Here is a 57671-nt window from a genome sequence, read left to right as displayed (position 1 = left end):
CATGCCGGCGAGGACCACCAGGAGGAGGTGGATGCCGACCGGGAGGTCGAGGGTGAAGCCGACCCAGCCTGCGAACGTGGCACCGATGAGGATCTGGCCCTGGGCGCCGATGTTGAACAGGCCGGCGCGGAACGCGAGCGCCACGCCGAGGCCCGCGCAGATGAGCGGCGTGGCCACCGTCAGCGTCTGCGTCAGGGGGTAGATCATCCGGGCGAAGGTCTCACCCTGGAAGTTGAAGACCGAGCCCTGGAAGAGCGCGATGTACGCGCTCGACGCCGCCGTCCAGGCCGCCGCCAGAGTGTCCTGGGGCCGGCTGAAGAAGTACGACGACGCCCGGGCCACGTTCTCGTCGGTGACGGCGATGAGCAGGCCGCCGAGGATCAGGGAGAGGATCACGGACAGGAAGGCGACGAGCGCGTTCCCGGTCATCACGCGCTGCAGGAGCGTCGACTCCGGCGCGGGTCCGCCGCCGAGACCGGCCGCGGTCGGGGGCACGGCGGGAGGGGGCACTTCCCCTCCGGCCGTCTCGACCTCGCTCTCGTGGCGCGCCTCGTCCTGGCGCGCGGCCTTCTTCGCTTCCCGGCGGCTGCGCGGAGCGCCGCCACCGGTTGCCGGGGTGCCCGGCCTGTCGTCCTGCGGGCTCACAGGTCTCCTCCTCGAACGTCGTGTACCTGGGCCAGTGCTTCGTCGCCGGGCATGCCGGCCATCATCAGGCCGAGGACATCGCGTGACGCCGTTCCGGGCACGATGCCCATGAGGCGTCCGCGATACAGCACGGCGATGCGGTCGGCGAGTTCCAGGACCTCGTCGAGCTCGGTCGAGACGATGATGACGGGGGTGCCGCCGTCGCGCTCCGCGAGGATGCGCCGGTGCAGGAACTCGATGGATCCCACGTCGACCCCCCGGGTGGGCTGCGAGGCGATGAACAGTTCGAGCGGCCGTGAGAACTCGCGGGCCATGACGACCTTCTGCTGGTTCCCGCCGGACAGCGTTCCGGCTGCGGCGGTCGCGGACTGCGTGCGGATGTCGTACTCCGCGATCTTCTCCTCGGCGTTCTTCTCGATGAGGGCGGGTGACATGGACAGACCCCGGGCGAAGGGGGCGCCGTCGTACCGGTTGAGGACGAGGTTCTCGGCGACCGAGAACGAGCCGACGAGGCCGTCCACGCTGCGGTCCTCGGGGACGAATCCCACGCCGGCGCGGATGACGTCCTTGACGCTGCGCCCCAGGAGCTCCTCGCCGCCGAGCGTGATCGAGCCCGTGACGTGGTCCTGGAGGCCCATGATGGCCTCGGTGAGTTCGGTCTGCCCGTTGCCCTGGACACCGGCGATGGCGAGGATCTCGCCCTGCGCCACCTCGAAGCTGAGCCCGTCGACGACGCGCTGCCCGTTGGCGGCCTTGACCGTGAGGTCGCGGACCCGGAAGGTCACGTCGCCGGGGGTCGCGGGCTGCTTGTCGAGCGTGAGGCTCACGGATCGCCCCACCATGAGGGACGCCAGCTCGGTGGTCGACGCCCCGGGGTCGGCGGTGCCGACGACCTTGCCCCGGCGGATGACGGTGATGACGTCGGAGACGGCCTTGACCTCGCGGAGCTTGTGCGAGATGAAGACGATGGACTTCCCGTCGGCCTTGAGCTGCCCCATGATGCCGAGCAGTTCGTCGGTCTCCTTGGGCGTCAGCACCGCGGTGGGCTCGTCCAGGATCAGCACCTCGGCGTCGCGCACGAGGGCCTTGATGATCTCGACGCGCTGCTGCACGCCGACCGGCAGGTCCTCGACCACGGCATCGGGATCGACGTCGAACCCGTACTGGTCGGAGATCTGCCGGATGCGCGTGCGCGTCTTCTGCAGGTCGAGCACGCCTGCAGCCTTCGTGGCCTCGTTGCCGAGGGCCACGTTCTCCGCCACGGTGAAGACGGGGACGAGCATGAAGTGCTGGTGCACCATGCCGATCCCGGCGGCCATGGCGTCCCCGGGACCATGGAAGGTCACGGGCCTGTCATCGACGAGGATCTGGCCCTCGGTGGGGTCGTACAGTCCGTACAGCACGTTCATGAGCGTCGACTTGCCGGCCCCGTTCTCACCGAGCAGGCTGTGCACCTGTCCGGGTTCGACGACGAGATCGATGGAGTCGTTGGCGACGAGCGATCCGAATCGCTTCGTGATGCCGATCAGTTCGAGTTTCACAACTCATCCAACCTGTTCTGTTCTTCGGGTCGTGTCCTGACTCGTCGCTGGACGAGCGGAAGCCACGGAAAGGATACCGGGCGGGGCATCGGCGCACCGACCTGGCCTCGAACGCAAACCGCCTTCCTCCCGGAGTGACCCCGCGGGAGGAAGGCGGTCATGGTGCGCTGCCGTGCTACTTCGGGCTGGCGGCCGACTCGACCGTGATGTCGCCCGCGATGATCTGTTCCTTCAGCTCGTCGAGCGTCGCCTGCAGATCCTCGGGGACGTTGGCCTCCTGGTCGTGGAACGGCGCCAGTGCGACGCCGCCGTTCTCCAGGGTGCCCACGTACGGGGCGTTGTCGAACTCGCCCTCGACGTCGGTGCTGATGACGTCCTCGACGGCGTCGCCCATGAGCTTCATGACCGAGGTGAGGATGAACTCCTCGCCCTTGCCCGCGGTCTCATAGCCGTCGGAGTCGACCCAGATGGCCTTGACGTCCTGGCCGCCCGCGTTGGCCTCGATGACGGCGTCGAGCGTACCGGAGCCCACCGGGCCGGCGACGGGCATGATGATGTCCGCCCCCTCGTTGATGAAGTTCTGGGTGTTGGTCTTGCCGGCCGCCTGGTCCGAGAAGTTGCCGATGAACGTGCCGTTCTGGCTCTCCTTGTCCCAGCCGAGGAGCTGGACGTCGCCGCCGGTCTCCTCGTTGAAGTACGCCACGCCGTCGGCGAAGCCGTCCATGAAGATGGTCACGGTCGGGATGTTGATGCCGCCGAACGTGGCCACCTTGCCGGTCTCGCTCGTCGCGGCCGCCGCATACCCAGCCAGGAACGCCGCCTGCGCCGTGTCGTAGATGATCGGCTTGACGTTCGGCAGGTCGATCGAGTTGTCGTCGACGATCGCGAAGTTCGCCTCGGTGTTCGCCTCGGCGGCGGCCTTCGTGGTGTCGGCGAGCAGGAAGCCCACGGTCACGGTGAGGTCGCAGCCGGCCTGGACCATCTGGTCGACGTTGGGGCCGAAGTCGGTCGGCGCCTGCGACTCGGCCTGGTTGATGCTGATGCCGAGGTCCGCCTCGGCCTTCTTCAGGCCCTCGTAGCTGGACTGGTTGAACGAGCGGTCGTCGAACCCGCCTTCGTCGGAGACGATGCAGCCGAGGTAGTCGGAATTCGCCTCGGCGCTCGAACCGCCGCCCGACGATTCCTCGGCGGGGGGCGCTCCGCAACCGGAGAGGACGAGGGCGGATACGCCGAGAACGGCCGCGGACAGGCCGGTGCCGCGCGTGATTTTGCGCAGTGAGTTCTTCAAAATGCCTCCAGGAGAGAAATGCGCCACGGGAAGGAATACCAGCGAGTGTCCATCCCGGTCACGATTGATCCGAGGCTCTGTTGTCACTGGAAGACCGTGGCGCCGCGACACCGTCGGTGCAGCACGTATGCGCCCATCCTAAGGGCCAAGTGACGGGGAACACGACACAGGCCCACCGCAGGTCCCGATCGTTCGGATTTCGTTATGCACAGGGACCTGCGCACCTGCGAATGTCATGCCTGCCCTGTTTCCTGCGCGTCGGCGTCTACGCTTCGGCGTCGAACACGGTCCGCAGGGCCGCCGCGGTCATGACGCGGATCCCGTAGCCGATGGCCCGCTCGTCCGGCCGGTAGTCGCCCCGATGCAGGTCGTAGATCTCCCCGCCGGGGGTGCGTGTGCCCAGCCGCATCATGGCGCCGGGCACCTCCTGGGTCATCCAGGCGAAGTCCTCGCCCCCCATGGACTGCGGCGTCAGCACGACGGCGCTCGGGCCGAGCTCGGCGCGGGCCGCGGCCTCGAGCAGGCCGGTCTCCGCCTCCTGGTTGACCACGGGAGGCACGCCGCGGGTGTGCTCGAGCTTCACGGTCACACCGAACGGAGCCGCCACCTCGCGGACGGCACTGTCGAGCAGCTCGCCCGCGGACTTCCAGGCGTCGGCGTCGAGGCAGCGCAGCGTGCCCGACATGTAGCCGTGCGCCGGGATCGCGTTGGGGGCGGACCCGGCGTGGATCTGTCCCCACACCAGGGAGACGGCGCTGCGCACGTCGATGCGCCGGGAGAGCACGGCCGGCACGTTGACGGCGATGGACGCCAGCGCGAACACGAGGTCCTCGGTGAGGTGGGGGCGCGAGGTGTGGCCGCCCCGCCCGCTGAGCTCCACGCGGATGGTGTCCGACGCCGACGTGATGGCGCCGATGCGCGTCCCCACCAGGCCGACGTCGATCCGTGGATCGCAGTGCAGCGCGAGGATCCGGGGCAGGCCGGTGAGGACCCCCTGGGCGATCACGTCGAGCGCACCGCCCGGCATCATCTCCTCGGCGGGCTGGAAGATGATCCGCACCGTGCCGGGCAGGGGCTGATCGCGGTCGAGGTCGGCGAGGACGAGGGCGACGCCGAGCATCACCGTCGTGTGGATGTCGTGGCCGCAGGCATGCGTGACGCCCCTGGACGCCGACGCGTACGGCAGGCCCGTCTCCTCGATGATCGGCAGGGCGTCGATGTCCGCCCGGAGTCCGAGGCGGAGCGGCCCGCGACCGATGTCGACGACGACGCCGGTACCCGTCAGCCGTTGCGGAACGAGGCCCGCCTGCCGGAGCCGCGCGACGAGCAGGTCCGTGGTGCGGTGTTCCTTGAAGGAGAGCTCGGGGTGGCGGTGGATGTCACGCCGGATGCCGGTCAGCTCGTCGAGCAGGACATCGAGGGATGCGCCTGCCCGTGAGGCAGGAGTGCTCTGGGTGCTGAACGTTTCCACCTCCTCAGCCTACCCACCGGTGCGGGGCGAGCGGCATCCGATTGCCGGAGCGCCGTTACCGGCCGGTCGCTTGCACTCTCAGAGCACGTCCGTGTCACCGCTGGCGCGCAGTCTCTCGACCGCGGTCTTGACCTCCTGGGCGTGTTCCTTGGTGGTGACGAGCAGCGCGTCGGGGGTGTCCACGATGACAACGTCGTCGATCCCGATGAGCGCGATCACCCGCTTGGTGTCCGAGACGACGATGCCCGAGGCGTTCTCGGAGAAGACGCGCGCGCCCTCCCCCATCACCGTGAGCTCACTGTTCTCCTCGGCCGGGTTCAGCCGGCCGATGGCCGCGAAGTCGCCGACGTCGTCCCAGCTGAACTCGCCGGGGATCATGGCGACGTCACCCGCGGCGGCGGCGGGCTCCGCGACGGCGTAGTCGATGGCGATCTTGGGCAGCGTCGGCCAGACGCGGCGCGCCACCTCGACGCGCCGGGGGGTGTCCCAGGCCTCGGCGATCTCGGTCAGGCCGGCATAGAGCTCCGGCTCGTTGGCCGAGAGGTGCTTGAGCATGAGGTCGACCGGCGCGACGAACATGCCGGCGTTCCAGGAGTAGTTGCCGCTCTCGATGTAGCCGTGGGCAACGTCCTGCGAGGGCTTCTCCACGAATTCGATGACGGCGTGCGCGCTCGGCGCCCCGTCCACGGCCAGGGACTCGCCGGCGCGGATGTACCCGAAGCCGGTCGAGGCATGGGTCGGCTTGATGCCGATGGTGACGATGTAGCCGCGGGCCGCCGTGTGGATGGCCTCCCGGACGGCGGCCTGGAAGATGTCAGCGGGCGCGATCACCTGGTCGGCCGCGAACGACCCCATGATGATCCGCGGGTCCCGCCGGTGCAGGATCGCGGCGGCCAGCCCGATCGCGGCCCCGGAATCCTTGGGCTCCGACTCGAGGACGAGGTTCAGGTCCTCGATCTCGGGCAGCTGCGCGAGCACCGCGCGCCGATGGACGACACCGGTGACGACCATGATCCGCCCGTCGCAGAGCGGACGGAGGCGGTCGTACGTGGCACGGATCAGGGTACTGCCGGAACCGGTGAGGTCGTGCAGGAACTTGGGAGCGGCCGCGCGCGAGAGCGGCCACAGGCGCGTGCCGGTGCCTCCCGCGGGGATCACGCCGTGGAAGCGCGCGAGCGGATCGTCCGCGGGCTCGGTGTCAGGGATGTGGGCAGCCGCCCTCTCGGTACTCATCCATTCCACGGTAGCCGACGCCTGCAGGACCGGGCTTCCACCCGTCGGGGCGGGGTCGGCGCCCGCGTCGGCGCCGGGGGCAGTGGCGGTGGCAGTGGCGGTGTTAACAACGTCACAGGTGAGGGAGCCCTACATTGAACCGGAAATGTCACCGGCCTAGATTATTCCTATCTGAAGAGTGCTGTCGCACCGGCGTAATCCCTGCGTATATCGCGCTAACGCCCTCGCGATGCAGGGAGGTCAATTCAATGCCGAAGACACTGTCACCAACGGGCACCCTCTACCGTGGCCGGGAAGGCCAATGGTCCTGGGTGGCCCACCGCATCACCGGGGTCGTGATTTTCTTCTTCCTCCTCGTCCACGTCCTGGACACCTCGCTCGTGCGGGTCTCCCCCGAGGCGTACGACGCCGTCATCGCCTCCTACAAGAACCCGATCATGGGTCTGGGAGAGCTCGGCCTCGTCGCCGCGATCGTCTTCCACGCCTTCAACGGCATCCGCGTGATCCTCGTGGACTTCTGGAAGAAGGGCCCCAAGTACCACCGCCAGATGCTCTGGAGCGTCGTCGGCCTCTGGGCGGTCGTCATGATCGCGTTCTCGATCCGCCATCTCTCGCACGTCTTCGGAGGTTAGTACCCCATGGCTACGCCAACCATTGAAAGCCCCCGCTCCGGCCGGGTGTCCCCGGGCTACTCCCGCACCCCCGGCTCGCGCGGCAACTTCGAGATGATCGCCTGGCTCTTCATGCGCATCTCGGGGGCCATCCTGGTGGTCCTGATCTTCGTGCACCTCTACGTGAACCTCGTCGCGGGTGACGGCATCAGCGGCATCGACTTCGGCTTCGTCGCCGGCAAGTGGGCGAGTCCCATCTGGCAGATCTGGGATTTGACGATGCTGTGGCTGGCCATGCTCCACGGCACCAACGGCATCCGGGTGATCATCAACGACTACGCGGAGAAGAACAGCACGCGCATGTGGCTGAAGGGTGTCCTGTACACGTCCACCGTGGTCATCGTGGTCCTCGGCACGCTCGTGATCTTCACCTTCGATCCCTGCCCCGTGATCAACGGCGTACCCCACGTCGCGGACTACTGCCCCGCCCCGTAACACCAGCCGCAGGCCGGCACGTCCCGCATGACGGGCCCCCGGGCGCACTCATGCACCACAACGGTTTCAACAGAAAGAGCGACCAGCATGCAGGTCCACAAGTACGACGTCGTCATCGTCGGTGCGGGCGGCGCAGGAATGCGCGCGGCCATCGAATCCGGCCAGCGTGTCCGCACCGCCGTCCTGACCAAGCTGTACCCCACCCGCTCGCACACCGGGGCCGCGCAGGGCGGCATGTGCGCCGCACTCGCCAATGTCGAGGAGGACAACTGGGAGTGGCACACGTTCGACACCGTCAAGGGCGGCGACTACCTCGTCGACCAGGACGCCGCCGAGGTCATGGCGAAGGAAGCCATCGAGGCGGTCCTCGACCTCGAGAAGATGGGTCTGCCCTTCAACCGCACGCCCGAGGGCCGTATCGACCAGCGGCGCTTCGGCGGCCACACGCGTGACCATGGCAAGGCGCCGGTCCGACGGTCCTGCTACGCGGCGGACCGCACCGGACACATGATCCTCCAGACGCTCTACCAGAACTGCGTCAAGCACAACGTCGAGTTCTACAACGAGTACTACGTCCTGGACCTCCTCATGGTCGACCAGGAGGTCACGGAGGACGGCGTGACGCGCATCGAGAAGCGCGTCGCCGGCGTCGTCTCCTACGATCTCGCGTCGGGAGAGCTGCACATCTTCCAGGCGAAGTCGATCGTCTTCGCCTCCGGCGGTGTCGGCAAGGTCTACAAGACCACCTCGAACGCCCACACCCTGACCGGCGACGGCATGGGCATCGCGTTCCGCCGCGGCATCCCCCTCGAGGACATGGAGTTCTTCCAGTTCCACCCGACCGGCCTCGCAGGGCTGGGCATCCTCCTCTCGGAGGCCGCACGCGGCGAAGGCGCCATCCTCCGCAACTCGGAGGGCGAGCGCTTCATGGAACGCTATGCGCCGACCATCAAGGACCTCGCGCCTCGTGACATCGTGGCGCGGTCGATGGCGAACGAGGTCCGTGAGGGCCGCGGCGCCGGGCCGAACAAGGACTACGTCCTCCTCGACCTGACGCACCTGGAGCCCGCGCACATCGACGCGAAGCTGCCCGACATCACGGAGTTCGCGCGCACCTACCTCGGCGTGGAGCCCTACACGGAGCCGGTGCCCGTCTTCCCGACGGCCCACTACGCCATGGGCGGCATCCCGACCAACGTCAAGGCCGAGGTCCTCGCGGACAACGACACCGTGGTCCCCGGCCTGTACGCCGCGGGCGAGGTCGCCTGCGTCTCCGTCCACGGCTCGAACCGCCTCGGCACCAACTCGCTGCTGGACATCAACGTGTTCGGCAAGCGGGCCGGGCTCGCTGCCGCCGAGTACGCGCTGACCGCCGACTTCGTCGACATCCCGGAGAACCCCACGGTCGAGACCGAGGAGCTCCTGAACCGGGCGCGCAGCTCGGAGGGCGGGGAGCGCGTCGCGCTGATCCGCAAGGAACTGCAGGACATCATGGACGCCAATGTCCAGGTGTTCCGTACCGAGGAGACCCTCCTCGAGGCCCTCCGCGTGATCGATACGCTGGAGGAGCGCTACACGCGCATCACCGTTCAGGACAAGGGCAAGCGATTCAACCTGGACCTGCTGGAGGCCGTGGAGCTCGGCTTCCTCCTCGACATGGCAAAGGTCATGACCGCCGCGGCCCTGCACCGCAGGGAGTCCCGCGGGGGCCACTTCCGCGAAGACTTCCCCGAGCGGGACGACGAGAACTTCATGACCCATTCCATGGCCTACAAGGATCCCAGTGCCGTTCGGACCAGTGGGGTCCGCCTCGAGACCAAACCGGTGATCTTCACCCGATACCAGCCCATGGAGCGTAAGTACTGATGAGCACCGAAACGATGGAGAAGGAGCCGGCCTCCAAGGTCGAGCTCGCGCCCGGTGTCGGCGGCGGAGGAGAGATCCCCACGTTCGACGTCACCCTGAAGGTTCGCCGCTACAATCCCGAGGTGTCCGACGAGGCGCACTGGGACGAATGGCAGCTCACCATGTACGGCACCGACCGGGTGCTGGACGCCCTGCACAAGGTCAAGTGGGAGCACGACGGCTCCGTGTCCTTCCGCCGTTCCTGCGCCCATGGCGTGTGCGGCTCGGACGCCATGCGCATCAACGGCCGCAACCGGCTCGCCTGCAAGACGCTGCTGAAGGACCTGGACACGTCCAAGCCCATCCTCGTGGAGCCCATCAAGGGCCTCCCCGTGGAGAAGGACCTGATCGTGGACATGGAACCCTTCTTCCAGTCCTACCGGGAGATCATGCCGTTCCTGGTCAGCAAGGGCCACGAGCCGAGCAAGGAGCGACTGCAGTCCGCCGAGGAACGCGAGCGCTACGACGACACCACCAAGTGCATCCTGTGCGCCGCGTGCACGTCGTCGTGCCCCGTGTTCTGGACGGACGGCCAGTACTTCGGCCCGGCCGCGATCGTCAACGCGCACCGGTTCATCTTCGACTCGCGGGACGACGCCGGGGACATGCGCCTGGAGATCCTCAACGACAAGGAGGGAGTCTGGCGCTGCCGGACCACCTTCAACTGTTCCGAGGCATGCCCCCGCGGCATCCAGGTCACGAAAGCCATCTCCGAGGTCAAGCAGGCGATCCTGACCCGCAAGATCTGATCCCCGGCCGGAGATCCTCCGGCACAGCAGCATCCGGGAAGGGCGGTCCGTTGCCACGGACCGCCCTTCCGCACGTCCGGGCCGGCCCTGGCCCCCGGGAGCACGCCGTCGTCCCTACGCCTAGGTGCGGTGCCCGCGCCTGCTGCGCTGTCGTAGCGATCCGGCCTTGGCATGGTGCAGGCGTGCGGACTCGGCGGCCGCGTCCGCCGCCCCTACGGCGCACCAGGCCGTCGCGACCAGGTACACCTGGCTGAGCAGGTAGAACCAGACGAACAGGGCGACGACGACGGCGACCGACAGCAGCACGACACTGTTGCCGAAGAGCCCGACGATCTGCGTCGAGAAGAACCGGAGCACCGACGTGCCCATGCCTGCGATGAGCGCCCCCTGCAGGAGGATCCGCTTCGGCATCGTGATGGCCGAGGACGAGCGGAGCAGGATGACGACGACGAAGGTGTCCAGGAGGATCATGATCGCGAAGCCCCCGGCCTGGGTCAGCCCATGTGTCGCCTCGCCCAGCTCGAAGAAGGAGAGCAGCGCCCCGAGGGTGTTCGTGGCGATCACGCCGAGCGCGGTCGTCACGAGCATCACCACGCCGAGCACGGCGAGGGTCACGAGGTCCTTGGCCCGGAGCACGACCGGGTGCGTGAGGGCGGGGGGCAGGCCGAAGATGCCCCGCATGGCCTGGCGCATCCCCCCGATCCAGCCCAGCGCGGTCACCACCATCACACCCGCGGAGATGACGATGGTCCAGCCGAGACCACTCGTCGCCTCGAACAGGGCATCGGGCGTGACGAGGCCCGAGGACCCCTCCCCCTTGTCGATGAGGCCCGGCACAGCCCGGTCGAGCAGGTCCACGGCGGTGTCCTGCAGGGTCTCGTTCCCGGCGATGACGATACCCAGGGCGGCGAACGCGACCACCAGCAGCGCCGCGATCGCGAAGAAGAGGCGGTACGCGAGACCAGCGGCCATGAGCGGGCCGCGCCTGCGGAGATACAGCTGGAAGACCCGCACCACGCGGACCGTGTTCATGCGGGACAGGGCGAGATCCACCCGCGCGGCGAGGAGTTCCACGCCGCCGACGCCGGAGCGTGTCAGCCGGCCCAGGTGGATGGCCGCCTCGGCGACCCTGCGGTGCAGTCCCGGCAGATCGGCCGGGGACGGCAGCTCACCCTGATGCGGCCTGGGAGGTGTCAGCGCCTTGACCAAAGTGCAGCTCCTCCCTCAGCTTCCAGAGCCCCGATGGCACGTGCTCATACAGTCCCATGGATCGGACGTCGAACGAGGCCTCGAACGTCCCCAGCTCCTCGAGGGCGGCGTCCATGCCGGCGTCCGAGACGTCGTGCGCCACGGTGACGTGCGGATGGAAGGGGAAGTCGAGCTCGCGCTCGAGCGGCCCGACCTGCAGCCTCGCGTGGAGATCGACGCAGTGGTCGAAGCCCTCCACGAGGCTGAGGAACACCACCGGGGAGACCGGCCGGAAGGATCCCGTGCCGCGGAGCCGCACCGTGAACGGAGCCTGCTCGCGGGCCACTGCCCGCACGTGGTCGATGGTCCGGTCCCAGTCCGTGGCCGGCGTCGTCGTGATGAGGGTGATGTGCGGCGGAACGACCGCCGCCATCGGGTCACCGAAGGAGGCCCTCCACAGCTCGAGGGTGCCGGCGAGCGGCTCCGGGATCGGCAGGGTGACCCCCACGGAGCTACCGGTCAGGCAGGAGGCGGACGTGGCGTCCGCAGCTCCGCGGGGACGGATGGTCGAGGCGCACATCGGTCAGAGGGATCCCGCGGCGGGGAGGAACCCGACGCGCTCGTAGACCGCCGCGAGAGTCGGAGCGGCCAGGCGGCGCGCCTTCGCGGCGCCCTGGGCGAGGAACCGATCGAGTTCGGCGGGGTCGGCCAGGAGTTCTTCGGCCCGGTGGCGGACCGGGGTGAGTGCCTCCACCACCACCTCCGCGAGGTCCACCTTCAGATGGCCGTACATGCGCCCCTCGTACTCGGCTTCGAGCTGTGCGACGGTCCGCCCGGACAGCCCGGCGTAGATCGCAAGGAGGTTGGAGATTCCGGGCTTGTCGGTCGGGTCGAAGCGGATCTCCGTCCCGGCGTCGGTGACGGCGGACCGGATGCGCTTGGCGGTCACCTTCGGGTCGTCGAGGAGGTTGATCAGGCCGGCCGGGGACGAGGCGGATTTGGACATCTTCGCCGTCGGGTTCTGCAGGTCGTAGATCTTCGCCGACGCCTTCTGGATGAAGGGTTCGGGCACCACGAAGGTCTCGCCGAAACGGGTGTTGAACCGCTGCGCGAGGTCGCGGCTGAGCTCCACGTGCTGGCGCTGGTCCTCCCCCACCGGGACGCCGTCGGGCTGGTAGAGGAGGATGTCCGCGGCCTGGAGGATCGGGTAGGTGAACAGGCCCACGCTCGCGGTATCCGTCCCCTGCTTCGACGCCTTGTCCTTGAACTGGGTCATGCGCGAGGCCTCCCCGAACCCGGTGATGCAGTTGAGCACCCAGGCGAGCTGAGCGTGTTCCGGGACGTGCGACTGCACGAAGAGCGTGGCACGGTCCGGGTCCACGCCGCCGGCGATGTACTGCGCGGCCGTCACCCGGGTGCGGTGCGCCAGTTCCTGCGGGTCCTGCGGCACCGTGATGGCGTGCAGGTCGGGGATGAAGAAGACCGCGTCGAAGGTCTCCTGCAGGCGCACCCAGTGCACGAGGGCACCGAGGTAGTTGCCGAGGTGCAGCGACCCCGCCGAGGGCTGCATGCCCGAGAGGATGCGCTGCCGCCGTTCCGGGTGCGCAGCGGGCGTGGGGTGTGTCATGGAGGATGTCCTGGTTCTAGATCTGGTAGTCGACGACGAGCGGCGCGTGGTCGGAGAAACGCGTGTCCCAGCTCGGCGCCCGGTCGACGTCGGAGCTCACGGCGCTCCCGGCGAGGGCCGTCGTGGCCAGCTGGTAGTCGATCCGCCAGCCCGTGTCGTTGTCGAACGCCTTGCCGCGCCAGGACCACCACGTATAGGGGCCGTCGACCTCGCCTGCGAGGGCACGTGCCACGTCCACGAAGCCGCATTCGTCCGAGAAGAACCGGTCGAAGTACGCGCGCTCCTCGGGCAGGAAGCCCGCGTTCCTGACATTGCCCTTCCAGTTCCTGATGTCGAGCCGGGTATGGCCCACATTGAGGTCCCCCATAACAACGGCGTGCTCGGCGCCGTCGCGCAACCGGGGCAGTCGGGCGGTCATGGCGTCGAGGAAGCGGTACTTGTCATCCTGCTTCGGCGTGCCGACGTCGCCGGAGTGCACGTACGCGCTCACGACACTGAGGGTCCCGCCGTCCACGGCGAAATCGGCTTCCACCCAGCGGCCGGACGTGTCGAAGTAGGAGTCGCCGATCGTCGTGCGCGTCGCCGTCGGTGCCTGACGGGAAGCGATCGCCACCCCGGCGCGGCCCTTGGCCTCGGCCTCGGTGTGCACGATGTGCCAGTCCTCGCCCAGCAGGGTGTGGACGACGGCGTCGGGCGCACGGACCTCCTGCAGGCAGAGGATGCCGACGTCGCGTCCGTCGAGCCAGTCCTGCATCCCACGCTTGTACGCGGCACGGATCCCGTTGACGTTGACCGAGGCGATACGCAGGGGTTTCTGGAGGGGATTCGAAGCCGGACTCACTCGATCCACTGTACCCGGCGGGGTATCCGGATTCATGCTGCGGGCACCTCAGTCGACAATGGTGCCCTCGACGGGCCCTTCGGTCGACCCCTTCATCATGGACCGGGCGTTGTGCGAGGTGATCTCGATCGTCTCGAGGGCGCGTTCGACCATGCCCCCGTCGGTGCCGAGATACTCCCTGACCACGCCGACCTGCACCTGGACGATCTTGAAGCTGTGGTCGAGCTTGAGGTCGCGGGCCCTGTCCGCGGCGGGCTGGACCGTCCCCTGCCGCGACGCACCCTGGCCGCCGGGCCCGAAGACTCCCTGGGCCTCCAGCCGGGCCGTCGCCTTCCGCGCCGCTCCGCGGAGGCTGAAGACCACGTAGCTGAAGACGAGGAGCCATCCGAGGGAGACGATCACCACCAGCCAGCCCACGACGTCGTTCTGGTTGGCCGCGAAGACCACGGCGACGAGGAACACGACCAGCATGACGGCCATCCCGGCGGTTCCCATGCGCATGCTCGGACCCCGGCCCGCAGGTTTTCCATTGCTCCCTAGTGACTGCATCTGATCATTCTCCCGCATCGGCGACCGCACCCCCGGTGCTTCCACCGCGGGCGAACTGTCAGGAATCGATAAGTTTCCTTCCAGTTCTCCCATCCGTGACGGCAGTCACCCCGAAGTACACCCACGTGAGCCTCTCCGGCTCGCTTCACTCGTCTTATGGAGGAACACCCATGAACAAGAAGATGCGTCTCCTGGCAGTACCTGCCCTCGCACTCGGCACCGTCGCCATGGCAGGAGCCCCGGCCATGGCCGCCGATGCCAGCTACTCCTCGACCCTGGGCCAGCTCAACGGCACCACCGGTTCCGGCAGCATCACCGTCGATGTCACCGGCGACACCGCCATGGTCAACCTGCAGGTCTCGGGACTCGCCGAGACCTTCATGGACGGACCGTACCCGCACGTCCAGCACATCCACGGCGGCGCCCAGGGCACCTGCCCCACGACGGCCCAGGATGCCAACGGCGACGGGATCGTCAGCGTCACCGAGGGCGCAGGCCTCTACGGCGGCATCCTGACCACGCTCACCACCTCCGGCGCCACCACGCCCGCAGAGGGCCTGAACCTGGCGCTCGGCGGCCAGGGCGGCACCTACAACGTCCAGCGTGAGATCACCCTCGACGCCGACACCAAGGCCGCCCTCGAAGCCGGCACCGCCGTCGTCGTCGTGCACGGTCTCGATCCCGCGACCGCCGGTGTCTCCGAGGACGTCTTCGCTTCCCCGAGCGACCTCGACCCCGAGCTCCCCCTCGGCGCCACGTCGCCCGCCCTGTGCGGCACCCTGGTGAAGGGCCAGATGGGCGCCATGCCCAACGGTGGCGCTGACACCGGTGTCGCCCAGGAAACCGGCTCCAACGTCGGCGCCCTCGCCCTCGGTGGCGGCCTGGTCCTGGCAGCAGCAGCCGGCGGAACCTACATGGTGCGTCGCAACGCGGCCGACAACGCATAATCCCGATCATTCACTATGATCGATAGAGTGACCGGCCACCGCTGGGGCGTCACCGCCCCGGCGGTGGCCGCTCTTCTCCTCCTCACCGGGTGTGGACCCGCGGACACCTCCGCGGCCCCGCCGACGTCCGCCTCCCCGAGTACCTCGTCGGGCTCCGAGTCGGGCTCCGCGACACCGTCGACGACGCCCTCGCCCACATCCTCTGCACCCCCGCCCGCCCCGACGGCGACGCCTTCCCTCCCGGCGGTGCTCCCGGCGTCCGCGCCCGTCAGCCTGGAGATCGCGTCGGTCGGGGTCCGGACCGACCTGCTGCGGCTCGGCCTGCGCGAGAACCGGAGCCTCGAGGTCCCGCCCGACGGACCGGGAGCGCCAGCAAGCTGGTACGACGAGTCGCCCACGCCCGGCGACCGCGGCCCGGCCGTCCTGCTCGGCCACGTGAACGCCACCGACGGCGGCAAGGGCGTCTTCGCCGACCTGCGGTCCCTCGGCGCCGGCGACCGCATGAGCGTCACCCGGGAGGACGGCACGACGGCGGTCTTCGAGTTCCAGCGCGGCGAGGCCTACGAGAAGGACGAGTTCCCCACCCTCGAGGTGTACGGGAACACTCCCGGATCGGAGCTCCGCCTCATCACCTGCGACGGCTACAACGCGGAGACGGGCGAGTTCGACGACAACTACGTCGTCTACGCCACGCTCGTCCTCTAGCGCTGCCGCCCGGACGGCATCCCTAGCGCAGGAAGAGCTTCCGCAGGCGCAGGGTCGTCAGCAGCAGGCCCACCACGATCATGACGAGGAAATAGCTGAGGTGGAGGACCGTCGCCGGGGTGAAGGAGGCGACGCTGATCTGCCGCAGCAACTCCACCCCGTGCCACAGGGGCAACGCCTGGATGAACCACTGGATGCCCTGCGGGTAGACGCTGAGCGGGTAGAAGGTCGCCGAGAACAGGAACATCGGCAGCATCACGAAGTTGATCCACTCCATCTGCTGGAAGGTCTTCATGAAGCTCGTGATCCCCATCCCGAAGGACGCGAACCCGAACGCGATCACCACCGACGCCGGGATCATGAGCAGCGCCACCGGCGATGAGACGAGCCCCATGAGCGCCATCACGGCCGTGAAGCCGGTCGCGTACAGCGCCCCGCGCAGGAGGGCGAGGAAGATCTCGCCGATCGCGACGTCCAGCGGCCCGAGCGAGGTGTAGAGCATCCCCTGGTACAGCTTGGCGAAGTTCATCTTGAAGAAGACGTTCCACGTGCTGTCGTAGACGGCCCCGTTCATGGCCGAGACCGCCAGCAGGGCCGGCGCGATGTAGGCCGCGTAACTGATCGGTCGACCGTCGGGGCCTTCGACCGTCCCCACCAGGGCGCCGAGGCCCACCCCCATGGAGACCAGGTAGAGCACCGGCTCGAAGAAACCGGACACCATGATGAGCCAGTTGCTGCTGCGGGTCGCCAGCAGCCCGCGGGCGATGACGGCCTTCGCGTTCCGCGAGTACAACGCGGCCAGGGGTCGCGTCGAGCCCTTCAGCGCGTAGTCCTGCGCGGTGAGCTGGGCGCTCATCGGCCGAGCCTCCTCGCGTAGACGGCGCGCGCCAGGCGCAGGCCCACGACGGCGAGGACCACCAGGTACAGCACGTGGACCGCGGTGAGCCAGAGCGGGATCTCGTACCCGTAGGTGAGGCTCCGGCCCAGTTCGGTCCCGTGCCACAGCGGCGAGATCCACCCGATCCACTGCAGGAAGACCGGCAGGGTGTCGAGCGGGAAGAACGTTCCGGAGAAGAGGAACAGCGGGGTCACGAGAAAGCGCATGACGAGCGCGAACTGGCCCTTGTCCTCCTCGACGCTGGCCGAGTAGGCCATCAGGGGGAGGCCGAACGCCAGGCCGCTCAGGACGGCGACCGGTATGACGGCCGCTCCCGTGGCGGACGGCGACGCGCCGAAGGCGGCGACGATGAGGAAGTAGATGATGGTGGTCGCGGTCAGGCGGGCCGTGATCGCGAGGACGTGCCCGTGAACGATCTGATCGGTGCCGAGCGGCGAGGCGTGCGGGCCGTAGTACACCCGCCGCCACTTGAAGCCGTCCATGACGGGGTAGGTGAACTCCGTGGCGGCCGTCATGATGGTCGCGGACGCCAGCAGGGCCGGCGCGAGGAAGGCGAGGTAGCCGACGCCGCCGAAGGCGTCGGCGGAGTTCCGGTCCACGAGCGTGGCCAGGCCCACGCCCATCGCGAAGAGGTACATGACCGGGGTGCCGACGCTGGATGCGAGCAGCGTCCAGCGGTAGCCCTGCATGGAGCGCAGCACATGCTCGGCGTAGTACCAGGATCCGAACGACCGTGCGCGGCGCGCCGAGACTTCCGGCGCGTGGGCGTGGAGGCGGTACGGCGGGCCCGTGGGGGCGTCCCGGACGGCGGGCTCCCGCTCACTCAACGAGGCTCCTCCCGGTCAGGCGCAGGAACACGTCCTCGAGCGAGGAGCGCCGCACGAGGGACGTGATGGGCCTCAGCCCCCGGGAGCTGACCTCCTCCAGGGCGGCCTCGCCGTCCTGCGCATAGATGAGCACACGGTCCGGCAGCGGCTCGAGGCGTTCCCCGATGCCCTGCAGTTCGCTCGCCACCGTGGTGTTGCGCTCCGACCCGAAGCGCAGTTCGAGCACCTCGCGGGTGGAGTGTTCCCGGATGAGCTGCGCGGGCGAGCCCTCGGCCATGATCCGGCCCTTGTCCACGACCACGAGCCTGTCGCAGAGCTGCTCCGCCTCGTCCATGTAGTGCGTGGTGAGGATCAGGGTCACGCCGGATTCCTTGAGCCGGAACAGCCTGTCCCAGAGGATGTGCCGCGCCTGCGGGTCGAGGCCCGTGGTGGGTTCGTCCAGCAGGAGGATCTTCGGCTCGTTGATGAGCGAGCGCGCGATGGTCAGGCGCCGCTTCATGCCGCCCGACAGCGCATCGACCTTCGCCCCGGCCTTGTCGGTGAGCTGGGCGAACTCCAGCAGTTCGTCGGCCTTCGGCCTGAGGTAGCTCAGCGGGAGCCCGAAGTAGCGGCCGTAGACGATGAGGTTGTCGCGGACCTTGAGTTCCTCGTCGAGGTTGTCCTGCTGCGGCACGACCCCAAGGTGGGCGCGCACCTCCGGCCCGTGGTCCTCGGGATCGAGCCCCATGATCGTGAGCCGCCCCGAGGTCCGCTGCGAGACACCGCCGATCATGCGCATGGTGGTCGACTTCCCCGCACCGTTCGGGCCGAGCAGTCCGAAGGACTCCCCGGCCGGGACGTCGAAGGAGATGCCGTCGACCGCCCGGAACTCGCCGTAGTGCTTGCTGAGCTGCTGCGCGGAGATGACCGGTGGTCCGGCGGGGTGGGTGAGCACCCGCCCAGCCTAAGCGAGAACCCCCACCTCGGAAGGCGGCGGGGGCCCGCGTGTCTACTCCTGCGCGGCCCGGCGCTCGGCGGCCTCGACGACGTTCGTCAGCAGCATCGCCCGGGTCATCGGCCCCACTCCCCCGGGGTTCGGCGAGAGCCAGCCGGCCACGGACGCCGCTGCGGGGTGGACGTCGCCGGTGAGCCTCGTCGTGCCGGTCTCCGGGTCCTCGACGCGGCTCACGCCGACGTCGAGGATGATCGCCCCGGGCTTGAGCTGGTCCGCCGTGATCATGTGCGGGATGCCGGCGGCCGCCACGACGACGTCCGCGCGACCGAGGTGGTCGGCGAGGTCCACGGTGCCGGTGTGGGCCAGGGTGACCGTCGCATTGATCTGCTTGCGCGTCAGGAGCAGCCCGAGCGGCCTGCCCACGGTGACACCGCGTCCCACGACCAGCACGTCCAGGCCCCTGAGGGCGACGTCGTGCCGGAGGAGGAGTTCGACGATCCCCGCCGGGGTGCACGGCAGGGGCGAATCCATCTCGGCGTTCACGTTGAGGACGAGCCGGCCGAGGTTCATCGGGTGCAGGCCGTCCGCGTCCTTCGCCGGGTCGATGCGCTCGAGGATCGCGTTGGTGTCGATGTGCGCGGGCAACGGGAGCTGCACGATGTAGCCGGTGGTGGCGTCGTCGTCATTGAGCTCGTCGAGGACCGCCTCCAGCTCCGCCTGGGTGACCGTGGCCGGGAGGTCGCGGCGCACCGAGGTGATGCCCACCTGCGCGCAGTCGCGGTGCTTGCCCGCCACGTAGGAGTGACTGCCGGGGTCGTCCCCGACGAGGACCGTGCCGAGGCCCGGGGTCACACCGCGCTCCCGGAGGGCGGCCACCCGCTCGGCGAGTTCCTCCCTGATCCGGGCGGCGGTCGCCTTGCCGTCAAGAATGCTGGATGTCGTCGTCATGCGGATCGTCCTTCTCGGGAGGTCGGTCGAGTTGCTCGAGCAGGAACGCCTTGCCCCGGTCGCAGCACCCGGTGAAGCAGCATTCCTGGGTGGGGATGTCGTAGAACGTCGACGCCGCGGCCTCGGAGGTGAGGGCGCCGGCCGGGAGCGCGTCTACCACTCCTCCTGGCCCGGGTACAGCGGGAAGTCGGCGGCGAGCGCGGACACGCGGGCACGCAGGGCCGCGACGTCGGGCGAGGGCTTGAGTGCCGCGGCGATGATCTCGCCCACCTCGGTGAACTCAGTGGCGCCGAATCCGCGGGTCGCGAGCGCGGGCGTGCCGATCCGGAGGCCGGAGGTGACCATGGGCGGACGGGGATCGAACGGCACGGCGTTGCGGTTGACGGTGATCCCGACCGAGTGCAGCACGTCCTCGGCCTGCTGGCCGTCGAGCGACGAGTTCCGCAGGTCCACGAGGACGAGGTGCACGTCGGTGCCGCCCGTGAGGACGGACACGCCGTGCTCGGCGACGTCCGACGCCGTGAGGCGCTCGGCGATGAGGCGTGCGCCCTCGAGGACGCGTTCCTGCCGCTCCCGGAACTCGGCGGAACCGGCGATCTTGAAGGCCGTGGCCTTGCCCGCGATGACGTGCATGAGCGGGCCGCCCTGCTGGCCGGGGAAGACGTTCGAGTTGAGCTTCTTGGCCCATTCCTGCTTGGCGAGGATCACGCCGGAGCGCGGGCCCGCGAGGGTCTTGTGGACCGTCGAGGTGACGACGTCGGAGTGCGGGACCGGGCTGGGGTGGACTCCCGCGGCGACGAGGCCGGCGAAGTGCGCCATGTCGGTCCAGAGCAGGGCGCCGACCTCGTCCGCGATGGCGCGGAACGCGGCGAAGTCGAGCTGGCGGGGGTAGGCCGACCAGCCGGCGATGATGACCTGCGGCCGGGCGGCGAGCGCCTGCTCGCGGACGCGCTCCATGTCGAGGCGGTGGGTGTCCTCCTCGACGCCGTACGCCGCGACCTCGTAGAGCTTGCCCGAGAAGTTGAGTTTCATGCCGTGCGTGAGGTGGCCGCCGTGCGCGAGGGAGAGCCCCATGATCTTGTCGTCGGGCTTGATCATGGCCGAGAGCGCCGCCGCGTTGGCCTGCGCGCCGGAGTGCGGCTGGACGTTCGCGAACTCGGCGCCGAAGAGCGCCTTGACCCGCTCGATCGCGAGGTTCTCGGCGACGTCGACGTGCTCGCAGCCGCCGTAGTACCGGCGCCCCGGGTAGCCCTCGGCGTACTTGTTGGTGAGCACGCTGCCCTGGGCCTCGAGGACGGCGCGCGGCGCGAAGTTCTCCGAGGCGATCATCTCGAGGGTGTCCCGCTGCCGCGCGAGCTCGTCCCTGAGGACGGCGGCGATCTCCGGGTCCACCTCGGACAGGGGTGCGTTGGTGACGGAGTCGGCGTGGGAGGGAGCCATGGGCGAAGTGGTCATCGGTCGATCCTTCTCTGGGTCTCGCAAGGGGTCAGCGTGAGTCGCGGGCGGGGGTCGGAACCGCAGTCCGTGCCCCGGCCGCTCGTAGAACGTGACCCGCGGCCCAGGCGTGCGATCCGTGGTCTGCACCGGAAGCGCGGGCGCCCTCTCGAGGGATCCCGGCCTCCCGCCGCTTCCTGGTGGTTGCCCACCCTACGCCAGTCGCGACGCTCCCATGCTAGCCGGAATACGACGACGACGGGGCAGGTTCCGCATCAGTGGAGCGGTGGCCGACGCGCGGCCCCGCAGCGGGAAGGTCGTCACCATGCACGGTCCGGCACGGGAAGCGGACGGAACGGAACGACGCGTGCGCGTCGTCGTGATCGGCGCAGGCCAGGCGGGACTGAGCAGCGCCTATCATCTGGCGCGCCGGGGCCTCCGGCCGCACCGGGACTTCGTGGTCCTGGACGCCAACCCCGCACCCGGCGGCGCCTGGCTCCACCGCTGGCCAGCCCTCACCTTCGACGCCGCCCACGCCCTCCACGACCTCCCGGGCCTGCGGCTCGGGACGCCGGACCCGGAGGAGCCCGCCTCCCAAGTGGTCAACCGGTACTACGGCGACTACGAGCGGGCCTTCGCCCTGCCCGTGCTCCGGCCGGTCCGGGTGGTCGGCGTGGAGGCGTCCGACGACGACGGCCCCCTGCGTGTCGCCACCCCGGACGGCACCTGGGTCGCCGACGTCGTCATCAGTGCCACCGGCACCTGGGACCGCCCCTACTGGCCCGCCTACCGTGGCCGCGACGTGTTCGGGGGGCGTCAGCTGCATACGCACGACTACCGTTCTGCCGACGAGTTCGTGGGCTGGCGCGTCCTCGTGGTGGGCGGCGGGACCTCGGCGGTGCAGTTCGTCCTCCAGCTCCACGCGGCCGGCGCCACCCCCGTCTGGTCCACCCGCCGGCCGCCGTCGTTCACCCGCCGCCCGTTCGACGCCGAATGGGGCCGGGAGGTCGAGGCCGCCGTCGACGCCCGGACGAGCGCGGGCCTGCCGCCGGCCAGTGTGGTGTCGGCGACCGGCCTGCCGCTCACGGCCGACTACCGGGCCGGCATCGACGCCGGGATCCTCGTGTCGCGCGGGCCGCTGGCCGAGCTGCGTGAACGGTCCGCGGTGTTCGCGGACGGCACCGAGGAGCACGTCGACGCCGTGCTCTGGGCGACCGGCTTCCGGGCGGCCCTGGACCACCTCGCGCCGCTGCGCCTGCGCGAGCGCGGCGGCGGCATCATCACGGACGGGGTGCACGTGGTGAAGGAGCCACGGCTCCTGCTCGTGGGCTACGGCGCCTCGGCGTCGACGCTGGGCGCCTCGCGGGCGGGGCGGGCGGCCGCGACGGCAGCAACCGCCCGGCTCCGCGGGATCGCGTCACAATCCGGACCCGCCGGTAATCTGGCGTAGGTGACCTCCCCCGACGCCTCGCGCTCCTTCTCCCTGACGCTGTCCTGCCCCGACCGGCCCGGGATCGTCCACGGCGTGTCGGGCGCCCTGGTCGGCGTGGGCGCCAACATCACCGAATCGCAGCAGTACGGCAGCCCCGACACGGGCACCTTCTTCATGCGCGTGGCGCTCGACACCGCCGCGTCGGAGGAGGACCTCCGTTCCGCCCTCGAGCCCGTGGCCGGGCAATTCGGCATGGACTGGTCGCTGACACCGTCCGTGCGCCGCACGCGGACGCTCATCATGGTGTCCAAGGCCGCGCACTGCCTCAACGACCTCCTGTTCCAGCACCGCTCCGGCACGCTCGCCATCGACATCCCGGTGATCGTGTCCAACCATCGCGACCTCGAGGAACTCGCCGCGTTCTACGGCATCGAGTTCCACCACATCCCCGTCACACCCGAGACGAAGGACGATGCCGAGGACAGGCTGCGCGCGCTGATGGAGGAGCGCGGGATCGAGCTCGTGGTCCTCGCGCGTTACATGCAGATCCTCAGCGACCGGCTCTGCGCGGACCTGCTCGGCCGCGCCATCAACATCCACCACTCGTTCCTGCCCTCCTTCAAGGGTGCCCGCCCGTACCACCAGGCCCACGCGCGAGGCGTGAAGCTGATCGGCGCGACCGCCCACTACGTCACCGGGGCCCTCGACGAGGGACCGATCATCGAGCAGGAGGTCATCCGCGTGGATCATGCACGCACCGCCGAGCAGCTGACGTCGATCGGCCGGGAGCTGGAAGGACGCGCGCTGGTGCAGGCGGTCCAGTGGCACGCGGAGCGGCGCGTCCTGCTCGACGGTCGCCGCACGATCGTCTTCAACTGACGCCGCTCCCCGCGCCTGCAGGGGTACGTCGCCTAGGCTGACGCCATGGCCCATCTCATCCCCTTCCGCGGCAGGACCCCCGTCATCGGCGATTCGGCCTTCATCGCGCCGACCGCTTCCCTCATCGGAGAAGTGACGCTCGGCGCGTTCGCCGGCGTCTTCTACGGGGCCAGCGTCCGTGCGGACACGGCCGCGATCTCGATCGGCGCGGGGACCAACCTGCAGGACAACGTGGTGGTCCATGCCGACCCGGGGTACCCGGCCACGATCGGCGAGCGGGTCAGCGTCGGGCACGGAGCCGTGGTGCACGGATGCACCATCGAGGACGACTGCCTGATCGGGATGAGCGCCACGGTCATGAACGGCGCCGTGATCGGCACCGGATCCCTCGTCGCCGCCGGCGCCGTCGTGCTCGAGGGCACCGTCGTCCCGCCGCGATCGCTCGTCGCCGGCGTCCCGGCCAAGGTGCGCCGGACGCTGGACGACGACGAGGTCGAGGCCGTGCGGGCCAACGCCCGCCACTACAAGACTCTCGCACAGGAGCATCGCCAAGCGTTCACTTCTTGACGACAAGGAGCGGGTGCGGCACCCTTGGAACCATGCCCGCAGAATCCCTCTCGCAGACGAGGACGAGCCCGAGCGGCCCGCCTCCGAAACCGGGATCGCAGTCCGCCCTGCGCGAGCGGAACCAGCAGCGCATCGTTGCGGCGCTCATGAGCGGCGGGCCCCGGACCCAGGCGGAACTCGCCCGGCAGACCGGCCTCTCGACGGCGACGGTCTCCAACATCGTGAAGTCCATGGCCACGACCGGGATCGTGAGCACGGTCCCCACCACCAGTTCGGGCCGACGGGCCCTGTCCGTCGTCCTCAACGACACCGGACGGGTCGCGGCGGGCATCGATATCGGCCGCCGGCACCTCCGCGTGGTCCTCGCCAGCCCCAACTACCGCGTCCTGCAGGAGGCCGCCGTCCCCCTCCCGCTCGGCCACAGCGCCCATGACGGGCTGACCGCCGCGTCGGACCTCCTGGACACCCTGCTCGAGAACGGGGGCATCTCCCGGAGCGCACTCCTCGGCGCCGGCGTCGGCATCCCGGGCCCGATCGACCGGCGCAGCGGGACGGTGGTGCAGGGAGCCATCCTTCCCGAATGGGTGGGCATCACCATCCATGAGACGTTCAGCGAACGTCTGGGTGTTCCCGTCTTCATCGACAACGACGCCAATCTGGGCGCCCTCGCGCAGGTGACCTGGGGCCCGCACAGTGCGGTTGACCATCTGCTGTTCATCAAGGTGGGCTCCGGCATCGGCTCGGGGCTCGTCCTGAACGGAGCGCTGTATTACGGCCACGTGGGGATCACCGGAGAGCTGGGGCACACCACCATCAACGAACACGGCCTCATCTGCCGGTGCGGCAATCGGGGCTGCCTCGAGACCGTCGCCTCGACCTCCACCATGATCGAACTGCTCGGTCGTGGGGGCAGCGGACCGGTGGACACGCGGCGCATCATCGACCGCGCCCTCACCGGTGACACCGCGACCCTCCGCGTGATCGACGACGCCGGCGTCGCCATCGGCCGGGCGCTCGCCCACATGGCGAACCTGATCAACCCCGAGACCATCGTGGTCGGCGGTCCGCTCACCGACCTCGGGGACATCCTCCTCGGGCCCATCCGGCGCGGACTGGCCCGTCATGCCGTGCCCGTCATCGGAGAGACGACGACCGTCTGCATGTCCTCGCTCGGCGACCGCGCGGAGGCACTCGGAGGGGCCGCCGTCGTCCTCGCCCAGTCGGGACTCTCGCCCTCCTGGGTGAACATGACGTAGATATTTCGCCTGTTTTCCGGGACCTTTGTGTTCAACAGTTGACGGCAAGCGTTCGGCCATGTTCAATAATTTTCGGGTCGTGATCGGACCTGCATCACGACAACGCCGTCACTGCGGGAGAATCAATGAAGAACCACATCATCCTCGAGATGCGCTCCATCACGAAGGAGTTCCCGGGCGTCAAGGCTCTCGCGGACGTCTCGATCGAGGTCCGCGCCGGCGAGATCCACGCCATCTGCGGTGAGAACGGCGCCGGGAAATCGACCCTCATGAAGGTCCTCTCGGGCCTCTACCCGTACGGCGACTACTCGGGCGACATCATCTTCCAGGGCGAGGAAGTCCGGTTCAAGGACATCCGGTCCAGCGAGGCCGCGGGGATCGTCATCATCCACCAGGAACTCGCCCTGATCCCGGAACTCTCCATCGCCGAGAACATCTTCCTGGGCAACGAGCCCACACGGTTCGGCGTCATCGACTGGGAGCACATCAACCGGTCCACCTTGGAACTCATGGCCCGCGTCGGTCTCAGTGAGGATCCCACCACCAAGATCAAGGACATCGGCGTCGGCAAGCAGCAGCTCGTCGAGATCGCCAAGGCGCTCAGCAAGTCCGTCAAGCTGCTCATCCTCGACGAGCCCACCGCCGCCCTGAACGAGTCCGATTCGCAGCACCTCCTGGACCTGATGGCCGGCCTGCGGGCCAAGGGCATCAGTTGCATCATGATCTCCCACAAGCTCAACGAGATCGAGCAGATCGCCGATTCGATCACCATCATCCGTGACGGGAAGTCCATCGAGACCCTGCACGTCAAGGAGGACGGCGTGGACGAGGACCGCATCATCCGCGGGATGGTGGGCCGCTCGCTCGAATCACGCTTCCCCGACCACACCCCGACGATCGGCGAGACGTTCTTCGAGGTCCGCAACTGGACCGTCGGACACCCCATGGTGGCCGACCGGCTGGTGTGCAAGAACTCGAGCTTCAAGGTGCGGCGTGGCGAGATCGTCGGTTTCGCCGGCCTCATGGGTGCCGGGCGTACGGAACTGGCACGCTCGGTCTTCGGCCGCTCCTACGGCACCTTCAAATCGGGCCAGATCATCATGGACGGCAAGGAGATCACGCTGCGCTCGGTACCGCAGGCGATCAGGGCCGGCCTCGCCTATGTGACCGAGGACCGCAAATCCCTCGGCCTGAACCTCCTCGACGACATCAAGAGCACCACCGTCTCGGCGAACCTCAGGAAGATCACCCGCGGTCTCGTGGTCGATGACGACGAGGAATACCGCATCGCGGAGGAATACCGGAAGTCACTGCGCACCAAGACCCCGAGCGTGAACGAGGGTGTCGCGAAGCTCTCGGGCGGCAACCAGCAGAAGGTCGTCCTCGCGAAGTGGATGTTCACGGACCCCGAACTGCTGATCCTCGACGAGCCCACGCGCGGCATCGACGTAGGTGCCAAGTACGAGATCTACGGCATCATCCAGAAGCTCGCCGACCAGGGAAAGGGCGTCATCGTCATTTCCTCGGAGCTTCCCGAGCTACTGGGTCTCTCGGACCGCATCTACACCATCTTCGAGGGCGCCATCACCGGAGAAGTTGCCCGCGAGGACGCAAGCCAGGAATCCCTGATGAAACTCATGACCGCCAGCAGAAAATCTGCCTGACCGAAGCCCCTAGGACGCACCATGAATTCCCTCAAGCAAATGTTCGGCGGCAACACCCGGCAGTTCGGGATGATCTTCGCCCTCATCGCCCTGATCCTCTTCTTCCAGTGGCAGACCGGCGGCAATACCCTCACCCCGACCAACGTCATCAACCTGTTCAACGGCAACGCGTACATCCTGATCCTCGCCATCGGGATGGTGCTCGTCATCATCGCCGGACACATCGACCTCTCGGTCGGTTCCGTCGCCGCCTTCTCAGGCGTCGTCGTCGCCATCGTTATTCGCGACTGGGGCATCCCCTGGTACCTCGGCATCGTCGTCGGACTGCTGCTCGGAGCGCTGATCGGTGCGTGGCAGGGTTTCTGGGTGGCCTACGTCGGGATCCCGGCCTTCATCGTGACCCTCGCCGGCATGCTCCTGTTCCGTGGGGCGAACCAGTACGTGGGTGAGTCGAACACCATCCCCGTTCCCAAGGAGTTCCAGTTCATCGGAGCGGGCTACCTCCCCGAGGTGGGCCCCGTGACCGGGTACAACAACCTCACCGTGCTCCTGGGGCTGCTCGCGGTGGCCTTCTTCATCTATCAGGAGTTCACGAGTCGCCGGAAGGCGGCGCAGATCGGCTCCCAGCAGCCGCCGCTGTGGGTCTCCGTGGCCAAACTCGTCCTCCTCTCGGCCGCGATCCTCTATGTGACGTCGCTGTTCGCCACCGGCCGCCCGGGGACGTCGTTCCCGATCCCGGGGCTGATCCTCGCCGCACTCGTCATCGCCTTCGCGTTCATCTCGAACAAGACCATCCTCGGCCGTCACGTCTACGCGGTCGGTGGCAACCGGCACGCGGCTGAACTGTCCGGTGTGCAGAGCAAGCGGGTCAACTTCATGGTGATGATGAACATGTCCATCCTCGCCTCGCTCGCCGGCATGATCTTCGTCGGCCGCTCCACGGCATCGGGCCCGTTCGACGGCGTCGGCTGGGAACTGGACGCCATCGCCGCGGTCTTCATCGGAGGCGCCGCCGTGACCGGCGGAGTCGGTACCGTTATCGGCTCCGTCATCGGCGGCCTGGTGATGGCCGTGCTGAACAACGGTCTCCAGCTCATGGGCATCGGCGCGGACATGACCCAGATCATCAAGGGCCTCGTGCTGCTGATCGCCGTGGCGTTCGATGTCTACAACAAGAGCCAGGGCAAGCCATCCATCACCGGTCTCCTGACCCGCAACTTCGGCAGCCGCTCGAAGCCTGACCCGAACCAGTACGGTTCGAGCCAGACCGAGCAGCCTGTCGGTACTAAGGAAAAGATCTCACACGACGTCTGATCCGCCCGTCCCACCAGATACACCCGACGAAAGAGAATGCAATGCGTAATTTCGCGAAGTCCCTTGCAGCCCTGACTGCAATCTCAGCACTGGCGCTGACGTCCTGCGGCCGTGAGGAAGCCGGCACGGATACCGGCACCGACGCCGGTACCGCGTCCGGCAGCACCTGCGAAGGCTTCGAGGACGGCGCTGCCATCGGTGTCGCCCTCCCCCAGAAGACCTCGGAGAACTGGGTCCTGGCCGAGCAGCTGTTCAACGAAGGACTCACGGACGCCGGCTACGAGCCCTCCGTGCAGTTCGCGAACGGCGGCGTGTCGGAGCAGCAGGCGCAGATCAACGCCATGATCACCAACGGTGTCGAGGTCCTCGTCGTGGGCGCCATCGACGGTGCCCAGCTGGGTAACCAGCTGCAGCAGGCAAAGGATGCCGGCATCACCGTCCTCGCCTACGACCGCCTCCTGACCAACACGGAGAACGTGGACTACTACGTGGCGTACGACAACTTCCAGGTCGGCGAACTCCAGGGCCAGGCCCTCCTCGACGGACTCGCCGAGCGCAAGGGTGAGGCACCGTACAACATCGAGCTGTTCGCCGGCTCGCCCGACGATGCGAACGCCCAGGTCTTCTTCGACGGAGCCATGAGCGTGCTGCAGCCCAAGATCGACGACGGCACCCTGAACGTCGTCTCGGGCCAGACGACCTTCGACCAGGCCGTCACCCAGGGGTGGAAGGCCGAGAACGCCCAGAAGCGCATGGATACGCTCCTCAGCGGCAACTACGCCTCGGAGGACCTCGATGGCGTGCTGTCCCCCAACGACACGCTCGCCCGTGCGATCCTCACCTCGGTCTCGGCCGCCGGCAAGGATGCCCCCGTCGTCACGGGGCAGGACTCCGAGGTGGAGTCCGTCAAGTCGATCGTGGCCGGCGAGCAGTACTCGACCATCAACAAGGACACCCGCGACCTGGTGGAGCACACCATCACCATGGTCGAGGGCCTGGGCGCTTGCGAAGAGATCGAGGTCAACGACGCGGAGTCCTACGACAACGGCGTGAAGGTCGTTCCTGCCTACCTCCTCGAGCCGCAGATCGTCACCGAGGAGAACGCGGCCGAGGCCTATGCCGACGATCCCACGCTGTCCGCGATCACCAACCCGTAAGACCGCCTGCCGGTCCCTGCGAGTTCCGACGAAGCGCCCCGGCTCCGGCCGGGGCGCTTCGTCGTTCGGGCGCGGGGATGGACGCGGCTCCGGCCAGCGGCAAGGATGGGTCCATGAACCCACAGCACCGCATCGATGTCCCCCCCTGCGCGGAAGCAGGCGCCCCCAGCCCGGTCGTCGCCACCGGCAGAGCCCTCAAGTGGGGCGTGATCGCCACCGGCGGGATCGCGTCCAAGGTCACGCAGGACATCGCCCTGCTCGAGGACGCCGTGCTCCACGCGGTCAGCTCACGGAGCGTGGACAGTGCAGCCGCCTTCGCGGATCGCTTCGGATTCGCCACCAGTTACGGCAACGACGGCGGCGTGGCCGGCTATCAGCGGCTCGTGGACGATCCCGAGGTCGACGTCGTCTACATCACCACCCCGCACGGCCAGCACTACGACGTCGCCCGCGCCGCCCTCACGGCGGGCAAGCACGCTCTGTGCGAGAAGCCCTTCACCATCAACGCCGCGGAGGCGGAGGACCTCGCCGCGATCGCCGCCGAGCGTGGGCTGTTCCTCATGGAAGCGGTCTGGACACGCTTCCTGCCCAGCGTGAACCGGGCCTGGGAGATCATCCATTCCGGCGAACTGGGCGAGATCCGATGGGTGCAGGCGGATCTCGGCTTTACCGCCCCTGAGGACCCGACGAGCAGGCTCTGGGACCCGGCGGCCGGCGGAGGCGCTCTGCTGGACCTCACGGTCTATCCCCTCACCTGGGCGCTGGGGTCCCTCGGCTTCCCAGATTCCGTCTCCGCTGTCGGCACGCTGAACAGCGACGGCGTCGACCTGCAGAACGCCGTGACCTTGGGTTACGGGAACGGTGCGTACGCCCAGTTGTCGTCGTCGTTCATCGCCTCCTGCCCCGGCCGGGCGACAGTATGCGGGTCGAAGGGCTGGCTGAGGACCGGTGGCGGGAACCTCCACAATCCGCAGGAACTGGAAATCAGGGTCGGGCAGGCGGAGGCCCGTGTGGAGCACTTCGAGCAGGTGGGCGGCGGCTATACGTACGAACTGCGGGAGGTGACCCGCTGCATCCAGGAGGGACTCACGGAGAGCCCCACGATGCCGATCGGCGACACCATCAGGACGATGCGCCTGCTCGACGGCGTCCGCGCCCAGATCGGTCTCCGTTACGCGAACGACGCCGCCCAGGCCTCCACCTGAGGTTCGGACCTTGCGGAAATCCTCGACCTCGTGAGGATCTCCTGCGGCCGGTCCACGCACGAAGAAGCCGGTGTTCCGCTCACGCGGCACACCGGCTTCTTCGTGCCTGCCTCCCGCTGAATCAGCCGAGAACGGCGTTGGCGATGAACAGCAGCGGGATCGAACCCGCCCATACCGCGGTCGTGATGCCCGACCAGCCCTTGAGGGCTGCGACCCCGTCGAGACCGGCGAAGCGGGTCACGACCCAGAAGTAGGAGTCGTTGAAGTAGCTGAACACCATGGAACCGGCCGTGCAGGCCAGTGCCGCGACGATCGGATCGATGCCGAGCGAACCCACCAGCGGCGCCGTCACCGATGCGGCGGTGATCATCGCGACAGTGCCGGAGCCCTGGGCGATGCGGACCAGGGTGGCGATGAGGAACGGCACCAGGAACGCCGGCAATGGTGTACCGGCGATGGCCTCGGCGAGGGCATCGCCCACCCCCGAGCTACGCAGCACCTGACCGAGCGCTCCGCCCGCACCGGTGATGAGGAGGATCAGGCCGGCGGACGCCGCAGCCTCGGCGAACCAGCCCTGCACCGTCGTTCGCGGCGTCCAGCGCGGCAGCAGGATGTAGACGGCGAGGATGACGCCGATGATCAGTGCGACAACGGGGTTGCCGATGAACGCCAACGGTACGGCCCAGGACGACGGGGTGTATTCCCCGGTGCCGACGACACCCTGGTTGTTCTGGTCGATCGCTCCACTGACCGTGTTGAGGATGATCAGGAGCAGCGGGACCAGCAGCGGCAGCGACGCAGCGAAGGCGCCGACCCGGTGCGGCTTGGCGCCCGCAGGCGGTGTGCCCAGGGTGGTGTTGTCGACGTCCATCGACGGAGCAGCGTCATCAGCGCCGACGGCGCCGTCGTGATCCGCAACGGCTGTTCCGCCGCGACGTCCGGCTGTCGTGTGAGCCGTACCGTAGACGGCCTCACGCACGGTGGTGTTCATGGAGGGCTCCAGCTTCGGCCCCATCCACTTGGCATAGAAGACCACGACGGGCAGCAACAGGACGGTGAAGATGAGACCGGCGAGGATCAACGCGCCGAGGTCGGCGCCGAGGATGCCGGCGACGGCCAGCGGGCCGGGCGTCGGTGGCACCAGGTGGTGGGTCAGCGTCATGCCGCAACCGAGCGCCAGCGCGAGGGTGATGTACCCGGCGCGCTTGACCCGGGCGATCGAACGGGCCAGAGGATTCATGATGACGTACCCGGAATCGCAGAACACCGGGATGGATACCAGTGCGCCCACACTACCCATTGCCCAGGGCTCACGGCCCTTGCCGAAGAGCTTGAGGAAAGCAATCGCCAGCGAATTCGCGGCCCCGGAAACCTCCAGGATCTTGCCGATGCCGACACCCAGGCCGATTACGATGCCGATCGATGCCAGGGTGTTGCCGAAGCCGGTCGTGATCGCCGTGACGATGTCGAGCGGCGCCTGGCCGGCAACGATGCCGGTCACCAGGGCGGCGATCAGGAGTGCTACGAACGCATCGAGTCGGGTCCTCAGCACCAGCACGATGATGGTGGCGATACCCAGGACGAGCGCCAAAAGAAGTTGTATGTCCACGTACTGCTCCTCGGTCACTGAGCAGGCCTCGTTGCCATCTCAGGTGGTCGCACTGGGCTGGTCGGTCCTTTGACGGGCACTGTGCTGCATGTCACACTAGCACTTGACATATGACATCTGACAAGTGTTTTGTGATGGACACCCAGTGATGAAAGCGCGGACCAGTGATACTCGAAGAGGAGTTGCTCAGGGCCTACCCGGCCGTCCGGGCCAATGACCCGGCGGTGATCGCCGCAGCCGTCGCGGCCTCCGGCCGGATCCTGGTCGTCCTCGACGACGACCCGACCGGCACCCAGTCCGTCGCCGACCTGCCGGTCCTCACGTCCTGGCAGCCGAGCGACTTCGCGTGGGCCTTCGCCCAGCGCATCGACGGTGCGCCGGCACCGGCGGTCTATGTCCTCACCAACACCCGCAGCCTCGACCCGGAGACCGCGGCGTCGCGCAACCGGGAGATCGTCACCAACTCCCTCGAGGCCGCGACGGCTGCGGGAACCACCATCGGGTTCGTCAGCCGCAGCGACTCGACCCTCCGGGGCCACTTCCCGCTCGAGACGGACGTCATAGGCGCGACCGTGCTGTCGCTCGCGGGCGTCGCGATCGACGGCGTCGTCATGGTTCCGGCCTTTCCCGACGCCGGCCGCATCACCATCGGCGGCACCCACTACCTGCGTGCCGACGGCGGCGCCGTCACCCCGGTCGCCGACACGGAATTCGCCCGGGACGCCACCTTCGGATTCACGTCGTCGGACCTGGGCGACTACGTGGCCGAGAAGACCGGCGGTTCGTCCGACGCCGTCATCCGTGTCGACCTCTCGATCATCCGCTCCGGTGCACAGGGCATCGCCGACGCACTGGCGCCGGCGGCCGATGCCGTCCCGATCGTGGTCGACGCCGTCACCGAGGACGACCTCCGGGCTCTGGCACTGGGCCTCGAGGAATCCGAACGTCGCGGCAAGAAGCTGCTCTACCGGGTCGGCCCACCGTTCGTCCGGGCCCGCATCGGCCAGAGCGAGCGTGCGCCGCTCACGGCCGACGAGGTCTTCGCAGACCTCGACGCACCCAGCTCGGGTGGACTGATCGTCGTGGGCTCCCACGTGGGACTGACCACCCGCCAACTGGATGCCCTCGTGGCGCGGCGACCCGAGGCGCGGCTCGTCGAGCTCGACGTCGAAGCCGTCCTCGACCCCGAACGGCGGGGCACCGGGGTGGCCGACGCCGTGCGGGACGTCGTCCTCGGCCTTCCCGCCGGCGAGGTCGTCCTGCACACCAGCCGCCGCCTGATCCGGTCCGACGATCCGGAGCAGAGCCTCGAGTTCGCCCGCACCATCTCCCAGGCAGTGGTCGATGTCGTCCGCTCGACCATCGCCACGGCACCCGTCCGCTTCGTCATCGCCAAGGGCGGCATCACCTCGTCCGATGTCGCCGCCCACGGGCTCTCCATCCGCCACGCCGTGGTGCGTGGCCCGATGCTCCCGGGCATCGTCTCCCTCTGGCAGCCGGCTGACGGGCCGGCGCGTTCCGTCCCGTTCGTGGTCTTCGCCGGCAACGTGGGCACCGATGAATCCCTGGCCGACGTCGTGGACCTGCTCCGCTCCCCCGCCCCGGGTTCCAGCACACCGACAGGAGCATCCCATGACATCCGACCCTGAGCAGAGCACCGTCGCCGTCCTGGGTCTCGGCGCCATGGGCCTGCCGATGGCGACCCGGTTGAGCGGCGCGTTCACGGTGACCGGGTACGACCCGACACCGGCCTCCCGGGAGAAGGCCGCGCAGGCCGGAATCATCTGTAGCGCGACGGCCGCCGACGCCGTCGTCGCTACGAGGATCGTGCTGCTCGCCGTCCGCGACGCAGCCCAGGTGGAGGGTGTCCTGTTCGGCGAGGACGGAATTGCCCCTACCCTCGCGCCGGGCGCCGTCGTCCTGATGACCAGCACCGTGGGGATGGACGCCGTCGCCTCCTGGGTTGAGCGACTCGATGCTCTGGGCGTGGCGCTGGTCGACGCACCGCTGTCCGGCGGCCCGGTGCGGGCCGGAGACGGTGACCTGCTGATCGTCGTGGGAGCCCACCCGGCGGCCCTGGACCTCGCCCGCCCCGTGCTCGAGCGGCTCGCCTCTACACTGACCGTCGTGGGCAGCAGGGCCGGCGACGGCCAGGCCATGAAGACGGTGAACCAGCTGCTGTGCGGCGTGCACATCGCCGCGGCGGCGGAGGCCCTCGCCCTCGCCGATGCGCTCGGGCTGGACCAGCAGCTGACGCTCGCAGCGCTGGAGACGGGGGCGGCGGCGTCGTTCATGCTCTCCAATCGCGGGCCGCGCATGGTGCAGGGGTACGACGGCGACGCCGACGTGCTGAGCCGGCTGGACATCTTCGTCAAGGACCTCGGCATCGTCGGGAAGGCGGCCCGGACGGCAGGACTCGCCGCGCCGGTCGCTGCGGCAGCCGAGCAGCTGTTCCTCCTGGGCCGGACGCAGGGCCTGAGCCTCGCCGACGACTCGTCCGTGATCAGGGTGATCGCCCCCGAACGACGCATGGTCGAGGGGGACACCGATGGCACGCAAACCCCTCGCTGAATCGGTGTTCGACGACATCCTCGAACAGATCATCGATGGCACGTACCCGCCCGGGGCGGCGCTTCCCCCGGAGAACGATCTGGCGGTCTCGCTGGACGTCAGCCGGCTGACGGTGCGCGAGGCGCTCAAGCAGCTTCAGGCGCAGCACGTGGTGGAGATCAGGCGAGGCCTCGGGACATACGTCAATCCGGCCGCACAGTGGACCGACCTGCAGGCCATCCTCCGGTACGCGTCGACCACTGCCGATTCCCCCGACATCTCGCTGCGCCTGCTGGAGATCCGGCGGATGGTGGAGACCGGCGCCACCGAACTCGCGGCTCTGCATGCCACTGACGACGACCTGGAGCGGATGGAGGCGGCCAATACCGATCTGCAGGTGGCCCACGCCGCAGACGACCTCGACGCTGTCACTGCTGCGGACATGGCATTCCATGACGCAATCTTCAGGGCCTCGGCCAACCCGTTCCTGCCGGTGATCCTCGGGCCGCTCAGCCAGCTGTTGTACGCGATGCGGCGGGAGACGTCGTCGTTCCGCGAGGTGCAGCAGCATGCCATCGCGCATCACACGCTCATCCTGGAGGCGATTCGTACGCGGGACCCGGAGGTGGCGGGCAAGGCGATGCAGGCCCACATCAACCAGACGTACGACGACTACGAGCACTTCATCCACCGAGAACAACACCACCAGGAGATCACATGAACTTTCCGGCAGAACGTACGGCAGTCCTCACGGGTGCAGCGTCGGCCCGCGGCATCGGCCGCGCCACGGCCGACCGGCTGGCCCGCGACGGCTGGTCCATCGCGATCCTGGACATCGACGGCGCCGCAGCCGAAGAGGCCGCAGCGGACATCGCGCAGCGCCACGGTGTGCAGACAATCGGCGTCGCGGCCGACGTCTCCGACGAGGCGTCGGTCGACGCGGCGCTGACCGCCGTCGAATCCTCGGTGCCGCCGATCGTCGCGCTGGTGAACCTCGCCGGGATCAGCTCCCCCACCGAGTTCATGCAGGAGACGAAGGCAGCGTGGGACCGGGTGTTCGCCGTCAACATGACCGGCACGTTCCTGGTCACGCAGCGCACCCTGCACGGGATGATCGACCGCAAGCTCGGCCGCGTGGTCAGCATCTCCTCCATCTCCGCGCAGCGCGGCGGCGGCACGTACTCCAAGGTGGCCTACAGCGCGTCCAAGGCCGGCATCATCGGCTTCACCCGAGCCCTGGCACGCGAGATGGGCGAGCACGGCATCACCGTGAACGCCGTCGCTCCCGGTCCGGTGGATACCGACATCATGGGCGGCACCCTCACCGAGGAACGCAAGCAGGACATGTCCAAGGACATCCTCATGGGCCGGGTGGGTACCGTGGACGACATTGCCGCCCTGATCTGCTTCCTGGTGGGCCCCGACGCCGGGTACATCACCGCCGCCACCTACGACATCAACGGGGGCCTGCAGATCTCCTAGTCTCCGCCGACGAAGGGCCGGGCCCGCAGCACATGCTGCGGGCCCTGCCCATTTCCGGATGGCTGCGCGCCTACATGTACTGGGCGGCGGCCTTCGATCCCCGCGACATCAGGACCCCGCCGGCACCGCCGAGCAGGAGCAGCGCCCCGAGCAGCAGGGCCTGCTGGTTCCCGAAACCGGTGGAGGCGAGACCCTTGGAGGTGTTCGCCGCATCGGAGGCAGGCATCGCTGCGGGTGCCGTGACGGTGGTCCCGGCGGACGCGGCCATCAGCGTGCCGGGCGTGACCGCGGTGCCCGCCGTGATGGTCCCGGCCGTAGAGATACCGGAGGGAGTGCCGGACGTGGCGTCCGTGCCACCGGCGCCATTGTCGCCGGCTTCTTCGGTCACCGGACTTCCGGGGACCGGAGCAACTGGGACTCCAGGGCTTCCCGGCGTCACCGGGGTGGTGGGCCCGTTCGGGGCCATCGGCGTCGCGGGCGTATTCGGGGTCGACGGGGTCGACGGGGTCGACGGGGTCGACGGGGTCGACGGGGTCGACGGGGTACCCGGGGTCACGGGCGTGCTCGGGATGCTCGGGATGCTCGGGATGCTCGGAGCCGAGGGTGTCGTCGGGCTGCCCGGCACATCCGGTGTTGCAGGAGTCTCTGGAGACACCGGTGTTTCTGATGTCGCACCGCATTCGGTGCTGCTGTCACCGAGCACGGCCACGGTGTTGCAGCCGACATTCACCGGCACCACGACCTCCGGTGCAACCACGTTGCCGTCCAGGATCCCGCCCGTGAGCAGACCACCGGCCGAACCGTCTGTCGAGCCCGTCGAGTCGCCGGTGCTGCCACCGGAGGCTCCCCCGGCGGTCTCACCATTCGAGCCCGTCGTGCAGTTTGAGGCACTGTCACCGAGCACGGCCACGGTGTTGCAGCCGACATTCACCGGCACCACGACCTCCGGTGCAACCACGTTCCCGTTCAGGATCCCGCCGGTCAGCAGACCACCGATCAAACCGTCTGTCGAGCCCGTCGAGCCGCCGGTGCTGCCACCGGAGGCTCCCCCGGCGGTCTCACCATTTGAGCCCGTCGTGCAATCCGAGGCACTGTCACCGAGCACGGCCACGGTGTTGCAGCCGACATTCACCGGCACCACGACCTCCGGGGCAACCACGTTGCCGTCCAGGATCCCGCCCGTGAGCAGACCACCGGCCGAACCGGCCGAACCGGCCGAACCGGTCGAACCGGTCGAACCCTCAGCCCCGCCGGTGCTGCCACCGGAGGCTCCCCCGGCGGTCGACCCGGTCGAACCAGCGGTCCCGGTCGCCGCCGAATCGCCGAGCACCGCGACCGAGTTACCGGACACATCCACCGGCACCACAACCTCCGGGGCGACCACGTTGCCGCCGAGAATCCCGCCGTCGAGCAGACCACCGGTCGAGCCCGTCGAGTCGCCGATGCTGCCACCGGAAGCTCCCCCGGCGGTCGACCCGGTCGAACCAGCGGTCCCGGTCGCCGCCGAATCGCCGAGCACCGCGACCGAATTACCGGACACATCCACCGGCACCACAACCTCCGGGGCAACCACGTTCCCGTCCAGGACCCCGCCGGTCAGCAGACCACCGGTCGAACCCTCAGCCCCGCCGATGCTGCCACCGGAAGCTCCCCCGGCGGTCGACCCGGTCGAACCGCCGGTCCCGGTCGCCGCCGAATCGCCGAGCACCGCGACCGAGTTACCGGACACATCCACCGGCACCACGACCTCCGGGGCAACCACATTGCCGTCCAGGACCCCGCCGTCGAGCAGACCACCGGTCGAGCCCGTCGAGTCGCCGATGCTGCCACCGGAGGCTCCCCCGGCGGTCGACCCGGTCGAACCGGCGGTCCCGGTCGCCGCCGAATCGCCGAGCACCGCGACCGAATTACCGGACACATCCACCGGGACCACGACCTCCGGGGCAACCACGTTCCCGTCCAGGACCCCGCCGTCGAGCAGCCCGCTGTCCACGCGGCCGAGGGTGGGTCCGGCTGCGAGGGACCCCTCGACCAGAGCGGCGGTCTCCTCGATGATCGAGCCGCTCGTCGTGCCGGAGGGCAGGGGAACCGTGATGACGGCTCCCAGCCCGGCGTCGACCGTCGGGCTTTCTGTCGCTGACAGGTCTGCCGCCGTGGCGGTCCCTGCTCCGAGGACGACGACGCCCCCGGCCAGGAGGACTCCGTAGAGCCCGCGCTGAATACATGTACGCATGATGTTCTCCTGTGAATCGAAGTGGTGTAGCGGCGCCCATGGCGCCGAGGGCCGTCAGCCGCGCAACGAGGGCGTGGCGAGGCCACCACTAGTCAGGAGATGAACCGGGCTCGTAACTCGGGCCTGCGGGCAGGCCCGACGACGTGGAACCGCGCGTGATCCCGCCCAGGACCGGCAGGGCCGCAAAGGCCGAACCACTCAATGCGGCGAGTGGTGCTGCCGCGCCCCCGCCCGTCATGGACGACGGGACACTCCCGGACAGTGACGGAACCCCGGGCAGGGCGGGGGTCTCAATGACGGCCGGAGCCGCGTGCGCGGAGGCCGCCGCGGAAACCGTCGGGACGAGCGCTGCGGTCGAAGCGTCGGGGGAGATCCCTGCAGCGGCAAACCCCGTCGGCGAGGCCTCCCCGCTCGTAGCTCCGGCCGTACCCGCGGTGCGGGCAGGAACATCGTCGCCGACCGCAGAAGCCTCCGAGGCAGGGGCGATGAGGTCGTCGGCGGACGGAATCGTCCGGGGTTCGACCGCCACCCGATCGGCGTCGGGAAGAATATCCTCCGCGCTCGAGGGCAGAACCGGAGCCGGGGCGGGAGCGGGCACTACCGGCACTTCCGGCACTTCCACTACGGGAGCAGGCACTACCGGCAAGGACACGACGGGATCGGGCAGGCCCAGTCCGGGCAGCGGGACGACGACGTCGACGACCGGGTCGATGATCTGCACCACGGGCGCGGCCACCTCGAGCACCGGCGCAGTGACGCCGCCCACCGCGTTGTCGACGACGCCGGTGATGGGAGCCGTCACCCCGGTGACCGCGCCTGCGGGGACAACCGCCCGGACGATCGGCACCTCGGCGACGACGCCGTCGACCAGGGTTGTCACGGGTTCGAGGACCGTGCCGGCCGGTGTGCTCGCGACATCGGGGACATTCATGACGAGGTCGGGCAGCACGGGGACGGTCTGAAGGATGGACGTCGCGTCCGACGCCGGCACAGCGGCGACGTGCTGCAGAGGGTCGGTGAGCGGGGACAGTGCGGCGGGTACTCCCGTCGGACCGACGGTCGCGGTGACCGAACCGAGCAGGCCAGGACCGGCAGGTGCTTCGGCCGCGGCGGCCGTGGACGCACCGAGGGCCATCAATCCCATGGTCCCGGTGGCTGCGAGAAGCAGAGCACGCATGCTGGAGGAGAGAGACCGACGCTCGTGACCGTTCATCGCACTACACCCCCCCAGGCTGAGACCTTTCCAAAACCCTAAACCTCCTGAGCATCTCCTGTAAACAGTTCCCGCACGACGAAGCCGCTGTACCGCGTGAGCGGTCCAGCGGCTTCGTGGTGCGGGTGGTGCCTACGTGGCGAGGATTGCCAGGACCTCGGACAGCTTCGCCGAAGGACGCATCACCTCGGTCACCTTCGTGACGTCGGGGTGGTAGTACCCGCCGATGTCGACGGGTGATCCCTGAACGGCGAGCAGTTCGGACACGATGGTGTCCTCGTTGCCGGTCAGTGCCTCGGCCACCCGGGCGAAGCTCTCCGCGAGCTCGGCGTCCTGCTCCTGCCGGGCCAGTTCCTCGGCCCAGTAGCGGGCGAGGAAGTAGTGGCTCCCCCGGTTGTCGATCTCGCCGACGCGGCGGCTGGGCGACTTGTTCTCGAGCAGGAAGGTGCCCGTCGCCCGGTCGAGCGTATCGGCGAGGATCTGCGCGCGCTTGTTCCCCGTCGTCGTCGCCAGGTGTTCGAAGCTGACGGCCAGGGCGAGGAACTCACCGAGGCTGTCCCAGCGGAGGTGGTTCTCCTTCACGAGCTGCTGCACGTGTTTCGGAGCGGACCCACCGGCGCCGGTCTCGAAAAGTCCGCCGCCGTTCATGAGGGGGACCACGGAGAGCATCTTGGCGCTGGTGCCCAGCTCGAGGATCGGGAACAGGTCGGTCAGGTAGTCGCGCAGCACGTTGCCGGTGACGGAGATGGTGTCCTCGCCCCGACGGATGCGCTTGAGGGTGAAGGCCGTGGCGTCGACGGGGGTCATGATCTCGAGCGTGACGTCGTCGGTCCCGTGCTCGGCCAGGTACTCCCTGACCTTCGTGATGAGCTTCGCGTCGTGGGCGCGGTCCTCGTCGAGCCAGAACACGGCGGGCGTCGCCGAGGCGCGCGCGCGGGTGACCGCGAGCTTCACCCAGTCGAGGATGGCGGCGTCCTTGGTCTGGCACGCACGCCAGATGTCGCCGGCCTCGACGTCGTGCTCGATCAGGACGGTGCCCTCGGCGTCGACCAGCTGCACCGTGCCTGCGGCCTGGATCTCGAAGGTCTTGTCGTGGCTGCCGTACTCCTCCGCGGCCTGGGCCATGAGGCCCACGTTCGGGACGGTGCCCATGGTGGTCGGGTCGAAGGCGCCGTTGGCCCGGCAGTCGTCGAGGACCACTTGGTAGATGCCGGCATAGCTGCTGTCCGGGATGACGGCGAGCGTGTCCGCCTCCTTGCCGTCCGGTCCCCACATGTGGCCGGAACTGCGGATCATGGCGGGCATGGACGCATCCACGATCACGTCGCTCGGCACGTGGAGGTTGGTGATGCCCTTGTCCGAGTCCACCATCGCGATAGCGGGCCCGTCCTCCATGCCCCGGGCGATCGCCTGCTGGACACCCTCGCGGACGTCCTCGGGAAGCTTGTCGAGGCCGCCGAGGATCGAGGCCAGGCCGTTGTTCGGGCTGAGGCCGGCGGCGGCGAGCTCGGTGCCGTACTTCTCGAACAGCTCGGGCAGGAAGGCGCGGACCACATGGCCGAAGATGATGGGGTCGGAGACCTTCATCATGGTGGCCTTCAGGTGCGCCGAGAAGAGCACGCCCTCCTGCTTCGCCCGGGTGACCTGGGCCTTCAGGAAGTCGTTGAGGGCGGCAGCGCGCATCACGGTGCCGTCCACCACCTCGCCGGCGAGCACGGGGATCGAGCCCTTGAGGACACCGACGGTGCCGTCGGCGGAGACGTGCTGGATCGAGATGGTGCCGTCCGCGGGGATGACAACGGACTGCTCGTTGGACCGGAAGTCGTCGCTCGTCATGTGTGCGACGTTGGTCTTCGACTCCGGCGTCCAGGCACCCATGCTGTGTGGGTTCTGGCGGGCGTAGTTCTTGACGGACGCAGGAGCCCGGCGGTCCGAGTTGCCCTCGCGGAGCACGGGGTTCACGGCGCTGCCCTTGACCTTGTCGTACCGCGCGCGGACGTCCTTCTCCTCGTCCGTGGACGGGTGATCCGGGTAGTCCGGCAGCGCGTAGCCCTGCCCCTGGAGCTCGGCGATGACCGTCTTGAGCTGCGGGACGGACGCGCTGATGTTCGGCAGCTTGATGATGTTCGCTTCCGGCGTCTTCGCCAGTGCCCCGAGCTCGGCGAGTGCGTCCGCCTGTCGCTGGTCCTCGGTGAGGTGGTCACCGAAGAGGGCGATGATGCGCCCGGACAGCGAGATGTCCCGGGTCTCCACCTCGACGCCCGCCGTGGACGCGAACGCCTCGATGATCGGCAGGAACGAGTAGGTGGCCAGCATCGGCGCTTCGTCGGTGTGGGTGTAGATGATTTTGGCCATGGGTTGGCGTCTCCCTGGGGTGCTCTGGCGTTGTGTCGGTGGTTGGGGGTTGCCCTTCGGCTCTAACCTACCGCGCTTCCGTCGGACTCCGTCGGGCGGACGTCGAAGGACGGCGCGGGGCGGACGTCGAAGGACGGCGCGGCGGCGGCCGGCGGGTCGGTGTCAGTGGAAGAAGTGGCGCGCGCCGGTCAGGTAGAGCGTGACGCCGGCGGCGTTCGCGGCGTCGATCACTTCCTGGTCGCGCACCGATCCGCCGGGCTGCACGACCGCGCGGACGCCGGCGTCGAGCAGGATCTGGAGGCCGTCGGCGAAGGGGAAGAAGGCATCCGACGCCGCCACGGACCCGCGGGCGCGCTCGGCGCCGCCGAGGGTGTTGGCGCGCTCGACGGCGAGCCTGCACGAGTCGACCCGGTTGACCTGGCCCATGCCGACGCCGACGGAGGCTCCGTCGTGGGCGAGCAGGATGGCGTTGGACTTGGCGGCGCGGCACGCCGTCCAGGCGAAGGCCAGGTCCGCGAGCGTCGCGTCGTCGGCGGCCTCACCTGCAGCCAAGGTCCAGCCCGACGGGTCGTCGCCGTCCGCGTCGAGGGCGTCGGCGACCTGCATGAGCACGCCGCCGGAGACCTGACGGAACTCGACCGGGTTGCGCGCGTAACCCTCCGGCAGGGTCAGGAGCCGGATGTTCTTCTTCTGGGAGAGGATCTCGACGGCCTCGGCGGAGAACGCCGGGGCGATCACGACCTCCGTGAAGATGTCCTTCACGGTCCGGGCCATGCCTGCGGTGACCTCACGGTTCGCGGCGATGACGCCACCGAACGCCGAGACCGGGTCGCAGGCGTGGGCCTTGGCATGCGCGTCGGCGATCGGGTCCTCGGCCCCGGCCGACCCGACGGCGACGCCGCACGGATTGGCGTGCTTGATGATCGCGACGGCGGGCTCGTCGAAGTCGAACGCTGCGCGCAGGGCGGCGTCGGCGTCGACGAAGTTGTTGTAGCTCATGGCCTTGCCGTGCAGCTGGTCCGCCTGCGCGATGCCCGGCGTCGCACCCTTCTCGACGTACAGCGCGGCCTGCTGGTGAGGGTTCTCGCCGTAGCGCAGCACCTCGGACCGCTCGAGGGCGAGTCCCGCGTAGCCGGGCCAGGTGAATCCGTCCTCGACCTCGAACTGCGCCGCGGTCCAGGACGCGACGGCGGTGTCGTAGGCGGCGGTGTGCGCGAAGGCGAGCGCAGCAAGCCGGCGTCGTGCCGTGAGGTCGAAGCCGCCTTCCGCGGCTGCGGTGACCACGTCCCCGTACCGAGCGGGATCGACGACGACGGCGACGGACGGGTGGTTCTTCGCCGCGGACCGCACCATCGCCGGTCCGCCGATGTCGATCTGCTCGACGACGTCGTCGGGCTGCGCCCCCGAGCGCACGGTCTCCACGAAGGGGTACAGGTTCACGACCACGAGGTCGAACGCCTCGATGTCGAGTTCGGCGAGCTGGTCGATGTGCTCCTGGCGGCGGCGGTCGGCGAGGATGCCGGCGTGGACCTTGGGGTGGAGCGTCTTCACGCGGCCGTCGAGGGTCTCGGAGAAACCCGTCACCTCGGAGACCTCGGTGACGGGGACACCCGCGGCGGCGATCCGCTGCGCGGTGGAGCCCGTGGAGACGATGGACACTCCCGCGCGGTGGAGGCCCTGCGCCAGCTCCTCCAGGCCGGTCTTGTCGAACACCGAGATCAGTGCTCGGCGGATGGGGACACGGTCGAGGTGGGGCAGGCTCACGCAGATCTCCGTAGGTCGCTTCGCTGGGGTCGCCCTCCAGTCTATAGGCGCGCCCCGGCCGCTTCCCCGGATGACGCCGCGTGCTTCGGACGGCAGGAGATGCGTACAGTTCTCGCAGTACACCACCCCCCTCCCCGAAGGCAGCATGAGCACCGACACGCAACTCCCCACCGGCGACCAGGTGGTGCAGGACCTCCCCTGGCGCTGGAAGGTCCAGGGGAAGATCTTCCTCATCGGCGGCCTCGGCTTCATGTTCGACGCCTGGGACGTGACCCTGAACGCCTACCTCATCCCGCTGCTGATCGGCGACTGGGGGATCGCCCCGGGCCAGGCGGCGTGGATCGCGACGTCGAACCTGATCGGCATGGCCGTGGGCGCGTTCGCGTGGGGATCCGTCGCGGACCTGATCGGCCGCAAGAAGGCTTTCGTCCTCACCCTGCTCGTCTTCTCGGTCTTCACCGTGCTCGGGGCGTTCTCGCCGGACATCGTCTGGTTCTGCGTGTTCCGCTTCCTCGCCGGCTTCGGGCTGGGCGGGTGCATCCCCGTGGACTACGCCCTGGTGGGAGAGTTCACCCCACGCCGGCAGCGCGGCCGCGTCCTCACGGCGATGGACGCGTGGTGGCCCATCGGTGCATTCCTCTGCGGTGTGGTGACGACGGCGGTGGTCGCGAACGGGGGTGACTGGCGACACGCGATGCTCGTGCTGGTGCTGCCCGCCCTCCTCGTGTTCTGGGTACGTCGCGGCGTCCCGGAATCGCCGCTGTACCTGGTGCAGCGCGGCCGGCGCGACGAGGCCCGGGCCGTCATCGACGACCTGGTGGAGCGGACGGGCGCCGAGAAGCGGACGTGGCGCCTGCCGGAACCCGAGGAGACCCCGAAGCTCTCGATCGGCAACATCTCCGGCCAGCTCACGGGCCTGTGGCGCTTCAACTGGCGCATCACCCTGACGGCCTGGAGCCTGTTCCTCACCATCCTGCTGGTCTACTACGGGGCGCTGACCTGGATGCCGCGCATCCTCATCCAGTCCGGCTACGAGCAGTCGGTCGCCTTCATCACCACCACGTACATGACAGGGGTCGGCTTCCTCGGCGTGGTCGCCGCGGCCCTGCTGGTGGAACGCGTGGGCCGCAAGTGGCTGCTGGCGATCACCGGCCCGGGATCGGCCGCGCTGCTCGTGGTGTTCGCGCTGACCCTGGACCTGCCGGCCGTCGCCACGGCCTGGCTGCTGGCGTTCGGCTTCGTGGTGCAGGTGGCGATCCCCGTGCTGTACACCTACGTGTCCGAGCTGTACCCCACCGAGCTGCGGGGCAGCGGATTCGGCTGGGCGTCGACCATCTCGCGCATCGGCGCGGGCCTCGTGCCATTGATCTTCGGCACCCTGCTGTGGCCCGTGCTCGGCCTGCCCGCCACGTTCGCGCTCATCGGCGGCCTCGTGGTCCTCGCCGTCGTGTTCATGGCGTTCAACGCCCCCGAGACGAAGGCCGCGCGGCTGCGGTGACCCGGGCCCGGATACACCGGGCCCGGGCGCACCGGGTCAGGACTCGGGCAGTTCCGCGTCCGGTGTCTCCTCGAGGGAGAGGACCTTCCAGGCGCCGTCGGTGAACCGGACGGTCGCCGTGTAGACGGTGCCCTCGGGAGAGAACGGGCGCTGCGTGACGATCGAGCCGTCCTCCGCGAACTCGGTGTACGCGTCGGGGTTGACGGGGATCAGTGCCGTGACGTCGGCGCCTTCCACCACGTCCTCCTCCGGCGTGGTGAGGTAGACGTTCTCCGCCTTGGGCTGCCCGCCCAGCACCCATCCGCCGTCCTCGTACACGGAGTGCAGCCGCTCGGCCTCGGCCTGCTCCGCCTCGGCACCGTCCACGTGCTCGAGCAGCGCGGCGTCGTCCCCGGTCTGGAGGACGTAGGCCTTCATATCGAAGTAGTAGTAGAGGAACGCCCGCGCGCCGTCGGCGCCCGGGTCCCCGACCAGCTCGTTGGTCGCGGGCTTCGGGATGTTGGCCGCGGGGCCGGATGAACTGGCGGGCGACGGCGACGCGTCGGCCGGGGTGGCCGGCGCGGTCGAGGAAGTGCCCCCGCAAGCCGTGAGGGCCAGCAGGGTGAGGGCGGTTGCCGCAAGGCGGGGGAAGGTCATGGTGGTCCCAACGGTGCTCGACGAATCAGTAGTGGCCTGAGGCCACTACAACCTTAGCGGCGCGCGGGAATAGTTTTCGCGTAAATTGCGCGCGGAGGATTGACTCGCCGTGTGACGTCAGACACGCTGGTGCCTGACCCCCGAAGGAGACCCCGTGAAACCACGCCACGCCACCGTCGTCGTGCTGACCGCCCTTGTGGCCGGTTCCGTCGCTGTACCGCCCGCTTTCGCCGCCCCGAAGAACCCCGCAGACTCCTCCTCCTCCGCGTCGGCCCAGCATTCGCTGCGCTCCGCGGTCACGGACGAGAACTTCTACTTCGTCATGGCCGACCGCTTCCAGAACGGCAGCACCGCCAACGACGACGGAGGACTCGGCTCCGACCCGTCGGTATCAGGCTTCGACCCCACCCGGAAGGGCTACTACAACGGCGGCGACCTCAAGGGCCTGCTCCAGGAGCTCGACTACATCCAGGGCATGGGCACCACCTCCATCTGGCTCACACCGAGCTTCAAGAACCGCGCCGTGCAGCCCGAGGACAACTCGGCCGGCTACCACGGCTACTGGATCACCGACTTCACGCAGATCGATCCGCACCTCGGCACCAACGAGGACCTCAGGACGCTCATCGACGCCGCCCACGCGCGCGGGATGAAGGTCTACTTCGACATCATCACGAACCACACCGCGGACGTCATCGGCTACGACGCCGGTGAGCGCGCTCCCTACATCTCCAAGGACGAGGAGCCGTACCGCGACGCCGACGGCACCGCGTTCGACGACCGCGACTACGCGGGCACCGGCACCTTCCCCGCGCTCGACGCCGAGACCTCCTTCCCGTACATCCCCGTGGTCCCGGAGGCCGACAGGAACCTCAAGGTGCCCGAGTGGCTGAACGACCCCACGCTCTACCACAACCGCGGTGACACGACCTTCGCCGGCGAGGACGCCTACTACGGCGACTTCTTCGGCCTCGACGACCTCTCCACCGAGCACCCCGTGGTGGTGGAGGGCATGATCGACATCTACAAGACGTGGATCGCCGACTTCGGCGTGGACGGCTTCCGGATCGACACCATGAAGCACGTCAACGACGAGTTCTGGCAGGAGTTCGGCCCCGAGGTGCTCTCCTACGCGCAGGAGCAGGGCAAGGACGAGTTCTTCATGTTCGGCGAGGTCTTCGACACCACGAAGTCCTTCACCTCGCAGTTCACCACGCGCAACCGCATGCAGTCGGTCCTCGACTTCCCGTTCCAGGCGGCCGCCCGCGGCTACGCCTCGCAGGGCGCACCCGCGACCGACCTCGAGCGCTTCTTCGCCGGTGACGACTGGTACACCGACGCCGATTCCAACGCCTACAGCCTCCCGACGTTCCTCGGGAACCACGACATGGGCCGGATCGGGGGCTTCATCGCGAGCGACAACCCGGGCGCGGCCGACGACGAGCTGGTGTCACGCGACACCCTCGCCCACGAACTCATGTACTTCTCGCGGGGCAACCCGGTGATCTACTACGGCGACGAGCAGGGGTTCACGGGCCCCGGCGGTGACCAGGATGCGCGGCAGACGCTGTTCGCGAGCCAGGTCCCCGAATACCTCGACGACGACCTGCTGGGCACCGACGCGACGCACGCCACGGACACCTTCGACGTGACCCACCCCCTGTACCAGGGCATCAGGACGCTCGCCGAGGTCACCGCGGAGCACCCGGCCCTGCGCAACGGCGCCCACCAGCACCGGTACGCCTCGGAGGGACCGGGCATCTACGCGTTCTCCCGGATCGACGCGAAGGACCAGCGCGAGTACGTCGTGGCGCTGAACAACAGCACCGAGCCGAAGACCGCAGCGATCCCCACCTACGCCGGCAAGCGCACGTTCGGGCTCGTCTACGGCGACGCCCCGAAGCACGCGAAGTCCGCGGCCGACGGCGCACTCACCGTCACCGTCCCCGCCCTGTCGACGGTGGTTTACCAGCTGGCGGGGAAGGTCCCGCACTCCAAGGCCGCGCCGGCGATCAGCCTGCAGCAGCCGGCGCCCACCGCCGAGGACAACGGACGCATGAGGGTGGCCGCCGACGTCGCCGGGTCCTCGTTCTACGAGGTGACGTTCGAGGCCCGCACCCCCGGCTCCGGGTGGACGGGCATCGGCACGGACGACAACGCGCCGTACAGCGTCTACCACGACACCAGCGCCCTGCCGGCCGGTGCAGCCGTCGAGTACCGCGCCGTGGTCCTCGACAACGGCCGCCACACGCGGACCTCGGCCACGGCGGCGGCCTCCGTGCCGCAGCCACGCCTGGTGATGGGCTCTCCCGCCGAGGGCACGCAGGTCTCGGGTGACGTCGAGGTGACCGCCTCCGCGAGCCCGGAGAACTCCGAGTACGCCGTGACCCTCGAGCGGAGCATCGCCGGAGGGGCGTGGACGCCCATCGGCACGGACGACTCGTCGCCGACCTACACCGCCGTCGACGACCTCGCGGCCCTCGACCTCCCCGAAGGCACCCAGGTCCGGTACCGCGCCGTGCTCGGGACGTCGGTGAGTGACGTCCGGACCGTGACGGTCGGCTCGGTCATCGAGCAGCCCGGCACCGTGGCCGTCGCCGGCAGCCTCGATTCCGAGCTGGGCTGCGGCGGGGACTGGGACCCGGCGTGCGACCAGGCGCAGATGACGTTCGACGACGCCTCGCAGACGTGGCTCCTCGAGGTCGCCGACCTGCCGGCCGGCACCTACGAGTACAAGGCGGCCCTCAACCGCAGCTGGACCGAGAACTACGGCGCCGGCGGCGGCCGCGACGGCAGCAACATCGTGCTTCAGCACGCGGGCGGTCCGGTGACCTTCGTGTACGACCACCGCACGCACGTGATCACCACGCGCTGACGCATCGGCACTGACACGACGACGGCCGGGACCGCGGGGTCCCGGCCGTCGTCATGTGCGGGAGGCGACGAGGAGCCTAGAGCCAGTCGTTCCGCTTGAAGGCCCAGTAGAGGCCGCCGCCCATCGCGACCATGAGCAGCAGCGCGAACGGGTAGCCGAACCCCCAGTGCAGCTCGGGGATGACATCGAAGTTCATCCCGTAGATCGAGGCGATCAGGGTCGGCGCGAAGAGGATCGCCGCCCACGAGGAGATGCGCTTGACCTCCTCGCCCTGCCGCAGCGACGTCTCGGTCAGGCGGGTCGTCTCCTCGTTCTGCCGCTGGGCCACGAGGGTGGAGTGGACCGTCAGGGCGTTCTGCAGCAGCGCGCGGAACGTGTTGACCCGCTCGACGACGCGGATCACGTGGTCCTGGACGTCCCGGAGGTTGCGTGCGAGTTCGTCGTCGATCCGGTACTTGTCGGATCCCCGGAGCAGGGTGTCCATCATCGCCTCCAGGGGCTGCGTGGCGCGCTGGAACTCGATGACTTCGCGGTGCAGTTCGTAGATCCTCCGCGAGACGTCCGGCGCTCCCCCGAACAGTTCGTTCTCGATCTCGTCGACGTCGTTCTCCAGCCCCAGGACGACGGGCCCGTACTCGTCCACCACCTGGTCGAGCATCGCGTAGAGGACGGCCTGCGGGCCCGCCCCGAGCAGCTCCGGGTCCGCCTCCAGCCTCCGCCGTACGATCCCGAGGTCCGGTGACTCCGCATGCCGGATGGTCACCACGAAGTCCTGGCCGATGAAGATGTGCAGCTCGCCGAACTCCACCTTCTCCTCTGCGTCGAGGTAGCGGGCGGGCCGCAGCACCACGAACAGGGTGTCCCCGTAGTGCTCGAGCTTCGCACGCTGGTGTCCGTTGGTGGCGTCCTCGACGGCGAGGTTGTGCAGCCCGAACTCGGTCTCGACCGCCTGGATCTCGTCCCGTTCGGGGCGGTAGAGGCCGATCCAGCCCATGCCGCCGCTGTCCCGCATGAGCTCGAACGTCTGGTCCAGTGTCTCGGGTTCGATGCGCTTCTTCCCGCCGACATAGACGGCGTTCGCGACGAGCGGCATATCAGGCGCCGTCCGCGGTGGGGCCCGCGGGATCGCCCGCCAGGCCGGCGAGGGTCTCGATCAGGAGCCGGCGCTCCTCGACCTTGATCCGCTCGTGGAGCGTCTCCTCGGTGTCGTCGGGCAGGACGGCGACGGCTGCCTGGGCGAGGATGGGGCCCGTGTCCACCCCCGCGTCCGCGATCATCACGGTGCAGCCCGTCACCTTGACGCCGTAGGCGAGGGCATCACGCACCCCGTGGGCGCCCGGGAAGCTCGGTAGGAGTGCCGGATGGGTGTTGAGGTACCGGTCGGGGAACGCGTCGAGGAAGGTCTGGTCGACGATCCGCATGAACCCCGAGGACACGACGTAGTCCGGCCGGTGGGCGGAGACGGCCTCGGTGAGGGCGCGGTTCCAGTCCGCCCGCTCACCGTACTGCCGGAAGTCAACCTCGAACGTCGGGATCCCCGCAGCGGCCGCACGCCGGACGCCGCCCGTGCCCGGGCGGTCGGCCCCGACGGCGGCGATGGTCACGGGGAGACGGCCCTCGCCGACGGCGTCGATCACGGCCTGGAGGTTCGATCCGGAGCCGGAGACGAGGACTACGATGCGCATGACTCAACTCTAGGGTCTCGCCTCGCCTAGGGTTGAACCATGGCGAGGCGAGGAACCACGAGGCAGCAGGACACCGACGCGGCCGGACCGCGAGGTCCCGGCGCCGGCCCGACGGCACCCGACGACGCCGCGACAGCGCGCGCGGCGTCCGCCCGGCTGTGGCTACGCCTGTTCGTCGTGGCACTCCTCGGGGCGGCGCTGACCAGCAGCCTGGTGCTGCCGTGGAAAGTGGTCGCGCTGGTCCTGGCCCTGTTCGCCCTCGCCGCCGGCGTCGTCGGCCTCGTCAAGGCCATCGGCGCGAAGCTGCCCCGGTTCGTCGTCCTTGTGACATCCCTGGGTCTGGCCGCCGCGCTGTTCCTCACCGCGGGTACCGCCGCATCGGTACTCCTCTGGCCGATCACGCAGACCTACGAGGACTGCATGTCCCGCGCCCTCACCCTCCAGGCCCAGCGCGACTGCGAGGACGGCCTGAGGAGCCTCGACGGGTTCGGCGGCACGTAGGACCGAAGGGTCCCCTCGGGGCTCAGCGCCTCCGCGGCTCCCGCTCCAGCAGGGGACCGAGGGCGTGCCCGAACAGGGCGCCGATGGCCACCTCCAGCGCGAGCCACAGGCCGACCGACAGCGGGTCCGGCCCGAGGTCGGTGAAGCGGCCCAGGCCGAGTGAGGCGCGCGAGAGCAGCGCGACGCCGGCGCCCATCAGCCCGGCGGCGATGCCGATGAGGGCGGAGAGTGCGAGGGTCGACGCCGTCGCGGTGAGCCACCGTCTGCTGCTCTGCAGCACGAGCCACTCGTCGAAATGGTTCTCGCCCTCGCGGAAGAACCACCAGCCCGCGAGGAGACCGCCGAGGACCGGGATGGCCAGGGCCGCATACCCGTACTCGAGCGTGCCCGCCGGGAGCGCACCGAGGACGGGCACCGCCGGCAGGGGGCCGACGGTGCTCGCGAGCGGGGTGAGGGAACTGCCCGTGCCGAGCGCGAACCCCGCACCCGTGGACCAGGACAGCGTCCACAGGGCGACGTTGGGCAGGAGCCCGAGCTGGAGCAGGGTGATCACGGTCGCACCGGCGATCCCGCCGTCGATGCGTTCGTAGATCGCGGCGATGCCCGCCCAGTTCAGCCCGATCGCGACCGCGAGCAGCGCCGCCGACAGGCACGCGGCGACGAGCACGGCGATGAAGCCCGACCGGACGATCGACCACGCATAGGACCCCGCCCAGCGAGAGTGCTGGCTGGCGCGGCCCACCCAGGCCGCGAAATCCACGCCCACCAGGCGACTCCAGGCACCCGCCTCACGGTAGGCGCCGGTGATCAGCCCGATCCCGGCGGACACGGGAGGGATCAGGGCGCCGGCCAGGAGCGGCACGGAGGCGTCCGGGGTGCCCGACACGTACGCGATCCCCGCGCCGATCGCTGCATAGGTGACCAGGGCGCCGAGCAGCGCCTGCCAGAGCTGGTCGGTGTAGGACGCCCGGGCCAGGCGGCGCCCCGCACGCCAGGCGAGGAGGAGCGGTACGAGGATCAGGCCGAGGGGAACCACGTGCAGCAGTCCGGACGCCGCCTCCGTGCCGGCAACGCCCGGGGGGAAAAGCAGCACGAGGGGCACCCCGTGCATGAGGAGCCAGCCCTGGCCCGCGAGCCGGGCGGCGGACTCCGCGGTCCGGTCCGCGAAGCCACCGGTGAGCCACACCGCGGCGACCGGGAGCACCACGAGCAGGGCCGAGATCACGGCGGCCTGTCCGAGTTCGAGCACCCCCTGGAGCCACAGGGGCATGGGAAGGGCACGGGGCTTGGTGGGGATTTTCATCCCTCCCATGGTGCCACCGCCGCGGACACGCGCGGCCCACCGACGCGGGCTGGACGGCGCCCGACGAGGGTGTGGCGCCGGTCACCCGAGAATGTCGACGAGGCCCTTGACGACCGCGAGGCCCGCGCCGATGAACGCGATCACGATGACGAACAGCCGCGCCTGGTGGTCACGGACGAAGCGGCCGAGCTTCTCGCCGGCGAAGATGCCGGCCACGATGACCAGGCCGATCGCGATCCACATCCACGGCGCGAGGACGGGTGCCTGGGCCGGGTCGAGCAGCAGTTTCGTCACGATGGTCACCGATCCGATGCAGACGAAAAAGGGCTGGAGCGTCGCGGCGAAGGGGCGCTGTGGCCAGCGTGCGAGGAGGGCGTACGCGCTGACGGCCGGGCCCCCGACCCCTGCCATCGAGTTGGTGACGCCGGCGGCGAAGCCCGCGACCGCCTTCGGCGTGTTGCCGCGCACCACGACGTCGGAGCGCTGGAGCACCAGGGAGACGGTCAGCGCCACGAGGACGACGGCGCCGACCGTGACCGACAGCGGCGCGGACGGGAGGGCCACGGCGAGGAACGACCCCGGGATGGAGCCGAACAGCGAGGGGACGACGAGCCAGCGGAACATGCTCCAGTCGATGTCCTTCCAGACCCGGCCCACGATGATCGCCGAGGACACCACGCCGCAGAGGTTCACGAGGAGAACCCCCTCGTGCGGTCCGAGGATGATCACGAGGAACGGGGCGATGAGCAACGCGAACCCCAGGCCGGCGATACGCTGCGCGATGGCCCCCATGAGGATCGAGGCCAGCACGATGCAGAAGATGCCGAGAGTCACCCCGCCACAGTACGCCCAGGCAACCATCAGGCTCTCCCCTGCCGCCCCACATGACGGCGGTACGCTGGGCCCATGACGGCCCTCACCAGCGCACTGGCCACGGCGGACTGGCGCCGGCGCGTCTTCCGCCTGTACGACGACGTCCGCGAGCACGCCGCCTCGGCGTCGCCCGAAGCCGCACACGCCACGTGGCGGGACGGCCGTGACGCGCTGTTCCGCACGCACCCGGCGTCGGCCCTGCCGGACGCCGCGAGGGAGTCCTTCGCCGGGCTGGCGGTGGCGCCCTACGATCCGGCCTTCCGGTTCGAGGCGGAAGTGGACGACGAGGGCGCGGGGCAGGCGATGAACGTCGCGACCGGCACCGACGGCGTCGTGCCGTTCAGCCGCCTCGGCAGCGTGCTGCTGCCCGGCCTCGGGAAGCTCGCCCTCTGGAGGCTCGGCTCCTACGGCGGCGGATTGTTCCTCCCGCTGCGCGACGGCACGTCGGGCAGGCCCGCGGGCACGTACGGCGGCGGACGCTACGTCCTGGACACCGTCAAGGGTGCCCACCTGGGCGAGGGGCGCCAGCCCGGGCGCCTCGTGGTGGACCTGAACTTCGCCTACAACCCGTCCTGCGCCTATGACGAGGCGTGGGCCTGCCCGCTGCCGGGCCCGGACAACCGGCTCGCCGACGACGTCCCGGTGGGCGAGCTGTACCGGGACTACGGCACGGGACGATGAGCGAGGACCCGTTGACGATGCAGGCGCGGTGGCGCCGCCGTTCCGAGATCCCCATGATCCTCGCCGCGGTCCTCTACCTCGTGGCGTACTCGGCCCAGGTCGTCGGAGACCCGGACCCGATCGAGGCCCGGCTCCTCGAGACCGTCATCTGGGGCGTGTGGGGCCTCTTCCTCGCCGACTACCTCGTGAGCCTCTGGCTGGCGCCCGCGCGGAGCCGGTGGTTCCTCCGCCACCTGCACGAACTCGTGATCCTCCTGCTGCCCATGCTGCGCCCGCTGCGCCTCCTCCGACTCGTCCCCCTGCTGCGCGTCCTCAACCGCTCCGGCGGCGATGCCCTGCGCGGACACATCGTCCTCTACGTCGTCACCGCCATGACGGTGCTCGGGTATGCGGGGGCGCTCGCGGTGCTCGACGTCGAACAGGACGTCCCGGGCGCGACGATCGTGACGCTCCCCGACGCGCTGTGGTGGGCCCTGACGACCGTGACGTCCGTGGGGTACGGCGACTACTACCCCGTCACGGGCGCCGGGCGACTCGTCGCGGCGGGCCTGATGATCGGCGGGATCGGGGTACTCAGCGCGGTCACGGCGGCATTCGCCTCCTGGCTCGTGGAGAACGTGGCGACGGCCAGTGGGTCCTCCACCGGTCGCGCAGAGCCCGGGGCGGAGGACACGCGGGTCCACGACCAGCTCGCGAGCGTCAGCCTCCAGATCGACACCCTGACACGCCAGCTCGCCCATGGCGCCCACCGGGAACGGAGCGGACCGGAGTAGCCCGGACCGGGCGGTCAGCGGGCACGGCGGCGGCCCGATCCGGCCCTATCATAGGACCACACCCACCCACTCTCCGGAGGCTCCGATTACAGACACGGCCGCTCAACACGACATCTACTTCGGCGCTCCCGAGCCGGAGAACGAAGCGGAGATCCTTGAGTCGGCGTCCCGCGCGGCAGTGGCCCGGCTCGAAGGCCGTGCGGACATCACGACCGTCAAGCGGCGCTTCACGCTCATCAACCAGGACCGTACGCCGCACCAGGCGATGGTCGAGGACCTGCTGTTCATCCGCCGTGCACTCGACGACGCCGGCATCGAGTTCCTGCTGGTCCGCGGCAACGACGAGCGGCCCGTGATCGCCGTCGACCTCGATGACCGAGAGCGACTGCGCACCGCGCTCGTGGAGGCGTGCCGGGACGAGCCGTTCTACTCCCGCACCGTGGACACCAAGCGCCGCACCACCCTGCTGGTGGGCGACGGCCAGCTCTCGAGCAGCGGCAAGGCCCGCATCTTCCGCCTGTTCCGGCCTCGCATCGAACCCCTCGGCGGACTCGCGTACGGGCCGTCCGCCGGCGTGCAGATCGAACTGTGGGCCCTCGGGGAGAGCGCCATCGAGCTGCCGGTGGAGAACTCCCTCACGCGCCGCACCCTCCCCGCCGCCGAGGTGGTGCGCGGCGAGGTGGAACGCCACGGCCTGCCCTGGCCGACGATCGACAACATGTTCGCCGATCACGCCACGGACATCGACTTCGACATCGACCTCGTCTTCTCCTGGGTGGACGGCAGCAGCCCCGAGTACCGGGCGGCGCGCGCGGCCCGCATGGAGGGTGTCGTGGTCGGCGAGGGCGACGACCACGAGGCCCGCTTCCGGCAGATCGACGAGCTCAAGTACGCCCTGCGGTCCGTCTACATGTTCGCGCCCTGGGTCCGCCGGATCTTCATCGCGACCGATTCCGACCGCCCGGCGTGGCTCGCCGACCACCCCTCGGTCACGCTCGTGCGCTCCGAGGACCACTTCAAGGACCCCTCCGTCCTCCCGACGCACAACTCGCAGGCCGTCGAGGCGCAGCTCCAGCACATCCCGGGCCTGTCCGAGCACTTCCTGTACTCCAACGACGACATGTTCTTCGGCCGCCCCGTGGCCCCGGACATGTTCTTCTCCCCCGGCGGGGTCACGAAGTTCATCGAGGCGGACACGCGCATCGGCCTGGGTGACAACGACGCCGAGCGCAGCGGCTTCGAGAACGCCGCCCGCGTGAACCGCCGCCTCCTGCACGAGCGCTTCGGCCGCATCACCACGCGGCACCTCGAGCACACCGCCGCCCCCCTCCGGAAGAGCGTGCTGCTGGAGATGGAGGCGGAGTTCGCCGCGGAGTTCCAGGCGACGGCCGCCTCGCGGTTCCGTGCCAAGGACAACATCTCGGTCACCAACTCGCTGTACCACTACTACGCCCTGCTGACCGGCCGCGCCGTCACCCAGGAGATGGCGAAGGTGAAGTACGTGGACACCACGATGAGGTCCGGGCTCAAGAGCCTGAACAAGATGCTGGACAAGCGCAACCAGGACTTCTTCTGCCTCAACGACGGCAGCTTCCCGGAGGTCCCGGCCGAGGAGCGGGCCCACCTCGTGACGGACTTCCTCGAGAAGTACTTCCCGGTCAAGGCTCCCTGGGAGGTCTAGGTCCCGCCGCGGGGTGTCGGGGGCGCGTGCCAGACTGACGCGATGCAGACGTTCCTGCCGTACCCCGACTTCGCGGCCAGCGCCCGCGTGCTGGACCAGGCGAGGCTCGGCAAGCAGCGTGTCGAGACGCTGCAGGCGCTGCGCGCCCTCGTCATCCCCGACTACGGGTGGCGGCAGCACCCGGCCATCCGTATGTGGATGGGATACGTCCCGGCGCTGACCGTCTACGGGCTGGCCATGGTGGCCGAATGGGTCTCGCGCGGCCATGCCGACTCGACGCACCGGCAGATACTCGAGTTCGCCCCGCGCGTGCTGGAGGAGCCGGACGTGCCGATGCCGCCCTGGTTCGGCGACCCCGCGCTGCACCTGAGCCACCGGTCCAACCTGGTCCAGAAGGCACCGGAGATCTACCGGGACCGGTTCGCCGGCGTCCCGGAGGACCTTCCCTACGTCTGGCCGGCACCGGAACGCGAGCGTATACCGGTCGAGCCCGCGGGCCGGCGCCTGTGGATCTGGCGTGGCGGTCCGGTCCCTGCCGACCCGGGCGCCGCCGACGCCGTGCTGCTTCTGCCGCCCGCCCCGCCCGGGGGGCACGCCGCCCCCAAGTGGCAGCGGCAGCTGCACGCGTTCGAGGAGTCCGTGCAGGAGGGCGACGCCGTGGCCCTCCCCGATACCGACGGCCTGCGCTTTCGGACCGGGCGCGTGGGGCCGGTGTTCATGCACGAGGACGGGCTGGTCCGGACGGCCCGGCTGGACGGCTGGCTCCGGCGCTCCGACGTCGATCCGCCGGCCCTGCTGCAGGATCCACGCACCCTCTTCAGCGTCGGCAGACCGGACGCCCTGACCGAGTGATCAGGCCCGTGTGATCAGGCCCGAGTGATCAGGCCCGAGTGATCAGGCCGGTGGGTCAGGCCGAGGTGAGGTGCCGGGTCCGGCCGACCTCGGGGATGACCACCCCGTGGGCCTCGAGCCGGCGCCGCGTCTCCTCGCGAGGCACAACCTCTCCCACCGAGCTGTGCCGTCCCGCGGGGACCACCGAGTGGACGATCGTCCCCTCATAGACGTGGACGAGGTTGTAGGACTGAGCACCGTCCCGGCCACGCGTGCCCCCGCCGTCGAACATCAGGTCCTGGGTGTAGCACGTGGCGCTCGCCACCGAGACGGGGACGCCGGCGAACATCGCCGTCGTCGAGTAGTGCAGGTGCCCGGCGAGGATCGTGCGGACGTCCGAGCCGCGGACGACGTCGGCCAGCGAGCGCTGGTCGCGCAGCTCCACGAGCACCGCGAGGTCCTGGACGCTGGGGACGGGCGGGTGGTGCAGGGCGAGGATGGTCCCGTGCGGCGCGGGCACCTCCAGCTCGGCGGCGAGCCAGCGCAGCTGCCCGTCGGAGAGCTCACCGTGGTGGCGCCCCGGCACCGTGGAGTCGAGGGTGATGATGCGCAGGCCGTCGAGGAAGTGCACGGCGTCCACCGGGTCGTCCCCGCGTCCGGCGGGTGCCTCGTCGAGGAGGCCCTCCCGGAAGGCCGCGCGGTCGTCGTGGTTGCCCATCGCCCAGACGACCGTCGCCCCGAGCCGTTCCGCGGCGGGGTCCACGATGGCGCGGAGCTTCGCGTACGCGCCCGGTTCCCCCTTGTCCGCGAGGTCCCCG

At 69.3% G+C, this 57671-nt stretch carries 52 protein-coding genes (2 of these 52 only partly in view); 25 read left to right on the top strand and 27 right to left on the bottom strand.

Translation table 11 applies throughout. The features are described from left to right. From ACX80F_RS04040 to ACX80F_RS04020, 5 genes are all read right to left on the bottom strand, one after another. On the bottom strand, positions 1–645 hold the 5' end (the start) of the coding sequence (locus ACX80F_RS04040) for an ABC transporter permease (protein ID WP_459335107.1). The gene continues 753 nt to the left of window position 1, outside the view; only the first 645 of its 1398 coding nucleotides appear in the window; its start codon is at positions 643–645; its stop codon lies beyond the left edge, outside the window. Beyond that, entirely contained in the window at positions 642–2186 is a 1545-nt protein-coding gene (locus ACX80F_RS04035) for an ABC transporter ATP-binding protein (protein ID WP_459335106.1), read from the bottom strand. The genes ACX80F_RS04040 and ACX80F_RS04035 overlap by 4 nt, the downstream gene beginning before the upstream one ends. Before the next feature lie 175 nt (positions 2187–2361). After that, positions 2362–3474, bottom strand: coding sequence for a BMP family lipoprotein (locus ACX80F_RS04030; protein ID WP_459335105.1), 1113 nt, complete (start codon positions 3472–3474; stop codon positions 2362–2364). 265 nt (positions 3475–3739) lie between these two features. Continuing rightward, complete coding sequence (locus ACX80F_RS04025; protein ID WP_459335104.1) at positions 3740–4945, bottom strand: amidohydrolase; 1206 nt, start codon at positions 4943–4945, stop codon at positions 3740–3742. 78 nt (positions 4946–5023) lie between these two features. Further along, a complete protein-coding gene (locus ACX80F_RS04020) occupies positions 5024–6178 on the bottom strand; it encodes a mannose-1-phosphate guanylyltransferase (protein ID WP_459335103.1) in 1155 nt (384 codons plus the stop codon). Between the two features lie 248 nt (positions 6179–6426). Between ACX80F_RS04020 and sdhC the strand changes: the two genes are divergently transcribed. From sdhC to ACX80F_RS04000, 4 genes are all read left to right on the top strand, one after another. Then, positions 6427–6810 carry a succinate dehydrogenase, cytochrome b556 subunit gene (gene sdhC / locus ACX80F_RS04015; RefSeq protein WP_052274151.1) on the top strand — a complete coding sequence of 128 codons (384 nt, stop codon included), beginning with the start codon at positions 6427–6429 and terminating at the stop codon, positions 6808–6810. Between the two features lie 6 nt (positions 6811–6816). Continuing rightward, entirely contained in the window at positions 6817–7284 is a 468-nt protein-coding gene (locus ACX80F_RS04010) for a succinate dehydrogenase hydrophobic membrane anchor subunit (RefSeq protein ID WP_459335102.1), read from the top strand. A gap of 87 nt (positions 7285–7371) precedes the next feature. Next, the gene (sdhA, locus tag ACX80F_RS04005; protein WP_459335101.1) at positions 7372–9150 is read left to right on the top strand and encodes a succinate dehydrogenase flavoprotein subunit; all 1779 of its coding nucleotides are present in this window, start codon (positions 7372–7374) and stop codon (positions 9148–9150) included. After that, entirely contained in the window at positions 9150–9938 is a 789-nt protein-coding gene (locus ACX80F_RS04000; RefSeq protein WP_459335100.1) for a succinate dehydrogenase iron-sulfur subunit, read from the top strand. The genes sdhA and ACX80F_RS04000 overlap by 1 nt, the downstream gene beginning before the upstream one ends. Before the next feature lie 120 nt (positions 9939–10058). Here the strand turns inward: ACX80F_RS04000 and ACX80F_RS03995 are convergent, their stop codons facing one another. From ACX80F_RS03995 to ACX80F_RS03975, 5 genes are all read right to left on the bottom strand, one after another. After that, on the bottom strand, positions 10059–11147 hold the full coding sequence (locus ACX80F_RS03995; RefSeq protein WP_459335099.1) for a YihY/virulence factor BrkB family protein: 1089 nt from the start codon (positions 11145–11147) through the stop codon (positions 10059–10061). Further along, a complete protein-coding gene (locus tag ACX80F_RS03990; RefSeq protein ID WP_459335098.1) occupies positions 11107–11634 on the bottom strand; it encodes a 2'-5' RNA ligase family protein in 528 nt (175 codons plus the stop codon). The genes ACX80F_RS03995 and ACX80F_RS03990 overlap by 41 nt, the downstream gene beginning before the upstream one ends. 75 nt (positions 11635–11709) lie before the next feature. Then, positions 11710–12753, bottom strand: coding sequence for a tryptophan--tRNA ligase (trpS, locus tag ACX80F_RS03985; RefSeq protein WP_459335097.1), 1044 nt, complete (start codon positions 12751–12753; stop codon positions 11710–11712). 16 nt (positions 12754–12769) lie between these two features. Then, positions 12770–13630, bottom strand: a complete 861-nt coding sequence (locus ACX80F_RS03980) for an exodeoxyribonuclease III (RefSeq protein WP_459335096.1) — start codon at positions 13628–13630, stop codon at positions 12770–12772. Between the two features lie 12 nt (positions 13631–13642). Further along, positions 13643–14143, bottom strand: coding sequence for a hypothetical protein (locus ACX80F_RS03975; protein ID WP_459335095.1), 501 nt, complete (start codon positions 14141–14143; stop codon positions 13643–13645). Between the two features lie 170 nt (positions 14144–14313). Between ACX80F_RS03975 and ACX80F_RS03970 the strand changes: the two genes are divergently transcribed. Then, positions 14314–15090 carry a hypothetical protein gene (locus tag ACX80F_RS03970; RefSeq protein WP_459335094.1) on the top strand — a complete coding sequence of 259 codons (777 nt, stop codon included), beginning with the start codon at positions 14314–14316 and terminating at the stop codon, positions 15088–15090. A 27-nt stretch (positions 15091–15117) separates the two neighbouring features. Next, a complete protein-coding gene (locus tag ACX80F_RS03965) occupies positions 15118–15795 on the top strand; it encodes a sortase domain-containing protein (RefSeq protein ID WP_459335093.1) in 678 nt (225 codons plus the stop codon). A 22-nt stretch (positions 15796–15817) separates the two neighbouring features. On the opposite strand, the gene ACX80F_RS03960 is transcribed toward ACX80F_RS03965, so the two are convergent. From ACX80F_RS03960 to glyA, 6 genes are read right to left on the bottom strand one after another with little or no spacing between them, the layout of a single operon-like run. Then, entirely contained in the window at positions 15818–16651 is an 834-nt protein-coding gene (locus ACX80F_RS03960) for an ABC transporter permease (RefSeq protein WP_459335092.1), read from the bottom strand. Continuing rightward, entirely contained in the window at positions 16648–17520 is an 873-nt protein-coding gene (locus tag ACX80F_RS03955) for an ABC transporter permease (protein WP_459335091.1), read from the bottom strand. The genes ACX80F_RS03960 and ACX80F_RS03955 overlap by 4 nt, the downstream gene beginning before the upstream one ends. Then, entirely contained in the window at positions 17513–18454 is a 942-nt protein-coding gene (locus ACX80F_RS03950) for an ABC transporter ATP-binding protein (protein ID WP_459335090.1), read from the bottom strand. Before ACX80F_RS03950 ends, ACX80F_RS03955 begins: the two co-directional genes overlap by 8 nt. Before the next feature lie 54 nt (positions 18455–18508). Continuing rightward, the gene (locus tag ACX80F_RS03945; protein ID WP_459335089.1) at positions 18509–19402 is read right to left on the bottom strand and encodes a bifunctional methylenetetrahydrofolate dehydrogenase/methenyltetrahydrofolate cyclohydrolase; all 894 of its coding nucleotides are present in this window, start codon (positions 19400–19402) and stop codon (positions 18509–18511) included. Continuing rightward, a complete protein-coding gene (locus ACX80F_RS03940) occupies positions 19377–19562 on the bottom strand; it encodes a hypothetical protein (protein WP_459335088.1) in 186 nt (61 codons plus the stop codon). Before ACX80F_RS03940 ends, ACX80F_RS03945 begins: the two co-directional genes overlap by 26 nt. Continuing rightward, on the bottom strand, positions 19556–20857 hold the full coding sequence (gene glyA, locus ACX80F_RS03935; protein ID WP_459335087.1) for a serine hydroxymethyltransferase: 1302 nt from the start codon (positions 20855–20857) through the stop codon (positions 19556–19558). Before glyA ends, ACX80F_RS03940 begins: the two co-directional genes overlap by 7 nt. A 304-nt stretch (positions 20858–21161) precedes the next feature. Here glyA and ACX80F_RS03930 point away from each other — a divergent pair, with 304 nt between their 5' ends. From ACX80F_RS03930 to ACX80F_RS03895, 8 genes are all read left to right on the top strand, one after another. After that, positions 21162–22286, top strand: a complete 1125-nt coding sequence (locus ACX80F_RS03930) for an FAD-dependent oxidoreductase (protein ID WP_459335086.1) — start codon at positions 21162–21164, stop codon at positions 22284–22286. Beyond that, the gene (gene purU, locus ACX80F_RS03925) at positions 22287–23147 is read left to right on the top strand and encodes a formyltetrahydrofolate deformylase (RefSeq protein ID WP_459335085.1); all 861 of its coding nucleotides are present in this window, start codon (positions 22287–22289) and stop codon (positions 23145–23147) included. Positions 23148–23192: 45 nt separating this feature from the next. Beyond that, positions 23193–23714, top strand: coding sequence for a gamma carbonic anhydrase family protein (locus ACX80F_RS03920; RefSeq protein ID WP_459335084.1), 522 nt, complete (start codon positions 23193–23195; stop codon positions 23712–23714). 32 nt (positions 23715–23746) lie between these two features. After that, on the top strand, positions 23747–24970 hold the full coding sequence (locus tag ACX80F_RS03915; protein WP_459335083.1) for an ROK family transcriptional regulator: 1224 nt from the start codon (positions 23747–23749) through the stop codon (positions 24968–24970). A 125-nt stretch (positions 24971–25095) separates the two neighbouring features. Beyond that, the gene (gene mmsA, locus ACX80F_RS03910) at positions 25096–26634 is read left to right on the top strand and encodes a multiple monosaccharide ABC transporter ATP-binding protein (RefSeq protein WP_459335082.1); all 1539 of its coding nucleotides are present in this window, start codon (positions 25096–25098) and stop codon (positions 26632–26634) included. Between the two features lie 21 nt (positions 26635–26655). After that, a complete protein-coding gene (gene mmsB / locus ACX80F_RS03905; RefSeq protein ID WP_459335081.1) occupies positions 26656–27948 on the top strand; it encodes a multiple monosaccharide ABC transporter permease in 1293 nt (430 codons plus the stop codon). A 41-nt stretch (positions 27949–27989) separates the two neighbouring features. Continuing rightward, the gene (locus ACX80F_RS03900) at positions 27990–29105 is read left to right on the top strand and encodes a substrate-binding domain-containing protein (protein WP_459335080.1); all 1116 of its coding nucleotides are present in this window, start codon (positions 27990–27992) and stop codon (positions 29103–29105) included. Positions 29106–29218: 113 nt separating this feature from the next. Further along, positions 29219–30310: a Gfo/Idh/MocA family protein gene (locus tag ACX80F_RS03895; RefSeq protein ID WP_459335079.1), complete on the top strand. Its 1092-nt coding sequence runs from the start codon at positions 29219–29221 to the stop codon at positions 30308–30310. 121 nt (positions 30311–30431) lie between these two features. On the opposite strand, the gene ACX80F_RS03890 is transcribed toward ACX80F_RS03895, so the two are convergent. Continuing rightward, positions 30432–31937: a GntP family permease gene (locus tag ACX80F_RS03890; RefSeq protein ID WP_459335078.1), complete on the bottom strand. Its 1506-nt coding sequence runs from the start codon at positions 31935–31937 to the stop codon at positions 30432–30434. Positions 31938–32083: 146 nt separating this feature from the next. On the opposite strand from ACX80F_RS03890, the gene ACX80F_RS03885 reads away from it, so the two are divergent. From ACX80F_RS03885 to ACX80F_RS03870, 4 genes are read left to right on the top strand one after another with little or no spacing between them, the layout of a single operon-like run. Continuing rightward, positions 32084–33568: a four-carbon acid sugar kinase family protein gene (locus ACX80F_RS03885; protein ID WP_459335077.1), complete on the top strand. Its 1485-nt coding sequence runs from the start codon at positions 32084–32086 to the stop codon at positions 33566–33568. After that, positions 33552–34490, top strand: a complete 939-nt coding sequence (locus ACX80F_RS03880; protein ID WP_459335076.1) for an NAD(P)-dependent oxidoreductase — start codon at positions 33552–33554, stop codon at positions 34488–34490. Before ACX80F_RS03885 ends, ACX80F_RS03880 begins: the two co-directional genes overlap by 17 nt. Next, positions 34468–35190 (top strand): FadR/GntR family transcriptional regulator, encoded by a 723-nt coding sequence (locus ACX80F_RS03875; RefSeq protein ID WP_459335075.1) that lies wholly within the window; start codon positions 34468–34470, stop codon positions 35188–35190. The genes ACX80F_RS03880 and ACX80F_RS03875 overlap by 23 nt, the downstream gene beginning before the upstream one ends. Then, positions 35187–35951, top strand: a complete 765-nt coding sequence (locus tag ACX80F_RS03870) for an SDR family NAD(P)-dependent oxidoreductase (protein WP_459335074.1) — start codon at positions 35187–35189, stop codon at positions 35949–35951. Before ACX80F_RS03875 ends, ACX80F_RS03870 begins: the two co-directional genes overlap by 4 nt. A gap of 70 nt (positions 35952–36021) precedes the next feature. On the opposite strand, the gene ACX80F_RS03865 is transcribed toward ACX80F_RS03870, so the two are convergent. The 4 genes from ACX80F_RS03865 to purH form a co-directional block, all read right to left on the bottom strand. After that, complete coding sequence (locus ACX80F_RS03865; RefSeq protein ID WP_459335073.1) at positions 36022–38184, bottom strand: hypothetical protein; 2163 nt, start codon at positions 38182–38184, stop codon at positions 36022–36024. 88 nt (positions 38185–38272) lie between these two features. Next, complete coding sequence (locus ACX80F_RS03860) at positions 38273–39361, bottom strand: hypothetical protein (RefSeq protein ID WP_459335072.1); 1089 nt, start codon at positions 39359–39361, stop codon at positions 38273–38275. 168 nt (positions 39362–39529) lie between these two features. Continuing rightward, positions 39530–41752, bottom strand: coding sequence for an NADP-dependent isocitrate dehydrogenase (locus ACX80F_RS03855; protein WP_459335071.1), 2223 nt, complete (start codon positions 41750–41752; stop codon positions 39530–39532). 162 nt (positions 41753–41914) lie between these two features. Further along, complete coding sequence (gene purH / locus ACX80F_RS03850) at positions 41915–43516, bottom strand: bifunctional phosphoribosylaminoimidazolecarboxamide formyltransferase/IMP cyclohydrolase (RefSeq protein WP_459335070.1); 1602 nt, start codon at positions 43514–43516, stop codon at positions 41915–41917. A gap of 145 nt (positions 43517–43661) precedes the next feature. Here purH and ACX80F_RS03845 point away from each other — a divergent pair, with 145 nt between their 5' ends. Further along, the gene (locus ACX80F_RS03845) at positions 43662–45014 is read left to right on the top strand and encodes an MFS transporter (protein ID WP_459335069.1); all 1353 of its coding nucleotides are present in this window, start codon (positions 43662–43664) and stop codon (positions 45012–45014) included. Positions 45015–45050: 36 nt separating this feature from the next. Here the strand turns inward: ACX80F_RS03845 and ACX80F_RS03840 are convergent, their stop codons facing one another. Continuing rightward, positions 45051–45650, bottom strand: coding sequence for a DUF6318 family protein (locus ACX80F_RS03840; protein ID WP_459335068.1), 600 nt, complete (start codon positions 45648–45650; stop codon positions 45051–45053). 154 nt (positions 45651–45804) lie between these two features. Here ACX80F_RS03840 and ACX80F_RS03835 point away from each other — a divergent pair, with 154 nt between their 5' ends. Next, entirely contained in the window at positions 45805–48525 is a 2721-nt protein-coding gene (locus ACX80F_RS03835) for an alpha-amylase family glycosyl hydrolase (RefSeq protein ID WP_459335067.1), read from the top strand. A gap of 76 nt (positions 48526–48601) precedes the next feature. Here ACX80F_RS03835 and ACX80F_RS03830 read toward each other — a convergent pair whose 3' ends face one another. Together ACX80F_RS03830 and purN are read right to left on the bottom strand one after the other, a co-directional pair. Further along, complete coding sequence (locus tag ACX80F_RS03830; RefSeq protein ID WP_459335066.1) at positions 48602–49618, bottom strand: magnesium and cobalt transport protein CorA; 1017 nt, start codon at positions 49616–49618, stop codon at positions 48602–48604. A 1-nt stretch (position 49619) separates the two neighbouring features. Next, positions 49620–50210 carry a phosphoribosylglycinamide formyltransferase gene (gene purN / locus ACX80F_RS03825; RefSeq protein WP_459335065.1) on the bottom strand — a complete coding sequence of 197 codons (591 nt, stop codon included), beginning with the start codon at positions 50208–50210 and terminating at the stop codon, positions 49620–49622. A 39-nt stretch (positions 50211–50249) separates the two neighbouring features. Between purN and ACX80F_RS03820 the strand changes: the two genes are divergently transcribed. Next, on the top strand, positions 50250–50711 hold the full coding sequence (locus ACX80F_RS03820; protein ID WP_459335064.1) for a hypothetical protein: 462 nt from the start codon (positions 50250–50252) through the stop codon (positions 50709–50711). A 22-nt stretch (positions 50712–50733) separates the two neighbouring features. Here ACX80F_RS03820 and ACX80F_RS03815 read toward each other — a convergent pair whose 3' ends face one another. Then, on the bottom strand, positions 50734–52014 hold the full coding sequence (locus ACX80F_RS03815) for a cell division protein PerM (RefSeq protein WP_459335063.1): 1281 nt from the start codon (positions 52012–52014) through the stop codon (positions 50734–50736). 81 nt (positions 52015–52095) lie between these two features. Further along, positions 52096–52848 carry a TSUP family transporter gene (locus ACX80F_RS03810; RefSeq protein WP_459335062.1) on the bottom strand — a complete coding sequence of 251 codons (753 nt, stop codon included), beginning with the start codon at positions 52846–52848 and terminating at the stop codon, positions 52096–52098. Between the two features lie 72 nt (positions 52849–52920). On the opposite strand from ACX80F_RS03810, the gene ACX80F_RS03805 reads away from it, so the two are divergent. From ACX80F_RS03805 to ACX80F_RS03790, 4 genes are all read left to right on the top strand, one after another. Then, positions 52921–53568 carry a DUF1684 domain-containing protein gene (locus ACX80F_RS03805; protein ID WP_459335061.1) on the top strand — a complete coding sequence of 216 codons (648 nt, stop codon included), beginning with the start codon at positions 52921–52923 and terminating at the stop codon, positions 53566–53568. Beyond that, positions 53565–54341, top strand: coding sequence for a potassium channel family protein (locus ACX80F_RS03800; protein ID WP_459335060.1), 777 nt, complete (start codon positions 53565–53567; stop codon positions 54339–54341). The genes ACX80F_RS03805 and ACX80F_RS03800 overlap by 4 nt, the downstream gene beginning before the upstream one ends. Before the next feature lie 265 nt (positions 54342–54606). Then, positions 54607–56022 (top strand): stealth family protein, encoded by a 1416-nt coding sequence (locus ACX80F_RS03795; protein WP_459335355.1) that lies wholly within the window; start codon positions 54607–54609, stop codon positions 56020–56022. Positions 56023–56064: 42 nt separating this feature from the next. Then, positions 56065–56874, top strand: a complete 810-nt coding sequence (locus ACX80F_RS03790; RefSeq protein ID WP_459335059.1) for an MSMEG_6728 family protein — start codon at positions 56065–56067, stop codon at positions 56872–56874. A gap of 55 nt (positions 56875–56929) precedes the next feature. Here the strand turns inward: ACX80F_RS03790 and ACX80F_RS03785 are convergent, their stop codons facing one another. Beyond that, positions 56930–57671: the 3' portion of a phosphodiesterase gene (locus tag ACX80F_RS03785; RefSeq protein WP_459335058.1), read on the bottom strand. 128 nt of this gene lie beyond the right edge of the window; the window shows 742 of its 870 coding nt (coding positions 129–870); its start codon lies off the right edge, out of view; the stop codon is at positions 56930–56932.

Source organism: Arthrobacter sp. TMS2-4, assembly GCF_054511075.1.
This window is presented reverse-complemented; position numbering and strand designations above follow the sequence as displayed.

Bases quoted from the DNA above. Each gene is read 5' to 3' on its own strand.
- ACX80F_RS04020 (WP_459335103.1), bottom strand. From the start codon at position 6,178: ATGAGTACCGAGAGGGCGGCTGCCCACATCCCTGACACCGAGCCCGCG.
- sdhC (WP_052274151.1), top strand. From the start codon at position 6,427: ATGCCGAAGACACTGTCACCAACGGGCACCCTCTACCGTGGCCGGGAA.
- ACX80F_RS04010 (WP_459335102.1), top strand. From the start codon at position 6,817: ATGGCTACGCCAACCATTGAAAGCCCCCGCTCCGGCCGGGTGTCCCCG.
- sdhA (WP_459335101.1), top strand. From the start codon at position 7,372: ATGCAGGTCCACAAGTACGACGTCGTCATCGTCGGTGCGGGCGGCGCA.
- ACX80F_RS04000 (WP_459335100.1), top strand. From the start codon at position 9,150: ATGAGCACCGAAACGATGGAGAAGGAGCCGGCCTCCAAGGTCGAGCTC.
- trpS (WP_459335097.1), bottom strand. From the start codon at position 12,753: ATGACACACCCCACGCCCGCTGCGCACCCGGAACGGCGGCAGCGCATC.
- ACX80F_RS03980 (WP_459335096.1), bottom strand. From the start codon at position 13,630: ATGAATCCGGATACCCCGCCGGGTACAGTGGATCGAGTGAGTCCGGCT.
- ACX80F_RS03975 (WP_459335095.1), bottom strand. From the start codon at position 14,143: ATGCAGTCACTAGGGAGCAATGGAAAACCTGCGGGCCGGGGTCCGAGC.
- ACX80F_RS03970 (WP_459335094.1), top strand. From the start codon at position 14,314: ATGAACAAGAAGATGCGTCTCCTGGCAGTACCTGCCCTCGCACTCGGC.
- ACX80F_RS03960 (WP_459335092.1), bottom strand. From the start codon at position 16,651: ATGAGCGCCCAGCTCACCGCGCAGGACTACGCGCTGAAGGGCTCGACG.
- ACX80F_RS03945 (WP_459335089.1), bottom strand. From the start codon at position 19,402: ATGACGACGACATCCAGCATTCTTGACGGCAAGGCGACCGCCGCCCGG.
- glyA (WP_459335087.1), bottom strand. From the start codon at position 20,857: ATGACCACTTCGCCCATGGCTCCCTCCCACGCCGACTCCGTCACCAAC.
- ACX80F_RS03930 (WP_459335086.1), top strand. From the start codon at position 21,162: ATGCACGGTCCGGCACGGGAAGCGGACGGAACGGAACGACGCGTGCGC.
- ACX80F_RS03920 (WP_459335084.1), top strand. From the start codon at position 23,193: ATGGCCCATCTCATCCCCTTCCGCGGCAGGACCCCCGTCATCGGCGAT.
- ACX80F_RS03915 (WP_459335083.1), top strand. From the start codon at position 23,747: ATGCCCGCAGAATCCCTCTCGCAGACGAGGACGAGCCCGAGCGGCCCG.
- mmsA (WP_459335082.1), top strand. From the start codon at position 25,096: ATGAAGAACCACATCATCCTCGAGATGCGCTCCATCACGAAGGAGTTC.
- mmsB (WP_459335081.1), top strand. From the start codon at position 26,656: ATGAATTCCCTCAAGCAAATGTTCGGCGGCAACACCCGGCAGTTCGGG.
- ACX80F_RS03900 (WP_459335080.1), top strand. From the start codon at position 27,990: ATGCGTAATTTCGCGAAGTCCCTTGCAGCCCTGACTGCAATCTCAGCA.
- ACX80F_RS03895 (WP_459335079.1), top strand. From the start codon at position 29,219: ATGAACCCACAGCACCGCATCGATGTCCCCCCCTGCGCGGAAGCAGGC.
- ACX80F_RS03880 (WP_459335076.1), top strand. From the start codon at position 33,552: ATGACATCCGACCCTGAGCAGAGCACCGTCGCCGTCCTGGGTCTCGGC.
- ACX80F_RS03875 (WP_459335075.1), top strand. From the start codon at position 34,468: ATGGCACGCAAACCCCTCGCTGAATCGGTGTTCGACGACATCCTCGAA.
- ACX80F_RS03870 (WP_459335074.1), top strand. From the start codon at position 35,187: ATGAACTTTCCGGCAGAACGTACGGCAGTCCTCACGGGTGCAGCGTCG.
- ACX80F_RS03865 (WP_459335073.1), bottom strand. From the start codon at position 38,184: ATGCGTACATGTATTCAGCGCGGGCTCTACGGAGTCCTCCTGGCCGGG.
- ACX80F_RS03860 (WP_459335072.1), bottom strand. From the start codon at position 39,361: ATGCGTGCTCTGCTTCTCGCAGCCACCGGGACCATGGGATTGATGGCC.
- ACX80F_RS03855 (WP_459335071.1), bottom strand. From the start codon at position 41,752: ATGGCCAAAATCATCTACACCCACACCGACGAAGCGCCGATGCTGGCC.
- ACX80F_RS03845 (WP_459335069.1), top strand. From the start codon at position 43,662: ATGAGCACCGACACGCAACTCCCCACCGGCGACCAGGTGGTGCAGGAC.
- ACX80F_RS03840 (WP_459335068.1), bottom strand. From the start codon at position 45,650: ATGACCTTCCCCCGCCTTGCGGCAACCGCCCTCACCCTGCTGGCCCTC.
- ACX80F_RS03830 (WP_459335066.1), bottom strand. From the start codon at position 49,618: ATGCCGCTCGTCGCGAACGCCGTCTATGTCGGCGGGAAGAAGCGCATC.
- purN (WP_459335065.1), bottom strand. From the start codon at position 50,210: ATGCGCATCGTAGTCCTCGTCTCCGGCTCCGGATCGAACCTCCAGGCC.
- ACX80F_RS03820 (WP_459335064.1), top strand. From the start codon at position 50,250: ATGGCGAGGCGAGGAACCACGAGGCAGCAGGACACCGACGCGGCCGGA.
- ACX80F_RS03815 (WP_459335063.1), bottom strand. From the start codon at position 52,014: ATGAAAATCCCCACCAAGCCCCGTGCCCTTCCCATGCCCCTGTGGCTC.
- ACX80F_RS03805 (WP_459335061.1), top strand. From the start codon at position 52,921: ATGACGGCCCTCACCAGCGCACTGGCCACGGCGGACTGGCGCCGGCGC.
- ACX80F_RS03800 (WP_459335060.1), top strand. From the start codon at position 53,565: ATGAGCGAGGACCCGTTGACGATGCAGGCGCGGTGGCGCCGCCGTTCC.
- ACX80F_RS03795 (WP_459335355.1), top strand. From the start codon at position 54,607: ATGGTCGAGGACCTGCTGTTCATCCGCCGTGCACTCGACGACGCCGGC.
- ACX80F_RS03790 (WP_459335059.1), top strand. From the start codon at position 56,065: ATGCAGACGTTCCTGCCGTACCCCGACTTCGCGGCCAGCGCCCGCGTG.